The organism is Vogesella sp. XCS3, from assembly GCF_020616155.1.
Taxonomy (GTDB): Bacteria; Pseudomonadota; Gammaproteobacteria; order Burkholderiales; family Chromobacteriaceae; genus Vogesella.
In genome coordinates, this window is the sequence record NZ_CP085530.1 from 77,501 (window position 1) to 134,160 (window position 56,660).

The window sequence follows — 56,660 nt, forward strand, 5'->3', positions numbered from 1 at the left end:
TTCCGGGGGTAAAGCACTGTTATGGCTAGGGGGTCATTGCGATTTACCAAACCATGGCAAACTCTGAATACCGGAAAGTGCAAGCATGGGAGACAGACGGTGGGTGCTAACGTCCATCGTCAAGAGGGAAACAACCCAGACCGCCAGCTAAGGTCCCAAATGATCAGTTAAGTGGTAAACGAGGTGGGAAGGCCTAGACAGCCAGGATGTTGGCTTAGAAGCAGCCATCATTTAAAGAAAGCGTAATAGCTCACTGGTCGAGTCGTCCTGCGCGGAAGATGTAACGGGGCTCAAACTGATAACCGAAGCTGCGGATGGGCACATTAATGTGTCCGTGGTAGGGGAGCGTTCTGTAGGTCTGTGAAGGTGGTGGTGTAAACCCTGCTGGAGATATCAGAAGTGCGAATGCTGACATGAGTAGCGATAAAGCGGGTGAAAAGCCCGCTCGCCGAAAGCCCAAGGTTTCCTACGCAACGTTCATCGGCGTAGGGTGAGTCGGCCCCTAAGGCGAGGCTGAAAAGCGTAGTCGATGGGAAACGGGTTAATATTCCCGTACTTTTATGCAGTGCGATGTGGGGACGGAGAAGGTTAGGTTAGCGGCCTGTTGGAATAGGTCGTTTAAGCCGGTAGGCTGGTGCGGTAGGCAAATCCGCTGCACCTTAAGGCCGAGAGGTGATGACGAGGGTCTACGGACCTGAAGTAACTGATACCACGCTTCCAGGAAAAGCCACTAAGCTTCAGCTGCATAAGAACCGTACCGCAAACCGACACAGGTGGGCAGGATGAGAATTCTAAGGCGCTTGAGAGAACTCAGGAGAAGGAACTCGGCAAATTGACACCGTAACTTCGGGAGAAGGTGTGCCTCTGTTGGTGTAGGACTTCGCGTCCGAAGCTAGTAGAGGTCGCAGAGAATAGGTGGCTGCGACTGTTTAACAAAAACACAGCTCTGTGCCAACACGAAAGTGGACGTATACGGAGTGACGCCTGCCCGGTGCTGGAAGATTAAATGATGGGGTGCAAGCTCTTGATTGAAGTCCCAGTAAACGGCGGCCGTAACTATAACGGTCCTAAGGTAGCGAAATTCCTTGTCGGGTAAGTTCCGACCCGCACGAATGGCGTAACGATGGCCACACTGTCTCCTCCTGAGACTCAGCGAAGTTGAAATGTTTGTGAAGATGCAATCTACCCGCTGCTAGACGGAAAGACCCCGTGAACCTTTACTGTAGCTTTGCATTGGACTTTGAACAGACTTGTGTAGGATAGGTGGGAGGCTATGAAGCTGGAACGCTAGTTTCAGTGGAGCCGTCCTTGAAATACCACCCTGGTGTGTTTGAGGTTCTAACCTTGGTCCGTGATCCGGATCGGGGACAGTGCATGGTAGGCAGTTTGACTGGGGCGGTCTCCTCCCAAAGTGTAACGGAGGAGTTCGAAGGTTACCTAGGTACGGTCGGAAATCGTGCTGATAGTGCAATGGCAAAAGGTAGCTTAACTGCGAGACCGACAAGTCGAGCAGGTGCGAAAGCAGGACATAGTGATCCGGTGGTTCTGAATGGAAGGGCCATCGCTCAACGGATAAAAGGTACTCCGGGGATAACAGGCTGATTCCGCCCAAGAGTTCACATCGACGGCGGAGTTTGGCACCTCGATGTCGGCTCATCACATCCTGGGGCTGTAGCCGGTCCCAAGGGTATGGCTGTTCGCCATTTAAAGTGGTACGTGAGCTGGGTTCAAAACGTCGTGAGACAGTTTGGTCCCTATCTGCAGTGGGCGTTGGAAGTTTGACGGGGGCTGCTCCTAGTACGAGAGGACCGGAGTGGACGAACCTCTGGTGTACCGGTTGTGACGCCAGTCGCATCGCCGGGTAGCTAAGTTCGGAAGAGATAACCGCTGAAAGCATCTAAGCGGGAAACTTGCCTGAAGATGAGACTTCCCTGGAGGCTTGACCTCCCTGAAGAGTCGTTCGAGACCAGGACGTTGATAGGTCGGGTGTGGAAGCGCTGTGAGGCGTTAAGCTAACCGATACTAATTGCTCGTGAGGCTTGATCCTATCATTTGAGTTGCTTTGTTGATGATGAAGCGCTGGTTGATACAAGAAAATTCTACCGGCTGGAAGGTTTCCAGCCTGGCTTCTTTAAGTTTGTGACAGTTTATGTCTGGTGGCCATAGCGAGGTGGTCCCACGCCTTCCCATTCCGAACAGGACCGTGAAACGCCTCAGCGCCGATGATAGTGCAGATTCCTGTGTGAAAGTAGGACACCGCCAGACGCCCCATACGCAAGCCCAGCTCACACGAGCTGGGCTTTTGCTTTGGTGCCGCGAAAACACCGCATGCACCCCGCAGCCAACCTTGGCCGCAGCCTGCCCACCCAACATAAAGCCCGCAAAAGCGGGCTTTATGCATTGATCTCGGTGTCGGCAGTGAGGTTTGTTCAAATCACCTACTGAGCCATGCCGCATTCCTTTGGCGTGAGGCCCAGTCTTTTACAGCTTCCGCATCTTCGCAGTCGGCCCTGTCTCTTTTGCTGCTCTGTGAAGTAGCTCTCTAGCGGGGACTATTTTCTCTTCCGCGCTAGCTAAATGTACCCGCTTGGCTAAGCTACTGACGGTACTGTTGCATATTCATTGCACGCTGCCCGCTTTTTATTGCCATGATCTGCCTGGTACTACTGTTATCCGATATTTTGTATACAATAGTCAGATAACCTTATCTGCTGGATTTTGGAAAGATACTCATGCAATTTGTAGAGTTTGCACGCAGCCAGACTGCGCTTCGGGATGCCATTACTGCTGCTTATCGTCGTGATGAGCGTGACTGCGTAGCGTTGATGATGGAGCAGGCTGCTATGCCTGAAACGCAGGTCGCCAGTATCAAAGCACTGGCCAGCAAGCTGGTAGCCCAAGTACGTAAAGAGCGCACCAAGTCCAGCGGTGTAGATGCACTGATGCACGAGTTCACCCTCTCCAGCCAGGAAGGTATTGCGCTGATGTGTCTGGCCGAAGCACTGCTGCGTATTCCGGACCGCCTGACTGCGGACAAGCTGATTCGCGACAAGATTTCTGGTGGTGACTGGGCTTCTCACCTGGGTAACAGCGCGTCGCTGTTCGTGAATGCGGCGGCCTGGGGCTTGCTGGTTACCGGCAAACTGGTGTCGTCCCACAGCGAGCAGGGCTTGTCCTCTGCCTTGACGCGACTGATTGCCAAAGGTGGCGAGCCGCTGATCCGCAAAGGTGTGGATCTGGCTATGCGCATGCTTGGCAAGCAGTTTGTTACCGGTGAAACCATCGAGGAAGCGCTGGCCAATGGCCGCGAGCGCGAAGCACGCGGCTACCGTTTCAGCTACGACATGCTGGGCGAAGCGGCGATGACCGAAGACGATGCGCAGCGCTACCTGCGTGACTACGAAGTAGCGATCCACGCGATTGGCAAAGAATCCAATGGTCGTGGTATCTACAATGGCCCCGGCATTTCGGTAAAGCTGTCTGCTATTCACCCGCGCTATGCCCGCATGAAGCACGAGCGCATGATGGCCGAGCTGCTGCCGCGCCTGAAAGGCCTGTTCCTGCTGGCCAAACAGTACAACATCGGCCTGAACATTGATGCCGAAGAAGCCGACCGCCTGGAAATTTCGATGGATCTGGTGGAGGCGCTGGCCAACGACCCGGACCTGAACGGCTTTGAAGGCATCGGTATCGTGGTACAGGCTTACCAGAAGCGCTGCCCGTACGTAATCGACTTCCTGATTGACCTGGCCCGTCGCACTGGCCACCGCTTCATGGTGCGCCTGGTGAAGGGCGCCTACTGGGACGCCGAAATCAAGCGTGCCCAGGTCGATGGCCTGGAAGGCTATCCGGTTTACACCCGCAAGGTGTACACCGATGTGTCCTATCTGGCGTGTGCCAAGAAACTGTTGGCCGCACAAGATGCGATTTATCCGCAGTTCGCCAGCCATAACGCCTACACCTTGTCGGCGGTTTACCATCTGGCCGAAGGCAAGGACTACGAATTCCAGTGCCTGCACGGCATGGGCGAGACCTTGTACGACCAAGTTGTGGGCAAAGGCAAGCTGGATAAACCGTGCCGTATCTACGCCCCGGTAGGCTCGCACGAAACCCTGCTGGCTTACCTGGTGCGCCGCCTGCTGGAAAACGGTGCCAACAGCTCCTTCGTGAACCGTATCGTGGACGAGAACGTATCCATCGAAGAGCTGGTGGAAGACCCGGTAGCGGAAGCCGCGCGCTTTGGTGGCCTGCCACATAACAAGATTGCCCTGCCGGTAGCGCTGTATGGTGCCGGCCGCAAGAACTCTGCCGGTATGGACCTGGCCAACGAGCACGTGCTGCAAAAGCTGCAGCACGCCTTGCAGGCTAGCGAGCAGCAAGCCTGGTTGGCCGCACCACTGCTGGCCGATGCCGAGCCAAATGGCAGTGCCCCGCAAGCCGTGCTGAACCCGGCCAACCATCAGGACGTAGTAGGCCAGGTGCAGGAAGCCACCCGCGAAGACGTGGAAGCTGCGCTGCAAGCCGCCGTGCGTGCCGCCCCGGTATGGGCTGCCACCGCGCCGGCAAAACGCGCCGAAGCGCTGGACCGCATGGCAGACCTGATGGAAGCCAATATGCCGGCGCTGATGGGCCTGGCCGTGCGCGAAGCCGGCAAGACCCTGAACAATGCCATTGCCGAAGTACGCGAAGCGGTGGACTTCTGCCGCTACTACGCTGCCCAGGTGCGCGAAGAGTTCGATAACAGCCGCCACCCGGCGCTGGGCCCGGTGGTGTGTATCAGCCCGTGGAACTTCCCGCTGGCCATCTTTATTGGCGAAGTCGTGGCCTCGTTGGCCGCAGGTAACGTGGTACTGGCCAAGCCAGCCGAACAGACTGCGCTGATTGCTGCCTACGCCGTGCGCCTGCTACACGAAGCCGGTGTTCCGCGTGACGTGCTGCAGTTCCTGCCTGGCCGTGGCGAAGTGGTGGGCGCTGCGCTGACTGCCGATGCCCGCATCAAGGGTGTGATCTTTACCGGTTCCACCGAGGTGGCGCAGATCATCAACCGCACGCTGTCTACCCGTGGCGAAGAAGTGCCGCTGGTAGCCGAAACCGGCGGCCAGAACGCCATGATCGTGGACAGCTCCGCGCTGCCAGAGCAGGTTGTTACCGATGTGCTGAGCTCGGCCTTTGATAGCGCCGGCCAGCGCTGCTCGGCGCTGCGCGTGCTGTACCTGCAACATGACATCGCCGACAAGGTGGTGAACATGATCAAGGGTGCCATGGACGAGCTGCGTGTCGGCAACCCGGCCCGTTTCAATACCGATATCGGCCCGGTGATCGACGCCGAAGCCCAGCAAGGCTTGCTGCGCCATATCGACGGCCTGAAAGACAAAGCCCGTAGCGTTTACCAGGCCAAGCTCACTGCCGAATGCGCCAACGGTACCTACGTAGCGCCAACGCTGTTCGAGATCGACCATATCAGCTTGCTGCAGCGCGAAGTATTTGGCCCGGTGCTGCACGTGATCCGTTTCCACGGTAGTGATATCGACAAGGTCATTGCCGAAATCAACAGCACCGGTTACGGCCTGACCCACGGCGTACATAGCCGTATCGACGAAACCATCGAGCGCATTACCGGCAACATCAAGGCGGGTAACGTGTATGTAAACCGCAATATCGTGGGTGCGGTAGTGGGTGTGCAGCCGTTTGGTGGCGAAGGCAAGTCCGGTACCGGCCCCAAAGCCGGTGGCCCGTTCTACCTGTACCGTCTGACCAGTGGCCACTGGGATGCGCAGCTCAGCCCGAGCGCCACGCCGCACGTACTGGGCAAGCTGGACGCCCTGCAAGCCGCGCTGCCGCAGCTGGGGCTGGATGATGGCGCACGCCAGCACCTGCAAGACCTGATTGCCCAGGCGCGTAGCGAAAGCCCGCTGAACCATGCACTGGTGCTGCCAGGCCCGACAGGCGAAAACAATACCCTGCGCTTTGCCCCGCGTGGTGTTGTCGGCTGCGCTGCCGACAATATGGAAGCCCTGCTGATGCAACTGGTTGCCGCTTTCGCCGCCGGTAACGATGTGCTGCTGGCTGACAGCGTGCATGCACAGAAAGTCGCCGCGGTGCTGCGTACTGCCGTTACCATCGTTGCCCAGATTGATCATGCTGATGTGGCTGCCGTACTGTACGCCGGCCCGGATGCCGAAGTATTGCGCCAGACACTGGCACGCCGCGATGGCGCACTGATTCCGCTGCTGCTGGTAGAGCGCGGTGGCTATAACCTGCATCGCCTGGTAGTAGAGCGTGCGCTTAGCGTCAATACCACAGCTGCAGGCGGGAATGCCAGCCTGATGAGCATTGGTGACTGATCAGGCTTGCTAAAGGTGTGGCGGCATTGAAATAATGCCGCCACCGTGTTTTCCCGTCGGCCAGACGGTTTCAAAGATGGCAAGAGCAACCCCGAGATAAAGAAGAGAGACAAAATGCAACTGACCAAACTTACCAGCATCACTGTAGCTGTTGCCGCTGCCCTGGCTTTTGCCGGCTGCAGCAAAAAAGAAGAAGCCCCGGCCGCCGATGCTTCCAGTACTGCCGCTGCCGCCCCGGCAGGCGCGCAAGTCATCAAGATCGGTTTTGCAGCCCCGCTGACCGGCCCACAGGCTCACTACGGTGAAGAGTACAAAAACGGCGTAACCCTGGCCATCGAAGATGCCAACGCTGAAAAACCGACCATCGACGGCAAGCCGGTTTCGTTTGAACTGGTGGCAGAAGATGACCAGGCCGACCCGAAAACCGCTACCCAGCTGGCCCAGAAGTTTGTGGACAACAAAGTGAACGGTATCGTTGGCCACTTCAACTCCGGCACCTCCATCCCGGCTTCCAAGATCTACTCCGACGCCGGCCTGCCGCAAGTTGCCATGGCAACCGCCCCGACCTTCACCCAGCAAGGTTACAAAACCACCTTCCGCTCCATGACCTCCGACACACAGCAAGGTTCGGTAATGGGCAAATTCGTGGTAGAGAAGCTGGGCGCCAAGAAAGTGGTGATCGTGGATGACCGCACTGCCTACGGCCAAGGCCTGGCAGACGAGTTCGAAAAAGCCGTGAAAGCCGCCGGTGGTGCCGTAGTGAAACGCGAGTTCACCAACGACAAAGCTACCGACTTTGCCGCCATTCTGACCACCATCAAAGGCGCTGCGCCTGACGTGGTGTTCTACGGTGGTGCCGACGCCCAGTCCGCCCCGATGGCCAAGCAGATGAAGCGCCTGGGCCTGAAAGCCCCGCTGATCTCCGGCGAAATGACCAAAACCCCGACCTTCCTGAAACTGGCCGGCAAAGAAGCCGACGGCACCATCGCCTCGCTGGCTGGCCTGCCGCTGGAAAAAATGCCGAAGGGCCCGGACTACGCAACTCGCTACAAGGCACGTTTCAACATGGACGTAGCCACCTACTCCCCGTACGGCTATGACGCTACCCGCGTGCTGATCGCCGCCATGAAAGAGGCGAACTCCGCCGAGCCGGCGAAATACCTGCCGGTACTGGCCAAGATCAACTACACCGGCGTAACTTCGTCCAACTGGTCCTACGATGACAAAGGCGACCTGAAAGACGGCGGCATCACCGTGTACAAGGTTGAAGGCGGCGAGTGGAAAGTAATGGAAACCATCGGTGGCGGCGCCCCTGCTGCCGCTGCGGCTTCCGCTGCCCAGTAAGTCAGTTACGCGCACCTGAGAGGGTGCTGGAGAGAGAAAAGCCCTTCCGCTTGCGGAAGGGCTTTTTCGTGCCTGCGTTAGCGGCTAATAGTTATGCGGCCAAGCTTTATCTGCCCGGGTAGCAAGGTTGGCCGCAGCGGTAGGGCAGGTTCACGACGGCGGTGTGTCTGGCGACAGCACCGTGTTCAGGGTGGATCCCATCAGGTCGATGGCGAGCAGGTAGCCCAGCCACCAGAAAGGGTTCAGCAGCGATAGCAGCCGTGGCCGTGCCAGCCACGCCGCCACCTGCTGCTGCGCGTCTTCCTCGGCGTAGAACCAGTCCGGCAAGGCCATGCCCGCGCTGGCGTACACCGCCAGCGTATACAAAGCAAAAGCGCCGCACACTTCGTAGTAGGCAATATGCTTTAGTTCACGGCTGCTCAGGCCGGTAGCGGCCAGCTGCGCGCGGAATGCGGCCAACTCGGTGGCATCGTAGGACGTGTCTACCCACACCTGGGCCAGCACGCCCCACGCTATCTGCCTGCCGGATAGCGCCGCCATCCTGCCTAGCGGCTGTACCAGCCCACCGGGCCGGGTTGCAGGTTGATGTTGACCTGTTTCACCTGCTGATACTCCAGCAGGCCGTTGACGCCCAGGTCGCGGCCGTAGCCGCTCATCTTGTAGCCGCCCCACGGCGCTTCGTTGAAGGTGGGGTTGTAGCAGTTGATCCAGGTGACGCCGGCGCGCAGCGCCTTCATCACCCGCAGCGCCCGCGCACCGTCGGTGGTGAACACGCCGCCGGCCAGGCCGTACGGTGTGTCGTTGGCCAGGCGGATGGCCTCGGCTTCGTTGCTGAAGGTCTGGATCGCCACCACCGGGCCGAACACTTCCTCGCGGCAGATTTCCATCTCGCTGCGGCAGTTGTCGAAGATGGTGGGGCGCAGGAAGTAACCATTCGCGCAGTCGCCGTCGGTATGGCGTTGGCCGCCGCACACCAGCGTGGCGCCCTCAGCCTTGGCGCGTTCGATGAAGCCCAGCACTTTTTCCAGCTGGCCGGCGGATACCAGCGGGCCGATGTCCGGGTCGTTCACGCCGGGGCCGATGGTCATGGCGTTGGCGCGCTCTGCCAGCCGGGCGACAAAGCGGTCTTTCAGCGAGGCCTCGATCAGGATGCGCGAGCCGGCCGAGCACACCTGGCCCTGGTTGAAGAACACGCCGATCATCGCCCACTCCACCGCGCCTTCCAGGTCGGCGTCGGCAAAGATGATGTTGGGCGACTTGCCGCCCAGCTCCAGCCCCACGCGCTTGAGGTTGCCCACCGCGGCGCGGGCGATCAGCTGGCCGGTGCGGGTGCTGCCGGTGAAGGTGATCATGTCCACATCGTGGCTGTCGGCCAGCGGCTGGCCGGCGGCCGGGCCGCTGCCCAGCACCAGGTTGGCCGTACCCGCCGGCAGGCCCACCTCATGGAAGATCTCGAACAGCACTACCGACGATAGCGGGGTGAGCTCGCTGGGCTTGAACACCACGCAGTTGCCGGCGGCCAGCGCCGGCGCCAGCTTCCAGGTGGCCATCAGCAGCGGGTAATTCCACGGCGTGATCAGGCCGCACACGCCCACCGGTTCGTGCAGGCTGTAGGCGTGCATGGGGCCGAAACCGTCCGGCACCTCGTACACGCCGCCTTGCGGCTTGCCGATCAGGCCGGCGTAGTAGCGGAAGCAGGCGGCGGCGTCTTCGATGTCGCAGCGCGCTTCGCGCAGCGGTTTGCCGTTGTCCAGGCAGTCTAGCAGCGCCAGCTCTTCGGTACGGGCGCGGATGGCGTCGGCAATGCGGTACAGCATGTCGGCGCGGCGCGGGCCGCTCATGTGGCGCCAGTCGCCTTGCTGGTAGAAGGCGTGCTTGGCGGCGGCAATGGCTTGCAGTGTGTCCTCGGCCGTGCTGTCGGCGACCACGCCGATGACGTCGCCGTTGGCGGGGTTGAGAATGTCGCGGGTGTGGCCCAGCAGCGCGGGTTGCCACTGGCCGTTGATGTAGTTGAGGCGGGTCTGCATGGTGTCTCCGGTAGCGGGTACGGCAGGCATCGATAAGGCCGCGCTTCAGGCGCGGGCGATGTAGATCTTGCGCAGTGTCTGGCGCACCGTCCAGGTGGTGGCGCTGCCGGCGGTCAGAAAGCCGACGGTGCCGGGCTGCAGCTGCAGCGGCGCGGTGCCGTCGTCAAATGTCACGGTGGCGTCGCCCGCGAGCACCACGAAGCATTCGTCCACTTCGATATCGGTGGTGACCGACGGCGACATTTCCCACACGCCGATGGCGACATCGCCCAGCGTGGCCAGCTCGGCCACGCCCACGGTGGCCGGGCCGTGTACCACTTTGGCCGGGTCTACCGGCTGGTAAGCCAGCTCGGCGGTGGTGGCGAGCAGGGCGTAGTTGTTCAGTAGTGCAGGTGTGCTCATGGCAAGGTTTCCGTTGCGGTAACAGTGTCGGTGCCAGCTGCGGCCAAGGTTGGCCGCAGCCAGTAGTCAGGAGTCGAAGCCCAGGCCCAGCGCGTCCATGCCGCGCAGGAAGGCGTTACGGCGGCCGTGGTTGTGGTCGGCGCGGTCCAGGCTCCAGCGCATGGCCTGCACCACGGTGTAGGTTAGCGGCTCGGGCGGGAAGGGCAGCGGCATCTCGCGCACCATGCGCAGGCGGGTGCGTTCGGTGTCCAGGCCTTCTACCTTGTCCAGCAGCACGTTGGCCGCAAAGCGTGTGGCGCCCACGCCCAGGCCGGTAAAGCCGGCGGCCAGCGCCACCTTGCCGCCCATGGCGTCGGTAAAGAAGGCGCAGAAGCGCGACGAGGTGTCGATCACTCCGGCCCAGCGGTGGCTGAAGCGCAAGCCGGCCAGCTGCGGGAAGGTGGTAAAAAAGTGGCTGGCCAGCCGTTCAAAGCTTTCCGGCCGCTCTTCGTATTCCGGCTTGATCTTGCCACCCAGGTGGTAGATGGCGTCGTAGCCGCCAAACAGGATGCGGTTATCGCGCGTCAGCCGGTAGTAGTGGAACTGGTTGCCCACGTCGGCAATGCCCTGGCGGTGCTGCCAGCCGATGGCGGCCAACTGTCCGGCGCTGAGCGGCTCGGTCATCAGCACGTAGTCGTACACCGGGATGGTGTGCCAGCGGTAGCGCTTCAGCAGCGAGGGGAAGGCGTTGGTGGCCAGAATCACCCGCTCGGCCAGCACGTGGCCCTGCGCGGTGTCCACGCGTACCAGCGCGCCCTGATGACTAATGCCGGTAGCGGCACTGTGCTCGAAAAAGCGCACGCCCAGCTGGCGCGCCACGCGTGCCAGGCCCGCTACCAGCTTGCCGGGGTGGATCATGGCGGTGCCGTCGCGGTCCCAGTGGCCTGCCAGAAAGGTAGGCGAGTTCACTTCGGCGCGGATGGCGGCCTCGTCCAGGCAGCCTTCGCCGTCAAAGCGCGCCACCTGGTACGGTTCCACCGCCACTTCCAGTACCCCGGTGCGTTCGAAATCGCAGTCTATGCCGTAACGCGCCAGCGTGGCTTCCAGCTGGTTCAGGTTGTCCAGCCCCAGTTCTTCCAGCTGGGCAAACTCTTCCGGCCAGCGCTTCAGGCCGTTGTCCTCGCCGTGGGTCAGGCTGGCTTCGCAGAAGCCGCCATTGCGACCGGACGCCGCCTGGCCGACGCGGCCGGCTTCCAGCAGCACCACGTCGCGTCCGGGTTGGCGTTCCTTGGCCATCAGCGCCGACCACAGCCCGAGAAAACCGCCGCCGACAATCAGCAGCGCGCTGCGCACCTCCCCCTGCAAGGCAGGTGCGGCCGGGCCGCGGTCAACGTCGTCCAGCCAGAAAGGCGTGGCCTTGCTGGCGGCGAGGGCGTGACGGATGGTGTCCGCACTGGGCGGTAGGCGTTCGTAGACGGTCTGTGCCATAGGGGTGGGTGTGCGTGTGGTAGATGGGTTGTTTATAGCGCGTAGCGGCCAGATGTGGCGACAGCATGACTTGCCAATCGCGCAAGTTAAATACAATATTTCCAAACTTCAGTTTACAAATGGCTCACCCAATGAACAAGCCGGTAGCGCTGGGGCAGGTTAGCGATTTTGACATCCGCCTGCTACGTATTTTCAAGACCGTGGTGGAGTGCGGCAGTTTCTCTGCCGCCGAAAGCGTGCTGGGCATCAGCCGCTCGGCCATCAGCCTGCACATGGGCGACCTGGAGAAGCGGCTGGGTGTATGTCTGTGCCGCCGTGGTCGCGCCGGCTTTGCACTGACCGACGAGGGGCGCGAGGTACTGCGTGCGGCCAACATCCTGCTGTCGGCCATCGAGGACTTTCGCGACGAGGTAAACCAGCTGCACCACCAGCTGCGCGGCGATCTGAACATCGGCATCATCAATAACCTGGTGACGCAGTCGCACATGCACATCACGCGTGCACTGAAGGCGCTCAGCGCGCGCGGCCCTGGCGTGTGTATCAATATCGCCATGATGGTGCCCAGCGACATCGAGCAGGGCGTGCTGGACGGCACGCTGCACGTGGGCGTGATACCGGAAACCCACCCCTTGCCCGGCCTGGCCTATTTGCGGCTGTACGAGGAGCAGTCGTCACTGTATTGCAGCAGCGAACACCCGTTTTTTGCCGCAGCCGCACCAGACGACACCGCCATCCGCCAGGCGCACGCCATTTTCCCCAATTACCGCATTACCGACGAGGCACACCGCTGGCTGGGCCAGCTGCACTGCACCGCCAAGGCGTCCGACCGCGAAGGCATCGCCTTTTTGATACTCACCGGCCACTACATCGGCTTTCTGCCCGACCACTACGCTGCCAGCTGGGTAGCGCGCGGCCAGATGCGTGCCATCCGCCCCGACGAATACCGTTACAGCACGCCGCTAAGCGTGGTGGTGCGCAAAGGCCGGCGCAGCAATATGGTGCTGGACAGCTTTCTGGGCGAGCTGGGCGCGCCGGATACGGGGCGGGAGGGGAGCTAGCAGGGCAGGAGGTTGGTCGGCAGGTGCCGCCTATGAAAAGCCCGCTTCGGCGTAATGCCAGTCAGTTAAGGCTTGCCGCTGTAAATCCAGTAAAAGGGAACATGTTCATCATGTTCCCTTTTTCGCTGTATGAGCCTGCTACAACACGCATTAAATGACACGCTGCCACATACCCCTTCTCGTCTGGAGGCATTAGCCGCACTGATTGACCCAGACTGGATCGCGCAAGCCCTCGCCGTAACCGGTAAAGCCTCTATCCGGCGCCGTAAACTCCCGGCCGAACATGCCGTCTGGCTGGTCATTGGCCTGGCACTCTTTCGCCACTTGCCGCTATGGCAGGTCGTACAGCAATTGGCGCTGAGTCTCGATCAACAAACCCTACCCGCACCCAGCGCCAGTGTTCAGGCACGTCAGCGCCTTGGCGACGAGCCGATGGCCCAACTGTTCCGGATGCTCACGCAAGCCTGGAACCGGGTCCCCACCCATGACGCCTTGCGCGTACTGGCCGTTGACGGGATCGTCTGGTGTGCGCCAGACACCCCGGAGAATCAGCAGCAGCTTGGCCGTTGCGCCACACAGCATGGGGCACTTCCTTGGGCACAGATCCGTGCAGTCTGCCTGATGGATACCCTCAGCCATGAGTTACTGGATGCCCAAATGGGGGGTATGGACCGTGGCGAGCTGACACTCGCAGCGGGTCTGCAGGGGCAGGATCACTCCATTACCTTGTTTGATCGGGCTTACTTCTCGGCCGCCTTCCTGCTGCAGTGGCAGGAACAGGGCGTTTCGCGGCACTGGCTGATGCGGGCCAAAGACAAGTTGCGTTACGAGAGCGTGATGCAGCTCGCTGCCGGGGACACCCTCATTCGCATGCCGGTCTCGCCGCAGGCACGGAAGCAGCATTCCGCGCTGCCCCGTTACTGGCAGGCCCGGCTGATTGAGGTAGAGATAGCCGGGCGAAAGCGGCGCTATCTGACCTCGGTGCTGGATCATCAGGCTTACCCTGCTATGCAGTTGGCGCAGCTATATGCCGAACGCTGGGAAATCGAGCTGGGGTTTCGCGAGATCAAACAATCGCTGCAGCATGCCGAGCCAGTGTTGCGCAGCAAACAGCCAGACTTGGTTCGGCAAGAGTTATGGGGGGTGCTGATTGCGTATACCTTGCTGCGGCGGTGGATGCGGGAGATGGCAGCGCAAGCGAAGGTAGAGCCGCGCCGGATCAGTTTCCACACTGCCAGCTACGCGATAGTGAATGTGCTGTGTTTTGCCAGCCTGAGCTCGGCAGGTACGTTGCCGGCGCAATTATCGCGCTTGCTGGAGCAGTCGAGTCTGTTTGTGCTACCACCCCGCAGACCAGACCGACATTGCCCGCGCGTGGTGAAGAACAGGGCGCACAAATATCCAACGAAAAATGCCAGTCAGCGTTAACTGACTGGCATTACGCCAGCTGGCGGGTTTTGTTTTAGCAGGCAAACAGCGCCGGTTTAGAACGGAATGTCGTCGTCCATGTCGTCCATGCGGGCGGCAGGCTTGGGTTCCTGGCGGCGCGGGGCGGCTGGCGGGGCGGATGGGGCTTCCTGGCGGGCTGGCGGGGTGGCGCTGTAGCCGTCGTCCATTGGCGGCATGTCGTCGCGGCGGCCGCCTTGCAGGCTGATTTCGCTCACGCGCACGTCTGGCGACAAGCGCTTGATGCCTTCCTTGTCTTGCCATTCGCGCAGGGTCAGTTGGCCGTATACGGTGACTTGCTGGCCTTTGTTCAGGTAGTTTTTCAGCGATTCGCCACGTTTGCCCCATACCTGGCAGCTAAACCAGTTGGTGGTTTTGCGCTCGCCAAAACCGATGTCGCTGGCCACGCGGAAGCTCAGCACCGATTCGCCGCTGGGGGTGTAACGCAGCTCTGCGTCTGCGGCCAGGCGGCCGTCAAAAGTAATGCTGTTCATGGAATCCTCCGAAAAATCTGTTCAATATGTGGGGCGGTAGCGTGTACCACCCTGCAGGGCTGCATCAGCTCTGCGTATGTTTTCAGGCCTGGGCCGGGTAAGTGCTGGCAATCAGGGCGCGGGCGCTGGCTTCGTCCCAGCCTTGCTGGGCCACTTTCAGGAAAGCCACGCGCTCGTCCAGCATGATCACTACCTCGCTGACGCCTTGTACCGCCAGCAGCTGGCGCGATAGGGTGGCCACATCGCCTTGCCAGGTGTCGCCAATGTGGAACATCTGCGTTTTGACGGCCTTGGGTGGCGTCATGGTAAACGACAGCCACAGCCAGCTACCCATCAGCAAACTGGTAAAGCCGAATACGCCAGCGGCGCCGTGGTGGCTGTACAGCCAGCCGCCCAGCGCGGCGCCCAGAAACAGGCCTAGCGATTGCGCCGTATTATACACGCCGATGGCGGTGCCCTTCGCGTCGGCTGGGGCGATTTTCGAGATCAGCGATGGCAGTGTCGCTTCCAGAATATTGAAAGCAATGAAATACAGTGCCAGCCAGGTGACGATCAGCCAGAAGCTGGACAGCGCCAGCGCCATGCCCAGCTGGGCGGCGGTCATCAGCGCCACGGCAGCCACAAACACCTGCTTGAGCTTGGCTTTTTTCTCGCCGTAGATAATGGCCGGTACCATCAAGAAGAAGCCGGCTACCACCACTGGCAGGTATACCTGCCAGTGTTCGGACTTATCCAGGCCACCGGTGCTGGTGAGCGCGAAGGGGATGGTAACAAACATGGCCATCTGCGCGGCGTGCAGGGCAAAGATGCCGTAGTTCAGCCGTAGCAGCTCCGGGTGGCGCAGCACGGCCGGCAGGCGCGCGGTATTGGTGCCGGTGTCGGAGTGAAAGCGCGACACGGCGGGGTCGGGGATGATCTTCCACACGCCTACCAGTGCCATCAGCGACAGCACACCGGTAAGGGTGAAGATGCCGTCCACGCCGATGTGCTTGGCCAGCAGCGGGCCCAGCACCAGGCTCACTGCAAAGGTGGTGCCGATGCTCATGCCTATCATGGCCATGGCGCGGGTGCGGTTTTCTTCGCGGGTAAGGTCGGCCAGTAGGGCGGTAATGGCGGCAGAGATGGCTCCGGCGCCCTGGATGACGCGGCCCAGCATCAGCCAGTAGATGTCGTCGGCCTGGGCGGCAATAAAGCTACCGGCAGCAAACAGTAGCAGGCCGGCGTAGATCACTTTTTTGCGGCCAACCTTGTCCGACAGCATGCCCAGTGGCAGCTGCAGCATGGCTTGTACCAGGCCATAGCTACCCAGCGCGATGCCGATCAGGGCGTGATTGTCTGCGCCTTTCAGCGTGGTGGCGTACAGGGCGAATACGGGCAGAATCAAAAACATGCCCAGCATGCGCAGGGCGTAAACACCGGCCAAACCCAGGCTGGCGCGTAGTTCTAATGCAGTCATGTGTATGCGTATAAGAGGTGGCAAACGGGCAGCTGCCATAGCGGAGAAGGCTGCCGGTGGCCAGTGTAGCGGGGTTTTCCTGCCGTGCTGTGACGGTGTGTAAACCCTGCTGGCTATGTGGCCTGCTCAGGCTGCTGGAGCCTGCTGCAATAAGTCCGGTATAGTAGCAGGTTCCCCGATTCACGGTGAGACAGGCATGGACTCCATCCGCATACGCGGTGCACGCACGCACAACCTCAAAAACGTAAACCTGGATCTGCCACGCCACCAGCTGGTGGTGATTACCGGCTTGTCCGGCTCCGGCAAGAGCTCGCTGGCGTTTGACACGCTGTACGCCGAGGGCCAGCGCCGCTATGTGGAAAGCCTGTCGGCCTACGCGCGGCAGTTTCTGCAGCTGATGGAAAAGCCCGATGTGGATCTGATCGAAGGCCTGAGCCCGGCGATTTCTATCGAGCAGAAAGCCACCAGCCATAACCCGCGTTCTACCGTGGGCACCGTCACCGAAATCCACGATTACCTGCGCCTGCTGTACGCCCGCGTGGGCGACCCGCATTGCCCGGAGCACGACGTGCCGCTGGCCAGCCAGACGGTAAGCCAGATGGTGGACCACGTGCTGGCGCTGCCGGCAGAAACGCGGGTAATGATCCTGGCGCCGGTGATTGTTGGCCGCAAAGGTGAAAACCTGGACCTGTTCGACGATCTGCGCGCGCAGGGCTTTGTGCGGGTGCGGGTAGACGGCGAGGTGTACGAGCTGGACGCCGTGCCCAAGCTGGACAAGAACAAGAAGCACACGATCGAGGTGGTGATCGACCGCCTGAAAGTGCGCGATGACATGAAGCAGCGCCTGGCGGAAAGCTTTGAAACCGCGTTGCGCCACGCCGAAGGCCGTGCCATTGCGGTAGAGATGGATAGCGGGCAAGAGCACTGGTTCTCGGCCAAGTTTGCCTGCCCGGTGTGCAGCTACAGCCTGCCCGAGCTGGAGCCGCGCCTGTTCTCGTTCAACAACCCGATGGGCGCCTGCCCCAAGTGCGATGGCCTGGGCGAGATTACCTTCTTCGACCCCAAGCGCGTAGTGGCGCACCCCGAGCTGACGCTGGCCACCGGTGCCATCAAGGGCTGGGACAAGCGCAACCAGTTTTACTTCCAGATGCTGCAGGCCTTGGCCGCGCATTACGATTTTTCGCTGGAGCTGGCGTTCGAGGACCTGCCGCAGCGCGTACAGCACGTGGTGCTGCACGGCTCTGGCAAGGACGAGATCGAGTTTACCTACGTATCCGAGCGCGGCACCAAGTTCCAGCGTGCGCACGCCTTCGAGGGCATCATCCCTAACCTGGAGCGCCGCTATCGCGAAACCGACTCCAGCACCGTGCGCGAAGAGCTGGCCAAGTACCAGAACAACCAGTGCTGCCCGTCTTGCAAAGGCTCGCGCCTGCGCCTGGAAGCACGCCATGTGTTTATCGGCCGCAAGACCCTGCACGAAGTGAACCAGCTGGCGCTGAAAGAAGCCGCGGCGTTTTTTGCCGGGCTGCAGTTTTCCGGCCAGAAGCAGGCGGTGGCCGAAAAAATCGTGAAGGAAATCAGCGACCGCGTGTCGTTCCTGAACAACGTCGGCCTGGACTACCTGTGCCTGGCGCGCTCAGCCGACACCCTGTCCGGCGGCGAAGCGCAGCGTATCCGCCTGGCCAGCCAGATTGGCAGCGGCCTTACCGGCGTGATGTACGTGCTGGACGAGCCGTCCATCGGCCTGCACCAGCGCGACAACGACCGCCTGCTGGCCACGCTGATGCGCTTGCGCGACCTGGGCAACAGCGTGATCGTGGTGGAACACGACGAAGACGCCATCCGCGCTGCCGACTACCTGGTGGACATGGGCCCCGGCGCTGGCGAACACGGCGGCGAGGTGCTGGTAGCCGGCACCCCGGCCGAAGTAGCCGCCTGCGAGCGCTCGGTCACCGGCGATTTCCTGTCCGGCCGCCGCCTGATACCGGTACCGGCCAGCCGCCGCGAGGTGAACCCCGAGCGCATGCTGCAGATCGAAGGCGCCAGCGGCAACAACCTGAAAGACGTGACGCTGGACCTGCCACTGGGCATGCTGGTGTGCATTACCGGCGTGTCCGGCTCGGGTAAATCCACGCTGATCAACGATACGCTGTACAAGATCGCCGCGCGCGACCTGAACGGCGCCAGCGAAGAGCCGTCGCCGTACCGCCGCATCCACGGGCTGGACCATCTGGACAAAGTGATCAACGTGGACCAGAGCCCCATCGGCCGCACGCCGCGTTCCAACCCGGCTACCTACACCGGCCTGTTTACGCCGATACGCGAGCTGTTTGCCGGCGTGCCGCTGTCGCGCGAACGCGGCTACGGCCCGGGGCGCTTCAGCTTCAACGTCAAGGGCGGCCGCTGCGAGGCGTGCCAGGGCGATGGCGTGATCAAGGTGGAAATGCACTTCCTGCCCGATGTGTACGTGCCGTGCGACGTGTGCCACGGCAAGCGCTACAACCGCGAAACGCTGGAAGTACAGTACAAGGGCAAGAACATTACCGAAGTGCTGGAAATGACGGTAGAACAGGCGCTGGAGTTCTTCAGCGCGGTGCCCAGCGTGGCGCGCAAGCTCAAAACGCTGATGGACGTGGGTCTGGGCTACATCCGCCTGGGGCAAAGCGCTACTACGCTGTCCGGCGGCGAGGCGCAGCGGGTGAAGCTGGGGTTGGAGCTGTCCAAGCGCGACACCGGCAAAACGCTGTACATCCTGGACGAGCCTACCACCGGCCTGCACTTCCACGATATCGATCTGCTGTTGCAGGTGCTGCACCGCCTGCGCGAACACGGCAACACCGTGGTGGTGATCGAGCACAATCTGGACGTGGTCAAAACCGCCGACTGGCTGATCGACCTGGGCCCGGAAGGCGGGGCGGGTGGCGGCCAGATCATTGCCAGCGGCACGCCAGAGCAAGTGGCGGCCAACCCGGTGAGCCATACCGGCCACTACCTGGCACCATTGCTGCAGCCGCGCAACTAAGCGACAGAGGCAATGGCTAAAATGCAGTTAGAATCAGCTACCGGGCTGCAATGTGGCAGCCCGCTAAAGGGGAAAGCATGTTAACGCTAGGCAAGATCGACCATATCCATATCCGCGTCAGCGACGGTGCCAAGGCCGTAGAGTGGTACGACCGCGTGCTGGGGCTGGCACCGGATGCCCGTTTCAAGCACATGCAGGAAGGCCCGCACGGCGCCATGATGCTGGCCAACCCCAGCGGCACGGTGCGCCTGGCGGTGAGCGAAGAGCCCGGCGCCGGCTGCCTGGCGGGTGCGGTGGCCTTTGTGGTGAGCGGACAGGATTTTCTGGAGTGGATAGACCAGTTGGCCGGCGAGCGTGTGCTGAACCGCGACGGCCAGACCATCGCCCGCGACAGCGTGCACGACCACGGTTTTTTCTGCTCGATCTCGTTTGTGGACCCGTTTGGCAACCCGTTCGAAATTGTCAGCTACGACCACACCTGGCTGGCTGGCAAGCTCAAGTTCAAGCGCACACCGGCCTGAGCCTGCTATCGCACACACAACCCGCCGCCCGCCGGCGGGTTTTTCTTGCGCGCCACTCAGGCATAACGATAAGTTAACGGCTCGCCCTTGCGGCCAACCTTGTTCTTTACCGGAGCCTGCCATGTCGCTTGCCACCTTGTTGTTGTTCCTGCCTGCCTGTTTTGCGCTAAACCTCGCCCCCGGCCCCAATAACTTGCTGTCGATCAGCAACGCTACCCGTTACGGCTTCCGTACCGCGTGCGTGGCGGGTAGCGGCCGTTTGCTGGCGTTTGCGGTGATGATTGCGCTGGCGGCCACCGGCTTGGCGGTGGTGTTGCAGGGCTCGGTGCTGTTGTTTACCGCCATCAAGTTGGCTGGCGCCGGCTACCTGTTCTGGCTGGCGTGGCAGCTGTGGCGCGCCGGCAGCCAGAGCGGCCCGGCCGACACCCGCCCGCAGCAAGGCCTGCGCGAGCTGATGCGACAAGAGTTGTGGGTGGCCGCCGGTAACCCCAAGGCCATCCTGATCTTTACCGCCTTTTTGCCGCAGTTCGTCGATACCGCGCAGCCGGTGGCGCCGCAGTTTTTGCAGCTGGGCGTGGCATTTTTGCTGCTGGAATGGGTGGCCATCGCCGTGTACGCCGCACTGGGCGTGCAGCTCAAGCGCTGGTTTGCTACGCCGCGCGGCCAAGGTGTGTTCAACCGCAGCTGCAGCGTGCTGCTGGGCGGCTCTGGCCTGGGGCTACTACTGGCCAGGTGCTAGCTGGGTAGGGGCTATGTGCTGCCAGCTTGGCCGCATGCTTTGACAGTTTGGCGGCCAGGCATGAAAAAGCCTCACCTGTTTGACGGGTGAGGCTTTTGCTTGTGCGGCGGCGCGTGGCAGGTTCAGGCCGCCTGGCGCTGGCTCGACAGCAGGCTGGCCAGGCGCGCCTGGTTGCCGGCGTTCTGCACATTGGCAAGGCCGGCGCTTTGCAGCTGTTTGCAGGCCATGGCCGAGCGCATGCCGCTGGCACAGTACAGCAGTACCGCCGGCGGTTTTTGCTGCTTCAGCCAGTCGATGCGGCTGGCCAGCTGGCCCAGCGGAATGTTGATGGCACCGGCGGCGTGGCCGCTGGCGAATTCGCCTTGCTCGCGTACGTCGATGATCAGGGCACCGCGCGGGATGGCCGCAGCCGGTTTGGCCTGGGTGCCGAACAGTTTTTTCAACCAGTGGATCATGGCCTGTCCTTGTTTGTCCGGTAGAAGGGTGTCGGGTGGCGGCGGATCTGCGCCAGCTCACCCTATCGGCACGAATACACTATTTCTGAAGGCAGACTGTCTGTTCGGGCAGGCCCAGCTTTTTGAGCAGCAGCGCCAGCGGGCAGAAGTTGCTTAGCGAGTACTGCAGCAGGTTGGCGCCAACAAAGGCGGTGAGCCACAGCCAGTATTTGCTGATAAACAGCGGGCTGGCGTCGGCGCCCAGCGCCAGCGACAGCAGGATCATGCAGCCGGCAAAAAAGCGGATAGCGCGTTCAATGGTCATGATGGGGTACCTCCGGAGTGTGCCCGCCGGCGGCGTGGCCGCGGAAGGCGATGTAATACAGCAGCGGGATAACCACCAGCGTCAGCAGGGTGGACACGAAAATGCCGAAGATCAGCGAGATGGCCAGGCCATTGAAAATGGGGTCGTCCAGGATAAACAGCGCGCCTATCATGGCGGCCAGGCCGGTCAGGGCGATGGGCTGGGCACGGGTAGCGGCCGAGCGCACTACGGCGCTGGCTAGCGCACTGCCGGCGGCCACTTCCAGCCGGATGAAGTCCACCAGCAGGATGGAGTTGCGCACGATGATGCCGGCCAGCGCGATCATGCCGATCATGCTGGTGGCGGTGAATGGCGCGCCCAGCAGCGCGTGGCCTGGCATCACGCCCACCAGCGTCAGCGGAATCGGCGCCATGATGATCAGTGGCATCAGGTAGGAGCCGAAATGGGCCACCACGAGCAGGTAGATCAGCACCAGGCCCACGGCGTAGGCGGCACCCATGTCGCGGAAGGTTTCGTAGGTGATCTGCCATTCGCCGTCCCACTTGATGGCGTACTCGCGCTGCGCATCGGCTGGCTGGTGGATAAAGTACTCGCCCAGCGGCTGCAGGTTGGCGGTCTTGATGCTGGCCAGTTGGCCGCGCATGGCAAACATGCCGTATAGCGGGCTGTCTTCGCCGCCGGCCATATCGCCGGTCACGTAGTCTACCGCCATGCCATCCTTGCGCAGCTGCGGGCGTTCGGTGTCGGCCGGTACGGCGGTCACCAGCTCGGACAGAGGCATCACGCTGCCATTGCCGGCGCGTACCGGCAGCGCCAGCAGCGCGTGGGTATCGGCCTGCAAGGCCTGCGGCAGGCGCAGCTGTACTGGCACCGCGTATTTGCTGAGGTCGCGCAGCCAGGTGGCGTTGTCGCCAGCCAGCCCGGCGGCCAGCGTGCTGACAATCGCAGCTTGCGGCACACCGCGCTGCATGGCTTTTTCGCGGTCGATCAGCAGGACACTGCGCGGGCCTTGCGGCTGCACGCTGCTGTCTATGTCCACTACGTGCTGGCTACGCTTGAATACGGCTTCCAGTTGCTGCGCTACGCTGGTGCGGCCCGCGGCGGATGGCCCGTACACCTCGGCCACAATGGGGGCCATTACCGGCGGGCCGGGTGGTACTTCCACCAGCTTGATCCGTGCACCGTACAGGCGGGCAATCTGCTGCAGCGCCGGGCGGTAGCGCAGCGCCAGGCTGTGGCTGGATTCGTGGCGCTGGTGTTTGTCCTGCAGGTTGATCAGGATGTCGCCGCTCTCAAAACCGCTGCGCAGGTAATACTGGCGTACCAGGCCGTTGAAGTTGATCGGTGCGGCGGTGCCGGCGTAAGCCTGGTAGTTCACCACCTCGGGCTGTCGCCCCAGCCAGTTGCCCAGGCTTTGCATCACAGCGGCGGTGTCTTCCAGCGGCGCACCTGCCGGCATGTCCACCACCAGCTGCAGCTCGGATTTGTTATCGAACGGCAGCATTTTCAGCACCACCAGCTTGGCCACCGGCAGCGCCAGCGATAGCGCCACCATGCCGGCTACGCCCAGCATCAGCAGGCTGCGGGCACGGCCGCCGCGCTGCGCATGCAGAAACGGCGCGAACAATTTTGCGGCCAACGGTTGCAGACGGGCGGATAAGCCATCGTGGTGCTGGTGTTGCCGTGGCAGCCAGCGCTGCGCCAGCCACGGTGTCAGTACAAAGGCAATGGCCAGCGAGATCAGCATGCCCATCGAGGCGTTGATCGGTATCGGGCTCATGTACGGGCCCATCAGGCCGGATACAAAAGCCATGGGCAGCAGGGCGGCGATAACGGTGAGGGTAGCCAGGATGGTGGGGCCGCCTACTTCATCCACCGCGCGCGGGATCAGCTCGCTCAGGCTGGCATCCGGCGTGAGCTGGCGGTGGCGGTGGATGTTTTCCACCACCACGATGGCGTCGTCCACCAGGATGCCGATGGAGAAGATCAGCGCAAACAGCGACACGCGGTTCAGCGTGAAGCCCCAGGCCCACGACGCGAACAGCGTGGCGGTAAGGGTAAGAATGACGGCTACGCCGACAATGGCCGCCTCGCGCCGGCCCAGCGCCAGCATGACCAGCGCCACGACGGCGGATGTGGCAAAAGCCAGTTTCTGGATCAGCTTCTGCGCCTTGTCGTTGGCGGTGGCGCCGTAGTTGCGGGTGAGCGTTACCTCCACATTATCCGGCAGCAGTGTGCCGTACAGCTGGTCCACGCGCTGCGCCAGCGCGTCGGCGATATCTACCGCGTTCTGCCCCGGTTTTTTGGTGATGCTGAGGGTGACGGCGGGAGCGCTTCCCAGTGCGTCGCCGTACCACACGTAATGGCTGGCTTGCTGCGCGCCGGCGCTGACTTCGGCCACGTCACGCAGGTACACCGGCCGGCCATTGCGTACTGCCACGATCAGGCTGGCGACTTGTTCGGCGTTTTGCAGGAACGGCCCGGCCTCTACGGTAATGGCCTGGCGGTTCACGGTTTGCCCCAGCGGCAGCGCCTGGTTGGCCGCAGCCAGCGCTTGGCGCAGGTCGTCCACGGTGAGGCCGGTGGCTTGCAGCTTTTGCGGCAGCAGGCTCACATTGATGGCCTGGCCGGGGCCGCCGATGGTGGTGACTTCGCGGGTGCCGGGCACGCGTTTGAGCTCGCCTTCCAGCGCGTGGGCGATGCGTTCCAGGTCCAGGCTGCCCAGGCTGTTGTCGCGGGCGTGCAGGGTAAAGGTGACGATGGGCACATCATCGATGCCCTTGGGCTTGATCAGCGGCTGGCCTACGCCCAGGCCTTGCGGCAGCCAGTCGCCGTGGCTGTGGATGGTGTCGTACAGGCGTACCAGCGCGTCGATGCGCGGCACGCCTACCTTGAACTGCACGGTAAGAATGGCCATGCCCGGCCGGCTGACGGCGTACAGGTGATCCACGCCATCGATCTGGCCCAAGACCTGCTCGGCCGGCTGCGCCACCAGGCTTTCCACACTTTCCACACTGGCGCCGGGGAAGGGGATCAGCACATTGGCCATGGTGACGTTGATCTGCGGCTCTTCCTCGCGCGGGGTCACCAGCACGGCAAACAGGCCCAGCAGCAGGGCCAGCAGGGCAATCAGTGGTGTGATGCGGGCGTGCTGGAAAAACGCGGCCAGCCGGCCGGCCACACCCAGCTTGTGCGGGCTATCCATCAGCGTGCTCCTGGTGTACGGGTCAGGGCGGCAGCCTGTTCGGCGTTGGCGGCGATGCGTTCACCGGCACGCAGGCCGGCCAGCACCGGGAAGGTGCCGCTTTCGATACTGCCCAGCCGCACATAGCGCAGGCTGGGGCGGCCGCTGACATCTACGGTATACACCGCGTCAAACTCGCGCTGGCGGCTCACGGCGGCGGCGGGCACCCGCAGCTGGCTGTCACTGCTGCGCAGGGTAAAGCCGGCTTGCACCATCTCGCCTACCGGTACCGGGCTGCCTGCTTGCAGATTGACGCGTACGGTGCGGGTTTGGCTATTGGCGTCGGTAGCCGGGAACCATTCGATGCGGCCAACCTTTAATACTTGGCCGCGCCAGTTGAGCGTGGGTGTGGCTTGCTGGTTAACGTTGGCATACACGCTGGCTGGCAGCTGTACTTCCACGCGCAGGGCGTTGCCATCGTACAGCTCGACAATCGCCTGGCCCGGCATGGCCAGCGCACCCAGGTCGCCGTTGACGCGGGCGATGGTGCCCGCAAACGGGGCGCTAAGCTGGTACAGGCCAGCCTGGGCGCCGGCAGCGCGGGCGGCAGCGATCTGGGCGCGCGCCTGCGCTTCGGCTGTTTTCAGCTGTGCTTGCGCGCCATCCAGCGCCGATGCGCTGATGAAGTTTTGCGCGGCCAGCTTTTGGGTGCGGGCAAACTCGCGTCGCGCTTGTTCTAGCTGTGCTTGCGCAGCGGCGATCTGCGCCTGGCTGGCGCTGGCCGACTGCTGTGCCGCCTCGCCATCAACGCGCGCCAGTACGGTGCCGGCCTTGACGCTATCGCCAGCGCGTGCGCTAAGCTGGGTAATGCGCCCGGATACCGGTACCGCCAGCTGCGCGCTGCGTTGCGCCTGTACCACGCCCTGGCTCTGGTAGCTGGCATGTTGCTGCAGGTTGCCCAGCAACAAGGTGGGTAGCGGGCTGGCCAGGGCAGGGCTGGCGCTGAGGGCAATCACACTGAATCGAAGCAGGTGCACGGTGGGCTCCCGGGGAAATTGGCTATCCTTAACATAATATAAAAATTGATAATGTACAACCTCGGCATTATCATGGTCTGACGATGGCACTTGGCCGATCGCTATTTCAATACAGGAGAGATCATGCTGAAACGCAATGCACACGAGCTGGTGGCTGCTGCCAAGGCAGAAATCAAAGAATGCACGCTGGAAGAAGCCAAGATGCTGGTCGCCACCGGTAGCGTACTGCTGCTGGATGTACGCGAGCCGGAGGAGTACCACGCCGGCCATCTGGCCAGGGCGGTTAATGTGCCGCGTGGCTTGCTGGAGTTCCGCTTGTCTGGCGACGCTACGCTGGGTGATACCTCGCGCGCCATCTTGCTGTATTGCAAAACCAGCGGTCGGGCGGCGCTGGCCGCCAAGGTGATGCAGGATATGGGCTTTGGGCAGGTGGTATCGATGGCGGGCGGCTTTGACGCGTGGGTGGCTGCCGGGCTGCCGGTAGAGAAGCCACAGGCGCTGGGTTTCGATTAGGGCAGCGGATAAAGTAAAAAGGTTGGCCGCGGCCAACCTTTTTTACTGAGTGATGCGCGCCTAGTACAGGCCGAAGATGCCCATCAGGGTAAAAACCAGCACAAAGCAGGTCACGCCGGTCAACACCAGGTTGGTCTGCTTTTCTTTGCTGAGCGAGTCTTCCAGCGAGCGTTCCTGGGTTTTGATGGCGTGCACCTGCCGCTGCAGCTCGGCTTTTTCGCCATCCAGCCGTGCGATATTGTCCAGCAGCGCGCTGACAGGTACCTCGGTAATTTTCTCGGTTTCCCAGCTGCTGATCAGGCGTGAAATCTTGTCCTTGAAGTAGCGCCCGGAGCGCTGCTCGCTATCCAGAAACTCTATGTCAAAGCCTTGCGCCGCCAGGCGTGCATTACGCTTGATGCGCGCTTCTTCGCCCTCGGCCTCTGGGTTGGGCAGGGTGGTGGGCTGGACGCTGTATTCGGAATAGTGCGCTTTCAGCCACAAAATGGCCTGGGCGTAGGCGTAGCTGGTCAAGCCTAGCCCGGTTAACTCGGCACTCAGGTTAAAGCCGGACTTGGGGCCAAACTGCACAGTCTGGCGCGGGTGATCTACCGAGACTTGCAGGCAGTTGCGCGTATTGAGCCACTCGCTGACTTCGCCCTGATACAGCTTCCACTGGCCACCTTGTAGCTGGGCGTACGCGGCAAACTGGATGCGGAAAAAGTCGGACTGCTGGGTCTTGCCAAAGCTGCGCCGTACAAATACGTAAATCGGGCTGCCACCATCCATCAGCGCTAGCAGCTGTTCACCATGTGTCGTGGATAAACCGGCCAGGAACACCTCGTTCTCAACGGGCGGCAGCGGTGGCGGCTCTGGCGGGGGGGCTGCGGCAGGTGTTTTGCTGGCTTTGGTGTTCATGGTGGTGCGGGCATTAAGAAGTAGCAGATTTCAGCCTACACGATTTTACAGCAAATGGTTATAACTATAGACAGGATAACTATCGCTTTGTCATGAGTGATGTGGCGAAACCACACCACCGCCTGCGGTGGTGTGGCTGTCAGGCTTAAGCCCAGGGCACGTCGATGGTGTCGGGCTTGCCGTTTTCTGGCTGGCTGAGTGTGGCCGTTGCGGCTGGTGTGCTCGAACCTTGCTGGCTGGCTTCCAGGCCGCCCAGCGCGGCGACCAGGTCGTTTACCAGGTCGCCCAGCTCTTCCGCCATCAGCAGGAAGGTGGCTTCAAACAGGCTGGCCAGGTCGTCGCCGGCCTGGCTGGCTTCTTCTTGCAGCACATCCAGGAACTGCAGGCGTTTGAGTTGCAGCTGGTCGGTGAGTACAAAACGGATGCGCTCGCGCCAGATCAGACCCAGGCGGGTTACCTGTTTGCCGGTGGCAATGTGCTGGCGGATTTCATCGGCGGTCAGGTCGATGCGGGTGCAGCGCACCACGGCGCCGTTCTCGCTGCTGTCTTTCAGCTCGCATTCGGCATCCAGCTCAAAGCCAAAGCCTGCTTCGCCAGCGGCCAGCCAGTCGGTCATCAGCGCGTGCGGCGATACAGCGGTGCGTGGCAGTGCAGCCGGGAACGGTGGCAGTGCCTCGCGCAGGGTGGACACCAGGTTTTCTGCTTTGCTGGCGGTACCGCTATCGACCATCAGCCAGCCGCGCTGGCTATCGATATAGGCAGTAGTACGGCCGGAGCGGGTAAAGGCGCGTGGCAGCAGGTCGTCGGTGATCTGCTCTTTCAGTGCCAGCTTTTCCTTTCGGCCAACCTTGCGCAGCTCGGCAGCCTCGATCTCGGCCAGCTTGCTGTCCAGGTGGTCGCGAATCACGCCTGCGGGCAGTACTTTGTCTTCGCGGCGCAGGGTCAGCATCTGGTAACCACGGGCCTGGTGCAGCGGGCTATCCAGGTGGCTGGCGGGGGCGACCCAGCCTTCGCTGAACCAGTCCAGGCCGCTACAGCGCTGGAAAGGACGTTTGGCCAGCTGATCGGCTAGCTTGTCGCTGTCGATGGTGAAATTCTCATCCAGCCGAAAGAAAGACAGTTGCTTAAACCACATAATTGATAGATAATCTTTGTCCTCTGAGATCGGCAGATTGTAACGCAAAACCGCGGCAAACTGTCAGTTTCAGGATAAATGAATGGGTCGCGGGGTGTAGCTTAGCCTGGTAGAGCGCTACGTTCGGGACGTAGAGGCCGGAGGTTCGAATCCTCTCACCCCGACCAGTATTTATCCTGACAGATCAGTCCTTATTCGGGGTGTAGCTTAGCCTGGTAGAGCGCTACGTTCGGGACGTAGAGGCCGGAGGTTCGAATCCTCTCACCCCGACCAGATACCAGAAAAACCGCATGCTTGCCGCCTGCGGTTTTTTCTTTTTGCGCTGGCGCTATCGCCGTGCCGGTGGCGGCCAAACCGCCATGCGCCCCTCAATTTCCCTTTATGTGCCCTGGTAGCTGCCGCACAGCGGTGCGGCCAACCCTGCGCTGCGGGCCATGCCAAGAGATTTGTCTGCTCTGTCAGCCAGCTCGGCCACATTGGCATCAATGCGCTGTTTGCCCGCTTCTTTCGGTATTAACCGGTATGTACTGCTGTGCTGGCATGGCATGGGCACAAAAGAAAACCCCTCGCGCGCAGGGCGCGGAGGGGTTGGCTGTATGCTGGCAGGCTGTTGTGCTTAGCTGCGGATGCGGCGCAGTACTTCTTGCTGGCCGATCAGTGCCAAGACCGCGTCGACCGACGGGGTCTGGGTGGTGCCGCACACCAGCACGCGCAGCGGCATGCCCAGCTGGCCCATCTTGATGCCTTCGTCGGCGCAGAACGGCTTGAACAGGCCGTGAATGCTCTCGGCGTTCCAGCTGTCCAGCGCGGCCAGGCGGTCGGCAAAGCGCTGCATGCGCGCCAGGCTGTCGGCTTGCAGGTGCTTTTCCACGTCTTCCGCTTGTGCAGTGCGCTTGGCGTAGAAGTAGTCCACTTCGCGAGCCAGCGCGTTCAGGTCTTGCACGCGCTCTTTTACCAGTGCGATTACGTCGGCCAGGGCCGGGCCTTGGCGGGTGTCCACGTTGGCCGCAGCCAGGCGCTCGGCGATCAGGCCGGCCAGGCGGATATTGTCGGCAGCCTTGATGTGCTGGGCGTTCAGCCACAGGAATTTTTCGTTGTTGAAGCGGCTGGCGGACGGGCTGACCGCTTCCAGCGAGAACCATTCGACGAACTGTCCCATGCTGAAGAATTCTTCGTCACCGTGGCCCCAGCCCAGGCGTGCCAGGTAGTTCAGCAGCGCCTCCGGCAGGATGCCCTTGGCGGCGTAGTCCACCACGCTGACGGCGTCGCGGCGCTTGGACATCTTCTGGCCGTCTTCGTTGAGGATCATCGGCAGGTGGCCGTATACCGGTAGCGGCGCGCCCAGGGCCAGCAGGATGTTGATCTGGCGCGGGGTGTTGTTGACGTGATCGTCACCACGGATAACGTGGGTGATGTTCATGTCCCAGTCGTCCACTACCACACAGAAGTTATAGGTGGGGCTGCCGTCCGGGCGGGCGATGATCAGGTCGTCCAGCTCTTCGTTATTGATCTCGATGCGGCCTTTGACCGCGTCTTCCCACGCTACCGAGCCGGTCAGCGGGGTCTTGAAGCGTACTACCGGCTGCACGTCGGCCGGTGGCTGCGGCAGGGTCTTGCCTGCCTCCGGGCGCCAGCGGCGGTCGTAGCGCGGTTTTTCGCCGCGGGCTTCCTGTTCGGCGCGCAGCGTTTCCAGCTCTTCCTTGCTGCAGTAGCAGTAGTAGGCGTGGCCGCTGGCCAGCAGTTGCTGGATCACTTCCTTGTAACGGTCAAAGCGCTGGGTCTGGTAGAACGGGCCTTCATCGTAGTCCAGACCTACCCAGTGCATGCCGTCCATAATGGCTTTTACCGATTCCGGGGTGGAGCGTTCCAGGTCGGTGTCTTCGATGCGCAGCACAAAGGTGCCGCCTTGCTTGCGGGCAAACGCCCAGGAGAACAGTGCCGTGCGCACGCCACCGATGTGCAGGAAACCGGTGGGGCTGGGGGCAAAACGGGTGCGGATCATGGTCTACGCCTGCTGTGAATCGTAAAACCGGTATTGTACGTTGCCAGCGAAAGGGCGGGCAAACCGCGCAGGCGATAAAACGGCCGCCAGGCAGGGCGGCCGCGGTGGCGGGAAACGGTCAGATCGGGAAGTTGGCCGCGCTCAGGTGGCCAGCTGGCAGGCTGTCCAGCAGCAGCCACAGCGCGGTGCCCGCCAGCGTCAGCGCCATGGCACCATTGAAGTAGGCCAGACGGCGCGGGGTGTTCAGCAGCTTTTGCAGCGCCACGCCAGCGCCGGCCCATACACTGATGCATGGCATCATGGTGATGAATACCAGCAGGAAGAACAGCACAGCGGCCTGGCCGGCCGGCATATCCTGCGGCAGGAATACCATGCCCATGTTCAGGCTCATCATCCAGGTTTTGGGGTTCAGCCACTGGAACCAGATGCCACCCATGAAGCTCATCGGTTGCTGCTCCTCGGCCTGCTCGCCCAGCGTGCCTGCCTGTTTCATCTGCCAGGCCAGGTATAGCAGGTAGGCGCAACCCGCCAGGGTCAGTGCCGGTTTGAGCGCGCCCAGCAGCGGAGCCAGCTGGCTCATGAACAGGATGATGATGGCCGACTGCAGCGCGATACCGGTGGAAATGCCCAGTAGCGACGGCACGGTGCGGCCAAACCCGTGATTGAGGCCACTGGCGGCCAGAATCAGGTTATTCGGGCCGGGGGTCAGCGCCATCACGGACAGGTAAATCAGCAGGGCAGCGGTATTCATCGGGTGCGGCAACAAGGTATTAAACGATGGGCTGCATGATAAGGCGCGACGCATTACAATAACAGATTCAGAATTTTCAATTTGCAACCATCACAGTTTGGTATGCGGCCAACTGTGCTGGTACATAATCGGCCAAACTGTGCCGGTGGAGCAGGCCATGGCGCAAGACACCCTTTACATGCAGCTGGTCAACGAGTGGACGGCGCTGATCCAGCGCGGCGTGCTGCGCCCGGGCGAGAAAATGCCGTCGGTACGCAAAGCCTGCGCCCAGTACGAGGTGAGCCCGGCCACCATCCTGGCCGCCTACCGCTTGATGGAAGAGCGGGGGCTGGTAGAGGCACGCCCGCAGTCCGGCTTTTATGTGCGCACCCAGACGCGGCTGCCGCTGCCGCACATGCGGCGCCAGAGCGGTACGGTGGCCACCGGCGATGAGGTGCTGGATAACATCGAGCTGGTGTTGGCCGCACAGCAGCAGCCCGGCTATCTGGACCTGTCGATGGCCTCGCCGCGCGGCGGCGATTTTTACCCCACCACGCGCCTGAAGCACATCCTGCACAAGCTCAGCCGCGAACAGCCCACGCTGGCTACCGACTATAGCTACCCGCCCGGCGCGCAGCCGCTGCGCGAACAGGTGGCGCGGAGGGCGCTGGCCTGGGGCGTGTCATTGGCAGCCGACGACATCGTCACCACCAATGGCTGCACCGAGGCGTTGCAACTGGCGCTGCGCACCGTCTGCAAGCACGGCGACACCATAGGCCTGGAGTCGCCTACCTACTTTTTGCTGCTGCCCTTGCTGAAAAGCCTGGGCCTCAACGTGATCGAGATCCCCACCCATCCCACCACCGGTCTGTCGCTGGACGCGCTGGAGCTGCTGCTGGAAGAAAAACGGCTGCAGGCCATTGTGGCGATGCCCACCGTGCACAACCCGCTGGGCGCCACCATGCCGCCGGAAAACAAGAAAAGGTTGGCCGCACTGGTGAATGCGCACCGCGTGCCGCTGATCGAAGACTGCCCGCACGCCGACCTGTTTTACGGCCAGCTGACGCCGGACGCGGTGAAAGCGTACGACACAGATGGCTACGTACTGCTGTGCGGCAGCTTCAACAAAACGCTGGCGCCCGGCTTCCGGGTGGGCTGGATCGCGCCCGGCCGCTACCGCCGCGAGCTGACACGGCTGAAGTTTGCCTCGTCGCTGTCGCAGCCGCGCCTGCTGGAAGAAACGCTGGGGGTGTATCTGCAGGACGGCGCCTATGACCAGCACCTGCGCTTCTTGCGCCGCCATTACCAGGCGCAGATGGCGCGCTTGCAGGATGTGGTGGCGCAGGTATTTCCGGCGGGTACCCGTGCCACCTCGCCTACCGGAGGCTGCCTGCTGTGGGTGGAGTTGCCGGGCGAGGCCGACTCGCTGCAGCTGTCGCGGGCGGCGTATGCGGAAAAGATGCTGGTGGTGCCCGGCGCGCTGTACTCGCCGCGTGGCCGCTACCGCAACTGTATCCGGCTGTCGTGCTGCTACCCGTGGAGCGACGCGTACGAGCGGGGTTTGCACCGTTTGGCCGAGCTCAGCGCCAGCTTATTGCCCTGAGCGTGGCTCAAGGGCTTGCGGTGCATGTCGATATAGCAATGTGGCGCACTGGGTAGCAACAGGCATGGCTGGTTTAAAATGAAATTGCCTTTTAACAGCTATAAGCAAATGTCGGAGATATGTTTGTATCGATAGAGCGCACTGCGGTACGCTTGGTTTTATCGCGAGTTTGGTTTTGTAAAGTGTGTGCCGTGCCATAAGCACGATGCACTAATCTAAAAGTAGTATCGAGCAGGGTCGGATAAGGCAGCTATGACGCAGGAACGGGGTTTTACGCTGGTAGAGCTAATCATTACGGTAGCCATCATCGCCATCGTCATGTCGTATGCCGTGCCGGCCTACTCGCGTTTTGTCGCGCAGAACAAGGTGCAGTCATTCGCCTATGCACTGGCTTCCGACCTGAATAACGCCCGCTCCGAGGCGATACGCCGTGGGCAGACTGTCGAAGTCTGTGCGGCTTCAGATACTACAGTAGCGAGCTGTGCCGGGGCTGTGACGAATAATTGGAGCAAGAGCTGGATCACCGTGGCTAGTGGGTCGGTTATCAAGGTCCACCAAGCGGAGGCGGGCACTGTTGCTTCGACTACGTTATCCAGTGTTCGTTTTGCCGCTAGCGGCCGGCCTAACAACGCCGGCAGTATCGTTTTTCAGGATGCGGCTGCAACGACTTCTGCTTCTGTATCGATCGCGGTCTATGGCAGTATCCGGGCCGGTGGCGGGATGGGGCAATAATGATGCTAGCTTATCGTAACCGTGGTTTTGCCTTTGTCGAGCTGCTGGTGTCGGTGGTCATCATCGGCTTTGGTTTGCTGGCGATTTCTGCGTTACAGACTAATGCCCTGCAAGCGACCAATGCTGCCTATTTGCGTACCGCTGCCAGTGAATACGCGGTGGCTTTTTCGGAGCGTATGCGCACTAATACCGCTGACAGCATCTACCGTTACGACGAAGACAATAGCGTGTATATCCTGGCGCCAGTCGTGGCGTGCTACCTGCAGGCGGCGTCGAATACGGCGCTGACAGACCGGGTGGCAGAGTGTGCCAAAGTGGCCAATGCCAGCCAGACAGCCATTGTGAACGCTGATGTAGCCTCGATGACGCAGTGGGTAAGTAATACCTCCAGCACGTTGCCGCAAGGAACATGGGCGCTGAATTTGTTGCGTAACGGCGCTGTAGCCAGTGGCATTACGGCGGCCAACTGCAATTTCTCGCTGGCAGCCGGTGCGGCAGCCAGCCAGCCCTGTTCTCTACAGGTCTCCGTCACATGGCAAGAATCGCGTGCGTCGGCTGCGGTTGCCAGCATCAGTTACACATTCCGGTGAGTATCATGAGAAGCAAACAAGCCGGTTTGACCATTATCGAGTTGATGCTGTCGCTGGCACTGTCGCTCTTTCTGATTCTGGTAGCAGCACAGTTTTTTGTGGCTAACAAAATGACCTACCGCACCCAGCAGGCCCAGGCAGATATTCAGGAGCGTGGCCGCTTTGCCAGCTCCTGGCTGGCGCAGCAGCTGCGCCAGGCGGGCTATATTGGCGCAGTTGAGGTGGCCACTAAGGATTTCAGTAGCGTGTTTGTCCTGCAAAACGCCAGTGGTAGCGCACTGGCCATGGCGGCAGGGCAGGTGTTGCTGGGTACCTCAGGCACGGTGCAGGTGCGTTACCGAGGTGCCGATGATACCAGCCTGGTGAATTGCCAGGGTCAGGGGGTGGCAGCCAGTACCACTGCCACGCATATGATCAATACCAGTGGTAGCAGCTTGATGTGCGATGGCACCGAGGTGGTGCCTGGAGTCGTGCAGTTAAGGCTGCAATACGGCCAGGATAGCGTGAACCCGCTGGACCGCATTGCAGACCAGTATGTACAGAACGCACCGGCTTCGGCGGTGTATGCAGTCAGGTTATGCATGCTGGTGCAATCGCTGGAGAACAATGTCAGCCCGGTAAGCCAGACTATTGCAGCAGACTGTGATGGTAATGCGTATACCCCTGCCAACCGCGCGATTGCAAAAGTGTTCCGGTCTTCGGTTTATCTGAGGAATATCCCATGAGCAGGGCAGTAATGCAGCAGGGTTTTTCCCTGCTGGTGGTGATGGTCTTCCTGCTGGTGTTAGGCTTGCTGGGTTTTGCCGTGACCAAAAGCGCCATCGTGCAAGAGAAGATATCGGGCAATCTGCGTGAAAAAAACGTTTCGTTTCTGGCTGCGGAAGCAGCGCTGCGAGAAGGGGAGATCTACCTGACCACGGTTGACGACCTGGCCAGTATTACAGCCTCCAATTCGCTCCCCGCACGCAATGTGGTCTCATCGCTGGCTGGCGCATCGGCCAGCTATACCATAGGTTGCGTCAATAACTGTACAGCGTCCGCGGGTAAGGTCTATTACCGCATCGTGGCCAGCGGTACCGGTGTGCGTAATGATTCGGTCACCGCGTTGGAAGCGGTAGTATCGGTAGAAGAGTAAGCGGCCAACTGGCTTTGGCAAGCAAGGGCAGGCAAGTGTTGTCGTGCCCTAATGGAGAAAAAATGAAGCAAAACCAGGGTTTTACCTTGATCGAGCTGGTTATCGTGGTGGCTATCGTCGGTATTTTGTCTGCCATCGCCATGCCGATGTACCGCGATTATGTCGTGCGTTCCAACCGTACCGAGGCCAAAACGGCATTGGCTGCTGTCGCGTTGGCACAGGAGCGCTACTACTCAGTGAATAATCAGTACAGTACGACGATTGCTTCGCTAGGTACCGTTATGGGTTTGAGTAGCAGTGGTGTGACCGAAAACGGTTTTTACAGCATCAGCATTACTGCGGCCAACCCTGCTGCCAGCTACACCTTGAACGCCACCCCGCAAAGCAAAGCCGGGCAGAATACCGACAAGTGCAACATCCTGACGCTGAGCAGCACGGGCTTGAAAGGCGTCAGCAGCGCCACCAGCGGCTATACTGCGGCCAACTGCTGGTAAGTAGTGTCATGCGGCTGGCGTCTGGGCGCGTGCTGCATTAAGATAGCCCCCTTTTTGCCGGATGGCGTCGCTGTCCTAGTGTCTTGTTTTTGAAAGGACTGCGCGCAAACGTGTTTTGCCCAGTGACTTGAACCATGAAGAATGCAATGAAATCCAATAATGAAACGGCACTGGGTGCCGCACTGAAGACGGCAGTACAAAGTCTGAGCAAGAAAAGCCAGACCGAAATGATTGCCGCCCATGTTTACGCCAAATACGAAGTATTCAAGCGTTTCCTGCCGCTGGCACTGGGTATCCACGAGGCATTGATCGCAGCACTGCCGCAGTTTGATGCACAGCTGGTGGCCCGTGTACTGGCCAACCACTGCCGCCGTCAGCGTTATATCAAGTCGCTGGCCCGTGGTGGCAAGCGCTTTGACCTGGCGATGAAGCCGGTAGGTGTGGTGAGCCCGGAAGAAAAAGCCGCAGCCGAACGCATGGCGCAGCCACGCCCAGCCAAGGCAGACGCTGTAGCGCCGGCAGCAGACCTGCCTGTTGCTGCCGAGGGTGTCGCACCCGACGCGGTAGTTGCAGCACCGGCCATCGAGCCTGCTGCTGAGTAAGACACTCAGTCTTGCGGTAAACCAACCCCTCCGGCTTGTGCTAGAGGGGTTTTGTTTTTATCGGGCTACGGTTGTAGCCAGAAAAGGATGCGTATGTTGACCAGGCAGCACGGTGTCACCATTGAGCTGTGGCGCGGTGATATTACACGCTTGGCGGTAGACGCTATCGTCAATGCGGCCAACCGCGGCTTGCGTGGCGGTGGCGGGGTGGACGGCGCCATACACCGAGCCGCTGGCCCGGGCATGCTGCAAGCCTGCCTGCAGCATGGGTTTTGCCCGGTGGGCGAGGTGCGGGTCACGCCCGGTTTCGCACTGCCGGCGCGCTGGGTATTCCATACCGTTGGCCCGCTATGGCGTGGTGGTGATGAAGGCGAGGCCGAACAGCTGGCGCAGTGCTACCGCCATTGCCTGGATGAGGCCGCCAGCCGCGGTGTACGCGAGCTGGCGTTTCCGGCCATCAGCTGTGGCGTGTACGGCTACCCGGCACTAGCCGCCATGCATGTGGCGTGGCAGGCCATGACACAATGGTTGGCCGCCGCGCCGGCGCACGACTTGCAGCGCATTGTGCTGGTCGCCTTCGATGACAGCGTATGGCAAGCCGGCTGCCGTGTGATGCCGGGCATCAGCTAGCACCGGTTATAGGCAAGCGTTCGAAACTTAGCAAAAAACGGTATTAGTCAGCGCAGGTGTGGCTGTATAGAATTGCGCAGCATAACGGCCCGCGCCGTGCGCTCAACAGGAGAATAAACAATGCGTATTGCCTCTTCCGTCACCGACCTTATCGGCAACACCCCGCTGGTACGCCTGAACCGTGTCACCGAAGGCGCCGGCGCCACCGTAGTGGCCAAGCTGGAGTTCTTCAACCCGGGCCACAGCGTGAAAGACCGTATTGCCGCAGCCATGATCGAAGCCGCCGAGAAAGACGGCAAGATCGGCCCTGGCACCGTGATCGTGGAGCCGACTTCGGGCAATACCGGTATTGGCCTGGCCATGGTGTGTGCCGCACGCGGCTACAAGCTGATTATCACCATGCCGGAAACCATGAGTCGTGAACGCCGCCAGCTACTGCGCGCCTACGGTGCCGAGCTGGTGCTGACCCCCGGCCCGGACGGCATGGGCGGCGCTATCGCCAAAGCCCGCGAGATCGTGGCGGCCAACCCGGATACCCACTACCTGCCGCAGCAGTTTGAAAACCCGGCCAACCCCGAGATCCACCGCAACACCACCGCCGAAGAAATCTGGCGCGATACCGACGGCCAGGTCGATATCCTGGTAGCCGGCGTGGGCACCGGCGGCACCATCACCGGCGTGGGCGAAGTGCTGAAAGCACGCAAGCCAGGGGTACAGATCGTGGCAGTCGAGCCTGACGCGTCGCCGGTATTGTCCGGTGGTGCCAAGGGCCCGCACCCGATCCAAGGTATCGGTGCCGGTTTTGTGCCGCCTATCCTCAATACCGGTATCTACGACGAGATCATCCGTGTAGGTAACGACGATGCCTTCGACACCGCCCGCAATGTGGCCACCCAGGAAGGTGTGCTGGTAGGTATCTCGTCCGGCGCGGCGGTATGGGCTGCGCTACAGCTGGCCAAGCGCCCGGAAAACGCCGGCAAGCTGATCGTGGTGGTGATTCCATCCTTTGGCGAGCGCTATCTGTCTACCGCGCTGTTCCAGCACTTGGCCGACTGATTATCGCTGGCACCTCGGCTGCAACCCTGCCTGCGTGGCAGGGTTTTTCTTTTATGGAAAGGCAAGGCAGCGCCAGCCGCTATTCGGGTTTACAATCGGCTACATGAAACGACTGCTTCTGATTCTGTCCCTGTTGTGGCTGGCAGGTTGTGCCACCTTGCAGGAGCTGGGTGGTGGCAATGCCGCTGCCGATACGCTGATGCGCGAGGCGCAGCTGCTGGCGCCGCGTGTGGGCAAAGGCGAGCTGACCCGCGTGCATGTCGCGGACCGGCTGGATGCCCTGCGTCAGCAGCAGGTTGGCCGCAACGCGGTGGACGACGACGTTTTCCGTACCTATCGCCGCATTGCCCAGCAGCGCGATGCCGGCCAGATCGACAGTGCCCGTGCGCAAAAACAGATGGAAGACCGTCTGGAGATGTGGCAACGCCGCTGGCCCGCGCTGCAAGACAAACCCGCTAACCCGGCTTTTACCCAATTCCTGCTCAAGCTCTACAGCCTGCCACCGCTGCCGCGCTGATCTTTGCACCATGAAAAAAACGCCTGTCACCACCGGCTGCCATTGCGGCCAACCTCTGCCTTACGCTGATTGCTGCGGCCCTTATCACCACGGTGCATTGCCTGCCAGTGCCGAGCAGCTGATGCGCTCGCGCTACAGCGCCTTTGTGCTGCAGCTGGAACCCTACTTGCTGCAAAGCTGGGCTAGCGACACCCGCCCCGCCAGTCTGGACCTGAGTGCCGACGATGGCGTGAAGTGGTTGGGCTTGCAGGTATTGGCCGCCACGGGTGGTGCTGAGGGTGACGACACCGGCACTGTCGAGTTCGTGGCGCGCTACAAGGTGGGGGGGCGTGCCTACCGCCTGCACGAGACCAGCCGTTTTCGCCGTGAAGACGGTGCCTGGCGCTATATCGATGGCGACCTGCATGAGGGCTAGGGTGTTTACCTAAGCGATTGATAGCGATCATTTTTTATCGCTATCGGGCTAGGAATGTTGGCCGCGTGTGCCATGCTGGAACGGGCGTCTGCCCGGAAAACGGAGGTGACACGTGAACGATACACTGCATGACTTCATTGCCCAGCTGGAACGCCACCAGGCCGAAGGGCGCGACCTGGGCCAGCTGTTATCCGTCGACCCGGTGCGCCAGCTGGCGTTACCGCTCAATCACCAGACTTGCAGCCAGCTGCGTGCCATGGCGCAAGTGTTCCAGTGCGACGAGGCCTTGCTGGCATCGGCCATTCTGGCCGGGGCGTTGCGCCATATGCAGCAGCACCTGGACGAAGACCTGGATGCACTGGCCAGGCTGGCGCGCGAGGCGCTGGACAGCCCGTGCCAGGCCGCCAGCGAAGCCATCTAGCCCGGCTTGCCCTGCAGCAGCATGGTCAGTTGCTGCAGGGTTTGTCGCAGCATGGCCGATTCCGCCTCGCGCCCCTCTGCGCCGTAGCGGCAGCGCATGGCCTGCGGGATGGCGGCGGCCTGTGTTTCCAGTGCCTTGCCGGCGTCGCTTAGCCATACTTCTACCCGCCGTTCATCGTTGCTGGCGCGCCGCCGCAGCAGCAGGCCGGCCGCTTCCAGCCGTTTCAAGAGCGGTGTCAAGGTACCGGAATCCAGCAGCAAGCGTTCGCCCAGCTGCTTGACGCTGGCACCGTCTTGCTCCCATAGCACCAGCAGCACCAGGTATTGCGGGTAGGTCAGCCCCAACGCGTTCAGCAGCGGCTGGTAGGCCTGCGTCATGCTGCGGCTGGCCGCGTACAGCGCAAAGCACAGTTGGCGATCCAGTTGCAGCTCCGGCGTCATAGCAGGCGCTCGATCTCGCTGCGCAGCGCTTCCGGCTTGGTACGCGGGCCAAAGCGGCCAACCACCTGGCCCTGGCGATTCACCAGAAACTTGGTGAAATTCCACTTGATGCCACGGGTGCCCAGAATGCCGGCTTTCTGCTGTTTCAGGTATTGCCACAGCGGGTGGGCGTGGGCGCCGTTGACGTCTACCTTGGCCGCCAGCCTGAAGCTGACGCCGTAGTTTTTCTGGCAAAAGCTGCCAATGGCTTCGGCGGCGCCGGGTTCCTGCTTGCCAAACTGGTTGCAAGGGAAGCCGATTACCGCCAGGCCTTGCTCGCCCAGCTCGCGGTGCAGTGCTTCCAGGCCTTCGTACTGATAGGTAAAGCCACACTCGCTGGCGGTGTTGACCAGCAGCAGCACCTTGCCCTGGTAGTCGGCCAGCTGGATGTCGCCGCCCAGCAGGGCGGGTACGCGGTATTGGTAGATGGACATGGGTTATTTCAATTTTGAAAAATTAAATTGCACACAATTAAATATGCCAAAAAAAGAGCGAAGCGGCAAGGGGGAACCACAACGCTCATAAGAAACGGCTTGCTGTGCCCAGGGCGAACCATGATTGGTGCGCCCTGAATTCATCCTAGACCAGCCGCCAGAAATTGCGAGTTTTGACCCAAAACAAAAAACGCGGCCGGGGCCGCGTTGTACGGGTGTACTGGCTTGTTCAAGGGCGGGGCAGGGTAACGCCAACCTGGCCCATGTATTTGCCGGCACGGTCTTTGTACGATACGTCGCAGATTTCGTCTGACTCGAAGAACAGCACCTGGGCCACGCCTTCGTTGGCGTAGATCTTGGCTGGCAGCGGGGTGGTGTTGGAAAACTCCAGAGTGACGTAGCCTTCCCATTCCGGTTCGAACGGCGTTACGTTCACGATAATGCCGCAACGGGCGTAGGTGGATTTCCCCAGGCACACGGTGAGTACCGAGCGCGGGATGCGGAAATACTCCACGGTGCGGGCCAGTGCAAAGCTGTTGGGCGGGATGATGCAGTAGCCCTTACCGGAGACTTCTACAAACGAATCCGGGTCGAAGTTTTTCGGGTCGACAATGGTGCTGTTGATATTGGTGAACACCTTGAATTCGTCGGCGCAGCGGATATCGTAGCCGTAGCTGGAGGTGCCGAACGAGATCACCTTTTCGCCGTTCACGTTCTTGACCTGGTCGTACACAAACGGCTCGATCATGCCGTGTTCTTCGGCCATGCGGCGAATCCACTTGTCGGATTTGATGGTCATTGTATTGTTCTCTTTCGGGCTAGCTTTCAGTTGGCTGGATTTTACTGGTACACAGGCGCAGGCGCTACTTTGCCATGTGTTGGCCTGATGGTGGGCGGATTTGGCATGGCGATTCAATAGCTGTCATTTTTAGTGCGATAAATAGGGTTTTGTTAAAATTAAATGCCCTATTGCCGCGTATCGATGGTGGTAAAGTGAATATTATTGCGAATAATTCGCAAAAATGTACCATGACAGGCTGGGTGGCCTGTACTAGAATCCGCCTATTCGAATCATGACCAAGTATTACAGGGGCAAACACCATGCAAGGCCATCCAAAGATCATCGCGCTGCTTAACGACCTGCTGGCAGAAGAGCTGTCTGCCGCAGACCAGTATTTTGTTCACGCCGAGATGTATAAAGACTGGGGTCTGAACAAGCTGTTTGCCCGTATCGACCACGAGCGCGAGGACGAGCTGGAACACGCTCGTACCCTGATCGCCCGCATCCTCTTCCTGGGCGGCAAGCCCAACGTGGCCAAGCGTGTGCCTATCGTCATCGGCGACGACGTGCCGTCCATGCTCAAAAGCGACCTGGACGTGGAATACCGCGTGGCTGCAGCACTGAAAGACGTGATCGCCGTCTGTGAGCAGGAGCGCGACTACATCACCCGCGAACAGCTGATGGTGCTGCTGGAAGAAACCGAAAACGACCACGCCCACTGGCTGGAACAGCAAATCAAGCTGATCGACCTGGTAGGCCTGGCCAATTACCAGCAATCGCAAATGGCCGGCGACGCCAGCGCCAGCTAAGTCCCCCGGCCGCGGCTTGCGGCCAACCTTGCCAGATACCCTGCCTGCTTGCGCGCGCAGGGTTTTTTATTGCCTGCGGTTTGAAATAATTGAAACACACGCTGTGCCGCTTTCTGTTAAACCTGATGGTAAAAAAGGGAGACAAACATGGACGACAGGCATGCCGTGCTGATTGTGGATGACGAGGCCGACATCCGCGACTGGCTGGCCGAGCTGCTGCAGGATTGTGGCTACGCGGTGGTAGGGGCGGCCAACGGCCGCGAGATGCAGGCAGCGCTGCAACAGCACAGCTTTGCGCTGGTGGTGCTGGACCTGCGGCTGAAGGGCGAAGACGGCTTGCAGCTGGCGCGCACGCTGCGTGCACAGTCGGCGGTGCCCATCATCATGATGAGCGGCAAAGGCGACGAAACCGACCGCGTGCTGGGGCTGGAGCTGGCCGCCGACGACTACCTGACCAAGCCGTTTTCCGGCCGTGAATTTCTGGCACGGGTGCGTGCCGCGTTGCGCCGAGCCACCGAGCTATCGTTGCCCATGCTGCGCAAACCGGGCGAGGCGCACGAGTGCTACTGCTTTCACGACTGGATTCTGGATGCCACCGCCCGCGAGCTGCGCCATAGCCGTGGCGGCGAGCCATGCCCGCTCACCCAGGGCGAGTACGCGCTGTTGGCCGCACTGGTACGCCACCCCGGCCGGGTGTGGAGCCGCGAGCAGCTGCTGGAGCAAACCCGCGGCCTGGACACCGAGGTATTCGACCGCACCATCGACGTGCTGATCCTGCGCCTGCGCCGCAAGATCGAACCCAACCCGCGCCTGCCGGCGCTGATCTGTACCGAACGTGGCGCCGGCTATGTGTTTCGCGCCAGCGTCAGCAAAACCCAGAGCGCATGATGCCCACCCTGTTGCAACAGCTGCGTAGCCAGCCTATACGTGCCCGGCTGCAGGCGGCTTTTGTCTTGCTATTTGTGCTGATGCTGGTGGTGATCGTGGTCAGCATCAGCGCTATGCGCAATACGCTGGACACCCTCACCGGCTTTCGCGAGGAAGTGATGCCCGAGCTGGCCCGCGTGCTGGAGCTGGCCGAGAAAGTATCGCAAATTGCCGCCATCGCGCCGTCGCTGGCCGACAGCTACGCGCCGGAAACGCTGTCGCGCGACATTAACCGGCTGCAGGCGCTCACGCGCGAAATCCGCCAGTTATCACAAAACCTGCCACCAGAAGCCGACCGCCAGCTGGCGGTGAGCAGCATGCTCGAAGGCGCCGAGCGCGACCTGTCGCAACTGCTGCTGCTATCGGCGCAGCGCCGCCGCAGCCAGCAAATCCTCAATATCTACATGGCGCGGCTGGACGAGCTGGGCGGCAGGTTGGCCGCACAGCACGCCGCGCAGGCCAGGCAGGCGCCCACGCTGATTCCACTGTGGCAAACGCTGTTGGCGGTGCCGCTATCGCGCGACCGCGCCCGGCTGGGCGAGCTGGAAGCCAGCGCCGAGGCGCTGATGCTGGCCATGCAGCAACGCGGCGAATCGTCGCAGCTGCCAGACTGGCTGGTGGTCGAGCTGGAAGTGATGGTGCAGGCACCACAAAATCTGTTCGAGCAGCAGCGCGAGCTGACCGAAAGCGGCGAACGCATTGCGGTACTGCTACAGCTGTACCGCAGCAATGCCGAGCACCTTAGCCGCCGTACCGCCCGCTACGTGCAGGCTATCCGCCAGCAAGCCGACGACCGCAGCGGGCAGATGGCCACCGAAATCCGCTCCGGTAGCAGTAGTGCCTTGCTGCTGGCAGCTATTGGTGTGGCGGTGGCCATGTTGGCCGCGGCTTATGTGCGCCGCGTCGCGCAGCGCATGCAGGCCATTTCCAGTGTGATGAGCCGGCTGGCCGGCGGCGATACCGAGCAGCTGACGCCGGCTACCGAGCAGGCCGACGAAATCGGCGATCTGGCACGCGCCTTCCAGGTATTCCGCGACAACCTGCTGGAAAAGCAGCGCCTGTCACACGGTATTGAGGCGCAGCGCCGCCTGTTGCAGACGGTGTTTCGCAGCATGCACGACGGCCTGTCGGTGTACGACGAAGACGGCAAACTGATGGTATGGAACCCGCAGTTCCCGGCGCAGCTGGGCATGACGGCTGGCAGTCTGTACAGCGGCATGCCCTACACCGCGCTGCGTGCTGCCATGCCGGCTGGCACGCGCTGGGAGGCGGTGGCCGGCGACACCGTGGCCCAGCCGGACGACAGCCACCGCATTGCCAGCCACGCCGAGCTGCACCTGCCCGGCGGGCGCGTGCTGGAGTTCATGAGCCACGCCATGCCGGAAGGCGGCTGGGTGGCGGTATGCCGCGACGTATCGGCACGACGCGCCGCCGAGGCGCAGCTGCAGCAGATGCAGAAAATGGAAGTACTGGGCCAGCTTACCGGTGGCGTGGCGCACGACTTCAACAATATCCTGATCGCCATCCTGGGCAACCTGGAGCTGCTGGAACAACGCGCCGACCTGCCGGCCGAGGCGCGCCAGCGGCTGGAGCGCGCTCACGTAGCGGCCAACAAGGCGGCGGCGCTCACCCGCCGGCTGCTGGCCTTTGCCCGCCGTCAGCCCCTGTGTACCGAGCGGGTGGACGTAGGCGACATGCTGTACGAGATGCTGGACCTGGTGGAATACAGCGTCAGCGATGGCATCCGCGTCAGTGTGGACGCGCCGGAAGGCCTGGTGGTGCAGGTGGACCGCGGCCAGCTGGAAAACGCCATCCTCAACCTGGCACTGAATGCCGCGCAGGCGATGGGCGAGCACGGCAGCCTGCAGCTAAGGGTTGGCCGTATCCAGCGCGACGGCCGCGACTGGGTGGCCATCAATGTGCAGGACGACGGGCCTGGCATTCCGCCCGAGGTATTGCCGCACGTGCTGGAGCCGTTCTTTACCACCAAGGCGCAGGGCAAGGGCAGTGGCCTGGGGCTATCTATCGTGTACGGTTTTGTGAAGCAAAGCGGTGGCGAGCTGGCCATTCACAGCCGCCAGGGCGAGGGCACTACCGTGTGCATCGAGCTGCCGGCCAGCGCCGGCCAGCATAGCCCGCAAGCCAGCGCCAGCGCGCTGCCGGCGGTCCTGCCTGCGCGCCACGTATTGCTGGTGGAGGATGACGCCGACGTGCGCGATACCGCCCAGCAACAGTTGGCCGCATTGGGGGCGCGAGTCAGCGTGTTTGCCAGCGAGGCGGCGCTACTGGGCTGGCTGGCAGCCGGTGGCGAGGCAGACCTGGTGCTGTCCGACATCATGCTGGGCGAGGGCGGTGACGGCGTGCGGCTGTACCGCACGCTGCAGGCCGCCTACCCGGCGCTGCGCGTGGTGCTGACTTCCGGCCTGCCGCCCGAGCACCACGCCCGTCGCAGCGACTGGCCGGCCGGGGTGCCGTTCCTGGCCAAACCTTACCGCCGCGACGACCTGGCGCGTTTGCTGGCCTTGGCCTAGGCAGGGCGCGGCGGGTGTTGCAATTGTTAATGGCAACGGCATGGCAATGAAATGCCGCATTAACGTTTCCGCGTTTAGATGGCAGGGCGACGGCACGCTGCCGGCCACAGGGCCTGCAGGCGTGCGGCCAACAACACAACGAGGAGACACAAGATGAAAAAATCCAGCCTGATCCAGACTGCCGTGCTGATGACCCTGGCGACTGCTGCCCAGGCCGCCCCACTGAAAATTTCCTGCGGTGCGGTAGGGCAGGAGCTGGAGCTATGCAAGCAGTCGGTAGCGGAGTGGAGCAAGAAAACCGGTAACGACGTGCAGGTGGTATCCACCCCCAACGACTCCAACGAGCGTCTGGCGCTGTACCAGCAGATCCTCGGCAGCGGTTCCGACAAGATCGACGTGTTCCAGATCGACGTGGTGTGGCCCGGCATCCTGGCCAACCATCTGCTGGACCTGAAACCGTACACCAACGGCGCCGAGAAACAACACTTCGCCGGCATCGTCAGCAATAACACCATTGGCGGCCGCCTGCTGGCCATGCCGTGGTTTACCGACGCTGGTGTGCTGTACTACCGCAAAGACCTGCTGGAGAAATACAAGCAGCCGGTACCCAAAACCTGGGAAGAGCTGACCGCCAGCGCCAAAAAGATCCAGGACGCCGAGCGCGCGGCCGGCAACGACAAGATGTGGGGCTATGTATGGCAGGGCCGCGCCTACGAAGGCCTGACTTGCGACGCGCTGGAGTGGGTGGTGAGCTACAAGGGCGGCACCATCATCGACGCCGCCAGCGGCAAACCCACCATCAACAACCCGCAAGCGGTGAAAGCGCTGACCACTGCCGCTGGCTGGGTAGGCACCATCACGCCCAAAGCCGTACTGAACTACGGTGAGGAAGAGGCGCGCGGCGTGTTCCAGGCGGGTAATGCGGTATTCATGCGCAACTGGCCGTACGCCTGGGCGCTGGCGCAAAAACCGGATAGCGTGGTGAAAGACAAGGTAGGCGTGGTGGCGCTGCCCAAAGGCGGTGCCGACGGCCGTAACGCCGCCACGCTGGGCGGCTGGCAGCTGGCGGTGTCCAAGTACTCCAAGAACCAGAAACTGGCCGCCGAGCTGGTGACCTACCTCACCAGCAGCAGCGTGCAGAAAATGCGCGCCATCAATGGTGCCTACAACCCCACCATCTCGGCGCTGTACCGCGACCCGGAAGTGCTGAAGGCCAACCCCTTCTTTGGCGAGCTGTACAACACCTTCACCAGCGCCGTGGGTCGCCCGTCCTCGGTATCGGCCGCCCGCTACAACCAGGTGAGCAACCAGTTCTGGAATGCCACCCACGACGTGTTGTCCGGCAAGACCGACGCCCAAACCTCGCTGGCGCAGCTGGACGCCCAGCTCAAGCGCCTGGCGCCGCAAGGCTTTAGCGCCGCCAAGTAAGCCCCTGCCTGCCCTGACCGGGGCGGCACCGGCTGCGGCCAACCTTGGCCGGTGCCCGCCCCGCGGAGAACCCTATGTCTAGCCCAACCCTGACCGCCAGCTTGCCGGCGGGCGGTGCCTTGTCGTCGCTGCAGCGCAGCCGGCAGCGCATGGCCTGGCTGCTGGTGTTGCCCAGCTTGCTGGTGTTGCTGGCCATTGCCGGCCTGCCGCTGGCGCGTACTTTTTTTATGAGCCTGACCGACGCGCAGCTGTCCGACCTGTCGGCACGGCAGTTTGTCGGCCTGGCCAACTACATCGGCGACGCCGGCGTGCTGGCCGACCCGCAATGGTGGGAGGCGGTGCGCAATACGCTGTGGTTTGCGCTGCTGTCGGTGTCGCTGGAAACCCTATTCGGCCTGGGCGTGGCGCTGATGCTGAATCACCCGTCGCCGCTGAAAGCACTGCTGCGTGCCGCCGTGCTGGTGCCGTGGGCCATCCCCACCGTGGTGTCGGCCAAGATGTGGACCTGGATGCTGCACGACCAGTTTGGCGTGATCAACGCCATGCTGCTGTCGGCCGGCCTGATCGACGCGCCGCTGGCGTGGACCGCCGACCCCGACCTGGCCTTTGCCACCATCGTGCTGGTGGACGTGTGGAAGACCACGCCGTTCATGGCGCTGCTGATCCTGGCCGCGCTGCAGATGGTGCCGGGCGATTGCTACGAAGCGGCGCGCGTGGACGGCGTGCCCACCTGGTCGGTGTTCGTCAACATCACGCTACCGCTGATTACCCCGGCGGTGCTGGTGGCGATGATTTTCCGCACGCTGGACGCACTGCGCGTGTTCGACCTGATCTACGTGATGACGTCCAACAGCCGCAGCACCAAGAGCATGTCGGTGTACGTGCGCGAACAGCTGATCGACTTCCAGCTGGCCGGCTACGGCTCGGCTGCCGCCACGCTGCTGTTCCTACTGATTGCGCTGATCACCCTGTGTTACATGGCGCTGGCGCGCCGCCGCATGGAGGGCCACTAAGATGCTGCCCAAACGTTTGCAGGCCACCGACCTGGCCTATTACCTGTTGCTGCCGCTGGTGCTGGCGTTCTCGCTATACCCGTTTGCCTACGCCATCGCCAGCTCGTTCAAGCAGGGCAGTGCGCTGTTTTCCAGCGATTTCTGGCCCAAGACCTGGAGCGCGGCCAACTACGTGGCGGTGTTCGCCGAGCAGCCTTTCGGCCAGAACCTGCTGAACTCGGTGCTGGTGGCGGGCGGCGTGGTGCTGCTGTCGCTGACCGTGTCCTTGCTGGCGGCCTACGCGCTGGGGCGGGTGCAGTTCCGTGGCCGTGGCGTGCTGATGATGACCATCCTGGGCGTGTCGATGTTTCCGCAGGTAGCCATCCTGTCCGGCCTGTTCGAGCTGATCTCCTGGCTGGGCCTGTACGACAGCCTGTGGGCGCTGGTGCTGTCCGACCTGATCTTTACGCTGCCGTTTACGGTGTGGGTGCTGGTGACCTTCATGCGCGAGCTGCCGCGCGAGCTGGAAGAGGCGGCGCTGATGGACGGCGCCGGCGTGCTGACGGTGATCTTCCGCATCTTCCTGCCGCTGCTGTGGCCGGCGGTAGCGGCCACCTCGCTGCTGGCCTTCATCGCGGCGTGGAACGAGTTTCTGTTTGCGCTCACCTTCACGCTGTCCGGCGAGCAGCGCACGGTGCCGGTGGCCATCGCGCTGATTAGCGGCGCCAGCAGCTACGAACTGCCGTGGGGCAATATCATGGCCGCCTCGGTGACTGTCACCGTGCCGCTAATCGTGCTGGTGCTGATATTCCAGCGCCAGATCGTGTCGGGCCTGACCGCCGGTGCGGTAAAAGGCTGATTTTATTTTCGCCACAGAATACACAGAAAACACGGAAAACACGCCCTGGGGCAATGAGGCAAATGGTTTGAATCGCCAAACATGCTGGTTTGAATACATGCCGTGGTTTCTGTGTATTCTGTGGCTAACGAGGTTTTTGCAATGAAACAGAATCAACACTGGTGGCAAAACACCGTGATTTACCAGATTTACCCGCGCAGTTACCAGGATAGTAATGGCGACGGTATCGGCGATTTGCCCGGTATTACCCGCCGCCTGCCGCATATTGCGCAACTGGGCGCCGAGGTGATCTGGATTTCCCCGTTTTTTACCTCGCCGATGGCCGATTTCGGTTACGACGTTTCCGATTATTGCAACGTAGACCCGATGTTCGGCACGCTGGACGATTTTAGCGCCCTGGTTGGCCGCGCCCACGAACTGGGGCTGAAAGTGCTGATCGACCTGGTGCTCAGCCACACATCGGACCAGCACCCGTGGTTTGCCGAAAGCCGCACCAGCCGCAACAACGCCCGCGCCGACTGGTACGTATGGGCCGACCCGCGCGCCGACGGCACACCGCCCAATAACTGGCTGAGCATTTTTGGTGGCAGCGCCTGGCAGTGGGACGCCCGCCGCGGCCAGTACTATCTGCACAACTTCCTCAGCAGCCAGCCGGACCTCAACTTCCATCAGCCGGCAGTGCAGGACGCGGTGCTGGACGTGGCGCGCTTCTGGCTGCAGCTGGGCGTGGACGGCTTCCGGCTGGATACCGTGAACTTCTACACCCACGACGCGCAGCTGCGCGACAACCCGCCACAGCCGGCCGGCAGCTACGCCGGCGGCGTGCCGCGCAGCAACCCGTACGCCTTCCAGCGCCATCTGTACGACAAGACGCAGCCGGAAAACCTGGCCTTCATCCGCCGCCTGCGCCGTCTGTGCGACGAATTCGGCGCCATTACCGTGGGCGAGATCGGCGACGATCTGCAGTACCAGACGCTGCGCGACTACACCGCCGGTAGCGAGCTGCTGCACATGGCCTATGTGTTCACGCTGCTCACCGACGAGTGCCACCCGCGCTACCTGCACCGCGTGCTGCAGGAGTACGTGGCCGAGGCGGGTAACGCCACCGTGTGCTGGGCGCTGTCCAACCACGACAACATCCGCGTGGTCAGCCGCTGGGCGGCGCTGGGCGGCAGCGAGTCGGCGCGCGCCCGCGTGTTTGCCATGCTGCTCTTGGCGCTGCCGGGGCCGGTGTGCCTTTACCAGGGCGAGGAGCTGGGCTGGCCGGAAGCCGAGATCGGCTACGAGCAGTTGCAAGACCCGTACGCCAAGGTGCTATGGCCCGAGTTCAAGGGCCGCGACGGCTGCCGCACGCCGATGGCGTGGGACGGCAGCGCCGACGGCGGCTTCGGCAGTGCGCAGCCGTGGCTGCCGCTGTGGCCGGCGCACCGTGCTGCGGCCGTGGCACAGCAAGCCGCACAGGCGGGCAGCACGCTGGCGTTCTGGCAGCAGCTGCTGGCCTGGCGCCGCGCGCAGCCAGCCTTGCACGGTGGCGACTTTGTGCTGGGCGCAGCCGACGACAGCCTGCTGCGCTTTGGCCGCAGCGGTGATGGCCAGCAGCTGCAGTGCGTGTTCAACCTGGGGAGTACCGCGGCCAACGTGCCGCTGCCGGCTGGCGCCCGCGTACTGTTGCATAGCGATGGTGGCCAGACCGCCGGAAACGTTATCGAACTGGCGCCGATGTCGGCTGCCTTCATCCAGCTGGCCGTGGAGGGCTGATCATGAGCGAAATCCGACTGCAGGGCATTCAAAAGCGCTTTGGTGGCAACCCCATCCTGGCCGACATCAACCTGACCATCGCGCCGGGCGAGTTCTGCGTGTTCATCGGCCCGTCCGGTTGCGGCAAATCCACGCTGCTGCGGCTGATCGCCGGCCTAGACGACGCCAGCGGCGGCGAGCTGTATATCGATGGCCGCTGCGTGAACGAGGTGCCACCGGCGCAGCGCGACGTGGCGATGGTGTTCCAGAGCTACGCGCTGTACCCGCACATGACGGTGTACGACAACATGGCCTTCGGCCTGCGCCACCTGAAACTGGGCAAGGCCGAGGTGGAGCGCCGCGTGCGCAGCGCCGCCGAGTCGCTGCACCTTACTGCGCTGCTGGACCGCAAGCCGGGCGCGCTGTCCGGCGGCCAGCGCCAGCGCGTGGCGATTGGCCGCGCCATCGTACGCCAGCCCAAGGTGTTTCTGTTTGACGAGCCGCTGTCCAACCTGGACGCCTCGCTGCGCGTGAAAACGCGGGTGGAGATTGCCCGTCTGCACCGCGAGCTGGGCCGCGCCAGCATGGTGTACGTGACGCACGACCAGGTAGAAGCGATGACGCTGGCCGACAAGATCGTGCTGCTCAAGCCGCTGGCCGGGCAGGAGGGCGTACCCAGCATTGCGCAGGTGGGCCACCCGCTGGAGTTGTACCACCACCCGAAAAACCGTTTTGTCGCGGGCTTTATCGGCTCGCCGGGCATGAACTTCTTCCCGGCCGAGGTCAGTATGGCGCGCAGCGACGGCCTGCAGTGCCAGGCCGGTACCGCCACCTTGCTGGCGGCGGTGAATGCGGCCGGCCAGCTGGCGGGCAGTACGGTGACGCTGGGCGTGCGCCCAGAGCACGTGCAGGTGGGCGAGGGCAGCCTGCTTGGCCGCATCAGCCACCTGGAACACCTGGGTGAGCACAGCTATGCCTACCTGGAAACCGACCTGTCGCCGGCGCCGCTGGTGGTCAAGCTGACGGGTAGCGCTGCGGCTATTGGCGATAGCTTGCGCTTTGCGCTGCCGGCCGGGCGCGTGCACGTGTTCGACGCAGCCGATGAGGCGTTGCCCAGGTTGGCCGCCAGTGCGGCCGCAGCCTAGGGGGGCGATGTGGGTTTGAATAAAGGCACCGGTGGGTGCCTTTATTTATTTGTGCTGTATTTCAAATGTTAATGCAGAGTTTTGTTTGTGAATAATGTTTTGTTGCTGGTAACCAATTTGTGTCGGGAAATGGTGATTTTTATTTTGTAATGTATTGGCTACATTTTGTGCAGCGTTTTAAATGGTTTTCACCGGCAAGCGCTGGAAAATAAACACAAACGGAGACAAAGCATGAACCAGAAACATATTGCCCTGCTGATTGCCAGTACCCTGATGGCCGGCCACGCCTTTGCCCTGGATGGTGACATCAAATTTACCGGTAAGGCCGAAGTCGGCATGGCATCCAAAAAAGAAAATGGTATTAGCAACCGTGCGGTAGAAGACGGTGGTTCCGAATTGAATGTGGTAGGTAGTGCAGATATTGGTAACGGCCTGAAAGCGCTGCTGCAGGTAAATACCGATATTAAACTGGATAATAATAAAGGCACCGATCATTTTGCCAATGGTGATACCTTTGTCGGCTTGCAGGGTGATTTTGGTACGGTAAAAGTAGGCCGTGGCATTAATGCCTATGGGGATGGCTATTTCAAGGCCAACCTGTACGCCTACGACGTGGGCCCGGACCGTGGCGATATTGCCAGTGGCGGTGGTAGCAGCCGTGGTGCCTTCAAGTACGAAGCACCGAACCTGAATGGCCTGGCGCTGTCGTTCAGCTACTCGCCGGGGGAAGACAAAACCACTACCCAGCAGCGTCCGACTGACGCCTGGGCCGCCAGCGGTACCTACGAGCAAGGCATGTTTGGTGCGCGCCTGTCGTTTGGCCAGCAAAAAGTGGCAGCTGGTGGCACGCTGAAAGACACCTTGCTGGCATTCAAGGTAGTGCCGGCGGCTGGCCTGACCCTGGCGACCGAGTTCAACAATTCCAAGAATGCCAGCGGCCCGACGCAGAAAAGCGTGGGCGTGTACGCCGAGTACAAGCCGCAGCGTGTTGGTGTACGTGCCGGCTATATCAATACCAAGGATTATGGTTATGTGAACGGCGGCAAACACAAGGTAAACTTGCTGGGTGCCGATTACGACCTGTCCGGCAAGGACAGCCGCTTCCAGACCAGCCTGTTCCTCGAATACAAGTCCGACAAGAAGAACAACAAACAGCGTGACAACTATCTGTTTGGTGGTGTGCACATCGGCTTCTGATGCCGTTGTGTATGGCAGCGCAAGCTGCCGGTTCGCGAGGTCTTGGCCTGCCGCTTTGCGGCAGGTTTTTTTCATGCAGGAGACGCAATGACACAGCCCTTACCGGCCTTGCTCTGTTTTGGCGAGGCCTTGACCGACATGATCATCCAGCCCGACGGGCGCTGGCTGTCGCGCCCCGGTGGTGCGCCGTGGAACGTGGCGCGCATTCTGGCCGGCTGGGGGTTGCCTGCGGCGTTTGCCGGTGCCATCAGCCGCGACTGCTTTGGCGATGCCTTGCTGGCGGCCAGCTGTGACGCCGGGCTGGATGTGCGCTATCTGCAGCAGGTGGATGCCTCGCCGCTATTGGCCATGGTGTACAGCACGCAGCCACCGAAATATTTCTTTGTTGGTGACCGCAGCGCCGATTTGCATTTTGATGCGGCCAACTTGCCGCCGGGTTGGCCGCAGGCGGCGCGCTGGGCGCTGTTTGGCGGCATCAGCCTGGCGCGGCCGCCGCTGGCTGGCCTCCTGTTGGCGCAGGCCAGGCTACTGAAGGCGGCGGGTGCGCGCATCGCCTACGATCCGAACTTTCGCGTGGCGATGGACGCCGACTACGACGACATGCTGCGCCAGATGGTGGCACTGGCCGACGTAGTGAAGGTGTCGGACGAAGACCTGACCGGCTTGTTCCGCCACCACGACCAGGCAGCCGCGCTGGCCACCTTGCGGCAATGGAACCCGCAGGCGTGGGTGTTGTACACGCGCGGGGCGGCTGGTGCGCAATTACTGGTGGGGGAGACAGCCTGGCAGATGGCACCGCCTGCGGTGGCAGTAGTGGATACGGTAGGCGCGGGCGACGCCAGCATGGCCGGCTTGCTCACCAGCCTGTGGCAGACACCCCAGGCTGCACCGGCGCAGCATCTGGCTGCGGCCGTGGCCAGTGGCAGCGCCGCCTGTGGTGTGGCGGGCGCGACCATTCCCTTGCGCAGTGCGGTAGATGCGCTGTGCCAGCAATACTTGCCGCAAGTGGCTGCGGTAGGGTAATGCAGCAGTCCGCGCTGCCGTTGGTACAGGCCGGCAGCCCATGCACCGAAAAGCACAAGGCCGCCCGAGGGCGGCCTTGCTGCTGCTGGGGCTTAGTCCAGCTGCGAGGTGCAGCACGGGCAGCGGGTGGCTTTCACCGGAATGCTGGACAGGCAGTAGCGGCATTCCTTGGTGGTGACTTCGGCTGGGACATCGGCCACTTTTTCTTCGCGCTTCAGGCGGTTGATCACTTTTACCAGCATGAAGATGGCGAAGGCCACGATGGTAAAGCTGACCAAAGCATTGATGAACAGGCCGATATTCAGGGTCACGGCGCCGGCTTCCTTGGCGGCGGCAACGGACGCGTACGGGGCGGCCGCCTTGGCGCCTTCCTTCAGCACGATAAACAGGTTGGCGAAGTCGACATTGCCGATCAGCAGGCCGATGGGCGGCATGATCACATCGTCTACCAGCGACTTGACGATGGCGCCGAAGGCACCACCGATTACCACACCGACGGCCAGGTCGATCACGTTGCCGCGCATGGCAAATTCGCGGAATTCTTTCAGTACGGACATGTGTGCCCCCCTTTTAATTTTGTAATGGAAATTAACAAGCCAGATAAGTATCGGACGAAAATCAGGAAAATTGAAGCTTGGTACTCGATTTGATTATGTAGCATGCAAATGCAGTCCTGACTGTTTAGATTTAGCTTAATAACGGTGCGTAAGCGCAGCCAGAAAAGCAAAACCCCGGCAGGGCCGGGGTGTGTGGGGTGATGCGCAGCAAGTGCGAATCAGGGGTGGATTACCAGTGCGGTAAAGGGTGGCAGGTAGGCCATGGCCGATACCACCAGGCCCACCAGGCAAGCCAGTGCCAGCGAGTGGAAGAACACGTAGCGCAGGATCACGCCTTCCTTGCCGTAGTACTGGGTTGCGGTAGAGGCCACCACGATGGACTGGGCGTCGATCATCTTGCCCATCACGCCACCGGAGGAGTTGGCCGCCGTCATCAGTATCGGGGACAGGCCCAGTTGCTGTGCAGACGCTTTTTGCAGGCCGCCGAACAGCACGTTGGCCGCGGTGTCGGAGCCGGTCAGCGCCACGCCCAGCCAGCCCAGCAAGGTGCCGAAGAAGGGGTAGAACACGCCAGTGTGCGAGAAGGCCAGGCCCAGGGTGATGTCCACGCCGGAGAAGCGGGTAACGTAGCCCAGTGCCAGCATGGCCACGATGGTGATCAGCGAGTAGCGCAGCGACCAGAAGGTCTCTTTGTACACTTTCACCATTTCGGATGGGCGGTAACCCATGATGAAGGCCGAAATCAGACCCGCTACCAGAATGCCGGTACCGGTGGTGGACAGCAGGTTGAACTTGTAAATGGCGGCTTCCAGGTGCGGCTCGGCCACAACAGGCGGCATTTTGTAGATCAGGTTATGCAGGCCCGGCCACTGGATTTCCAGTGTGAAGATGCCGTCCAGAATTTTTTTCACCGCCGGCGAACCGAAAGCAAACACGCAAACCGACAGGATCAGCCAAGGCAGCCAGGCGCGGATCACTTCGCCGCGGCTGTAGCCGTGTTTGCTGCTAGACACTACTTCTTTGGCGCCCAGTGCGGCTTCGCCACCCATGGTGCCAGCGGTGGAAGTGTAAATCTCTGCCGGTTTCCACACTTTCAGGAAACCCACCAGTGCCGCGATGGAGCATACCGAGGCGATAACAGCCACCAGCTCCGGGCCCATGGTGTTGGACACGATCAGCTGCGGAATGGCAAACGACAGGCCTGCCACCAGTACCGCCGGCCAGATGCGCAGGGTGTTGCGCCAGCCGCAGAAGGCAATCAGCAGCCAGAACGGCACGATGATGGCGAAGATGGTCATCTGGCGGCCAACCATGGACGAAATCTGCAGTACGTCTAGGCCGGTGACTTTGGCCAGGGTGGTAATCGGGGTGCCCAGTGCGCCGTAGGCCACTGGCGCGGTGTTGGCGATCAGCGACAGGCCGGAGGCAGCCAGCGGCGAAAAGCCCAGGCCGATCAGCATGGCGCCGGTCACGGCGACCGGGGTACCAAAGCCACCGGCACCTTCAAAGAAGGCACCGAAGCAGAACGCGATCAGCAAGAGCTGCAGGCGGCGGTCGGTGGTGATGCCGGAAATGGACTCGCGCAGCACGGCGAACTGGCCTTTGCGCTCGGTCAGCTGGTACAGGAAGATCACGTTCAGGATGATCCAGCCAATCGGCATCAGGCCGTTGGCCGCACCCAGCAGGGTGGCGCTCATCGCCATGTCGCCAGGCATGCCGAAGATGGCGACGGCCACCAGCAGCGAGGTGGCCAGGCCCAGCAGGGCGGCAATGTGTGCCTTGATATGGAAAATACCCAGTGCGCCCAAGAGGACGATTACCGGGATGCTGGCGGCCAGCGTGGACAGCCACGGGTTGCCAAGCGGGTCATAAACGTGTGACCACATGTTTGCTCTCCTAGTTGTGTCGGGTGGCGGGCACCGGCAATAAACCCTGGGGTCCGTCCGGTTTTACCGCGTCTGGCACGCACTGTAGCGGTAGGCAAATCGTGTGTCAGTTGGGGCTGCCCCTTGCGGGAAAACCCTTGCGGGGTAACCCTTGTAGCGGTTTTTTGATCGGGATGGCCGGCGTCTGTGGCGGAAGGCGGGAGCGGAAAACAGGCAGTAGCAGGGGCAAACGGGCGCCTGCCGGACGTGTACCGGCAGGCAAGGTTGGCCGCAGTGTGCGGCCAACCATGGCTTACAGTGACAGCGGGTGGGCACTGACGCCGTGTTCGTCCAGGCGCAGGTAGCCGCCGCGGCCGGCGTACCAGTCGGCGATGACCCAGCGCTGGCGGATTTCACCGTTCAGCGCTTGCGTGTGGCAGGCCGGCCGGTGGGTGTGGCCGTGGATCAGCGTGGCTCCCGGGTAGGCAGCCAGCAGCGCATCGATGGCGGCCGGGGTGACATCGCCCATCTCGTTCAGGCCTTCGTCCTGTTTTTTAGCCTGGCTCATACCGCGTATCTGCTGGGCGATGGCGTGGCGCTCGGCCAGCGGCTTTTGCAGGAAGGCGGCCTGCCAGGCTGGCTGGCGCACCATGGCGCGAAACTGCTGGTAGGCCGCGTCGTCGGTGCACTGGCCGTCGCCGTGCACCAGCACATAGGGTTGGCCGCTATGGTTCAGCAGGTGGGGTTCGTCCAGCAGGGTGGCGCCACTGGCGGCGGCAAAGCCTGCGCCCAGCAGAAAGTCACGGTTGCCGCGCATCACATACAAGGGCGTGCCGGTGCTGAACGCCTGCATGGCGGCCAGCATGTCGTGCACAAAGGGGTCGTTGTCGTCGTCGCCTACCCAGTACTCGAACAGGTCGCCCAGGATATACAGCGCGTCGATCTGCCCGCGCCAGCTCGCCAGCGTGCGGGTAAACAGCTGCCCCAGCCAGGGCTCGCCCGGGTGCAGGTGCAGGTCGGATATAAAGTGTATGGCCATGTGTAAGTCATGAAAAAAGGCCGCACGAGGCGGCCTGTACAGGGCAGCTTAGCCCTGGATGATTTCTGCTTTTTCGATGATCACT

General features: G+C 61.9%; 51 protein-coding genes, 2 tRNA genes and 2 rRNA genes (2 of these 55 running past the window's edge). 34 read left to right on the forward strand and 21 right to left on the reverse strand.

Annotated features, from left to right (window positions below):
* From LCH97_RS00425 to LCH97_RS00440, 4 genes are all read left to right on the forward strand, one after another.
* Positions 1-2,047, forward strand: a 23S ribosomal RNA gene (locus LCH97_RS00425); it begins 844 nt to the left of the window's first position.
* Between the two features lie 105 nt (positions 2,048-2,152).
* A 5S ribosomal RNA gene (gene rrf, locus LCH97_RS00430) occupies positions 2,153-2,265 on the forward strand.
* A gap of 467 nt (positions 2,266-2,732) precedes the next feature.
* Entirely contained in the window at positions 2,733-6,344 is a 3,612-nt protein-coding gene (putA, locus tag LCH97_RS00435; protein WP_227302871.1) for a trifunctional transcriptional regulator/proline dehydrogenase/L-glutamate gamma-semialdehyde dehydrogenase, read from the forward strand.
* A gap of 114 nt (positions 6,345-6,458) precedes the next feature.
* Positions 6,459-7,688 (forward strand): branched-chain amino acid ABC transporter substrate-binding protein, encoded by a 1,230-nt coding sequence (locus tag LCH97_RS00440; RefSeq protein ID WP_227302872.1) that lies wholly within the window; start codon positions 6,459-6,461, stop codon positions 7,686-7,688.
* 150 nt (positions 7,689-7,838) lie between these two features.
* Here LCH97_RS00440 and LCH97_RS00445 read toward each other — a convergent pair whose 3' ends face one another.
* From LCH97_RS00445 to LCH97_RS00460, 4 genes are all read right to left on the reverse strand, one after another.
* Complete coding sequence (locus LCH97_RS00445) at positions 7,839-8,228, reverse strand: hypothetical protein (RefSeq protein WP_227302873.1); 390 nt, start codon at positions 8,226-8,228, stop codon at positions 7,839-7,841.
* A gap of 5 nt (positions 8,229-8,233) precedes the next feature.
* Entirely contained in the window at positions 8,234-9,715 is a 1,482-nt protein-coding gene (locus LCH97_RS00450) for an aldehyde dehydrogenase family protein (protein WP_227302874.1), read from the reverse strand.
* Positions 9,716-9,760: 45 nt separating this feature from the next.
* Positions 9,761-10,117, reverse strand: coding sequence for a cupin domain-containing protein (locus LCH97_RS00455; RefSeq protein WP_227302875.1), 357 nt, complete (start codon positions 10,115-10,117; stop codon positions 9,761-9,763).
* A 66-nt stretch (positions 10,118-10,183) separates the two neighbouring features.
* Complete coding sequence (locus LCH97_RS00460; RefSeq protein ID WP_227302876.1) at positions 10,184-11,584, reverse strand: FAD-binding oxidoreductase; 1,401 nt, start codon at positions 11,582-11,584, stop codon at positions 10,184-10,186.
* Between the two features lie 131 nt (positions 11,585-11,715).
* Between LCH97_RS00460 and LCH97_RS00465 the strand changes: the two genes are divergently transcribed.
* Positions 11,716-12,642 (forward strand): LysR family transcriptional regulator, encoded by a 927-nt coding sequence (locus tag LCH97_RS00465; RefSeq protein ID WP_227302877.1) that lies wholly within the window; start codon positions 11,716-11,718, stop codon positions 12,640-12,642.
* A gap of 129 nt (positions 12,643-12,771) precedes the next feature.
* On the forward strand, positions 12,772-14,070 hold the full coding sequence (locus LCH97_RS00470; protein WP_227302878.1) for an IS4 family transposase: 1,299 nt from the start codon (positions 12,772-12,774) through the stop codon (positions 14,068-14,070).
* A 56-nt stretch (positions 14,071-14,126) separates the two neighbouring features.
* Here the strand turns inward: LCH97_RS00470 and LCH97_RS00475 are convergent, their stop codons facing one another.
* Positions 14,127-14,582, reverse strand: coding sequence for a single-stranded DNA-binding protein (locus LCH97_RS00475; RefSeq protein WP_017508765.1), 456 nt, complete (start codon positions 14,580-14,582; stop codon positions 14,127-14,129).
* A gap of 82 nt (positions 14,583-14,664) precedes the next feature.
* Positions 14,665-16,038, reverse strand: coding sequence for an MFS transporter (locus tag LCH97_RS00480; protein WP_227302879.1), 1,374 nt, complete (start codon positions 16,036-16,038; stop codon positions 14,665-14,667).
* Between the two features lie 196 nt (positions 16,039-16,234).
* On the opposite strand from LCH97_RS00480, the gene uvrA reads away from it, so the two are divergent.
* From uvrA to LCH97_RS00495, 3 genes are all read left to right on the forward strand, one after another.
* A complete protein-coding gene (gene uvrA, locus LCH97_RS00485) occupies positions 16,235-19,060 on the forward strand; it encodes an excinuclease ABC subunit UvrA (RefSeq protein WP_227302880.1) in 2,826 nt (941 codons plus the stop codon).
* 77 nt (positions 19,061-19,137) lie between these two features.
* A complete protein-coding gene (locus LCH97_RS00490; protein WP_227302881.1) occupies positions 19,138-19,581 on the forward strand; it encodes a VOC family protein in 444 nt (147 codons plus the stop codon).
* A gap of 121 nt (positions 19,582-19,702) precedes the next feature.
* The gene (locus LCH97_RS00495) at positions 19,703-20,320 is read left to right on the forward strand and encodes a LysE family translocator (protein WP_227302882.1); all 618 of its coding nucleotides are present in this window, start codon (positions 19,703-19,705) and stop codon (positions 20,318-20,320) included.
* Between the two features lie 122 nt (positions 20,321-20,442).
* On the opposite strand, the gene LCH97_RS00500 is transcribed toward LCH97_RS00495, so the two are convergent.
* From LCH97_RS00500 to LCH97_RS00515, 4 genes are all read right to left on the reverse strand, one after another.
* Positions 20,443-20,775: a rhodanese-like domain-containing protein gene (locus LCH97_RS00500; protein ID WP_227302883.1), complete on the reverse strand. Its 333-nt coding sequence runs from the start codon at positions 20,773-20,775 to the stop codon at positions 20,443-20,445.
* 79 nt (positions 20,776-20,854) lie between these two features.
* Positions 20,855-21,079 carry a DUF2892 domain-containing protein gene (locus LCH97_RS00505; protein ID WP_227302884.1) on the reverse strand — a complete coding sequence of 75 codons (225 nt, stop codon included), beginning with the start codon at positions 21,077-21,079 and terminating at the stop codon, positions 20,855-20,857.
* Positions 21,069-24,284 (reverse strand): efflux RND transporter permease subunit, encoded by a 3,216-nt coding sequence (locus LCH97_RS00510; RefSeq protein ID WP_227302885.1) that lies wholly within the window; start codon positions 24,282-24,284, stop codon positions 21,069-21,071. Before LCH97_RS00510 ends, LCH97_RS00505 begins: the two co-directional genes overlap by 11 nt.
* Positions 24,284-25,300 (reverse strand): efflux RND transporter periplasmic adaptor subunit, encoded by a 1,017-nt coding sequence (locus tag LCH97_RS00515; RefSeq protein WP_227302886.1) that lies wholly within the window; start codon positions 25,298-25,300, stop codon positions 24,284-24,286. Before LCH97_RS00515 ends, LCH97_RS00510 begins: the two co-directional genes overlap by 1 nt.
* A gap of 123 nt (positions 25,301-25,423) precedes the next feature.
* On the opposite strand from LCH97_RS00515, the gene LCH97_RS00520 reads away from it, so the two are divergent.
* Positions 25,424-25,813 (forward strand): rhodanese-like domain-containing protein, encoded by a 390-nt coding sequence (locus LCH97_RS00520; protein ID WP_227302887.1) that lies wholly within the window; start codon positions 25,424-25,426, stop codon positions 25,811-25,813.
* 60 nt (positions 25,814-25,873) lie between these two features.
* Here LCH97_RS00520 and LCH97_RS00525 read toward each other — a convergent pair whose 3' ends face one another.
* Positions 25,874-26,710, reverse strand: coding sequence for a hypothetical protein (locus tag LCH97_RS00525; protein WP_227302888.1), 837 nt, complete (start codon positions 26,708-26,710; stop codon positions 25,874-25,876).
* Positions 26,711-26,855: 145 nt separating this feature from the next.
* Positions 26,856-27,845 (reverse strand): recombination-associated protein RdgC, encoded by a 990-nt coding sequence (locus LCH97_RS00530; protein ID WP_227302889.1) that lies wholly within the window; start codon positions 27,843-27,845, stop codon positions 26,856-26,858.
* A gap of 90 nt (positions 27,846-27,935) precedes the next feature.
* Between LCH97_RS00530 and LCH97_RS00535 the strand changes: the two genes are divergently transcribed.
* Positions 27,936-28,012: transfer RNA gene (locus LCH97_RS00535), tRNA-Pro, on the forward strand.
* Positions 28,013-28,041: 29 nt separating this feature from the next.
* Positions 28,042-28,118 (forward strand) — tRNA-Pro (locus tag LCH97_RS00540).
* A gap of 343 nt (positions 28,119-28,461) precedes the next feature.
* Here the strand turns inward: LCH97_RS00540 and gltX are convergent.
* Positions 28,462-29,847 (reverse strand): glutamate--tRNA ligase, encoded by a 1,386-nt coding sequence (gltX, locus tag LCH97_RS00545; protein ID WP_227302890.1) that lies wholly within the window; start codon positions 29,845-29,847, stop codon positions 28,462-28,464.
* A 118-nt stretch (positions 29,848-29,965) separates the two neighbouring features.
* On the reverse strand, positions 29,966-30,598 hold the full coding sequence (locus LCH97_RS00550) for a LysE family translocator (RefSeq protein WP_227302891.1): 633 nt from the start codon (positions 30,596-30,598) through the stop codon (positions 29,966-29,968).
* Positions 30,599-30,755: 157 nt separating this feature from the next.
* Here LCH97_RS00550 and LCH97_RS00555 point away from each other — a divergent pair, with 157 nt between their 5' ends.
* The 12 genes from LCH97_RS00555 (at position 30,756) to LCH97_RS00615 (ending at position 38,772) form a co-directional block, all read left to right on the forward strand.
* Complete coding sequence (locus LCH97_RS00555) at positions 30,756-32,180, forward strand: PLP-dependent aminotransferase family protein (protein ID WP_227302892.1); 1,425 nt, start codon at positions 30,756-30,758, stop codon at positions 32,178-32,180.
* Between the two features lie 252 nt (positions 32,181-32,432).
* Positions 32,433-32,912 (forward strand): GspH/FimT family pseudopilin, encoded by a 480-nt coding sequence (locus LCH97_RS00560; RefSeq protein WP_227302893.1) that lies wholly within the window; start codon positions 32,433-32,435, stop codon positions 32,910-32,912.
* Positions 32,912-33,502: a type IV pilus modification protein PilV gene (gene pilV / locus LCH97_RS00565; RefSeq protein ID WP_227302894.1), complete on the forward strand. Its 591-nt coding sequence runs from the start codon at positions 32,912-32,914 to the stop codon at positions 33,500-33,502. Before LCH97_RS00560 ends, pilV begins: the two co-directional genes overlap by 1 nt.
* Positions 33,503-33,507: 5 nt before the next feature.
* Positions 33,508-34,227 (forward strand): PilW family protein, encoded by a 720-nt coding sequence (locus LCH97_RS00570; RefSeq protein ID WP_227302895.1) that lies wholly within the window; start codon positions 33,508-33,510, stop codon positions 34,225-34,227.
* An 11-nt stretch (positions 34,228-34,238) separates the two neighbouring features.
* The gene (locus LCH97_RS00575; RefSeq protein ID WP_227302896.1) at positions 34,239-34,637 is read left to right on the forward strand and encodes a PilX N-terminal domain-containing pilus assembly protein; all 399 of its coding nucleotides are present in this window, start codon (positions 34,239-34,241) and stop codon (positions 34,635-34,637) included.
* A gap of 62 nt (positions 34,638-34,699) precedes the next feature.
* On the forward strand, positions 34,700-35,131 hold the full coding sequence (locus LCH97_RS00585; protein WP_304956720.1) for a type IV pilin protein: 432 nt from the start codon (positions 34,700-34,702) through the stop codon (positions 35,129-35,131).
* Between the two features lie 146 nt (positions 35,132-35,277).
* Positions 35,278-35,733, forward strand: coding sequence for a ProQ/FINO family protein (locus tag LCH97_RS00590; RefSeq protein WP_227302897.1), 456 nt, complete (start codon positions 35,278-35,280; stop codon positions 35,731-35,733).
* 93 nt (positions 35,734-35,826) lie between these two features.
* Positions 35,827-36,363 carry a macro domain-containing protein gene (locus LCH97_RS00595; protein ID WP_227302898.1) on the forward strand — a complete coding sequence of 179 codons (537 nt, stop codon included), beginning with the start codon at positions 35,827-35,829 and terminating at the stop codon, positions 36,361-36,363.
* 120 nt (positions 36,364-36,483) lie between these two features.
* Positions 36,484-37,419 carry a cysteine synthase A gene (cysK, locus tag LCH97_RS00600; RefSeq protein WP_227302899.1) on the forward strand — a complete coding sequence of 312 codons (936 nt, stop codon included), beginning with the start codon at positions 36,484-36,486 and terminating at the stop codon, positions 37,417-37,419.
* A 103-nt stretch (positions 37,420-37,522) separates the two neighbouring features.
* Positions 37,523-37,936: a hypothetical protein gene (locus LCH97_RS00605; RefSeq protein ID WP_227302900.1), complete on the forward strand. Its 414-nt coding sequence runs from the start codon at positions 37,523-37,525 to the stop codon at positions 37,934-37,936.
* 10 nt (positions 37,937-37,946) lie between these two features.
* A complete protein-coding gene (locus LCH97_RS00610; RefSeq protein WP_227302901.1) occupies positions 37,947-38,351 on the forward strand; it encodes a YchJ family protein in 405 nt (134 codons plus the stop codon).
* Between the two features lie 112 nt (positions 38,352-38,463).
* Positions 38,464-38,772, forward strand: a complete 309-nt coding sequence (locus LCH97_RS00615; protein ID WP_144372091.1) for a hypothetical protein — start codon at positions 38,464-38,466, stop codon at positions 38,770-38,772.
* Here LCH97_RS00615 and LCH97_RS00620 read toward each other — a convergent pair.
* The 3 genes from LCH97_RS00620 to dcd all read right to left on the reverse strand — a co-directional run bounded on the left by LCH97_RS00620 (position 38,769) and on the right by dcd (position 40,484).
* Entirely contained in the window at positions 38,769-39,212 is a 444-nt protein-coding gene (locus LCH97_RS00620) for a MarR family winged helix-turn-helix transcriptional regulator (protein ID WP_304956721.1), read from the reverse strand. The genes LCH97_RS00615 and LCH97_RS00620 overlap by 4 nt on opposite strands.
* Entirely contained in the window at positions 39,209-39,685 is a 477-nt protein-coding gene (locus LCH97_RS00625) for a glutathione peroxidase (RefSeq protein ID WP_227302902.1), read from the reverse strand. The genes LCH97_RS00620 and LCH97_RS00625 overlap by 4 nt, the downstream gene beginning before the upstream one ends.
* 229 nt (positions 39,686-39,914) lie before the next feature.
* Entirely contained in the window at positions 39,915-40,484 is a 570-nt protein-coding gene (gene dcd / locus LCH97_RS00630) for a dCTP deaminase (RefSeq protein ID WP_227302903.1), read from the reverse strand.
* 302 nt (positions 40,485-40,786) lie between these two features.
* Between dcd and bfr the strand changes: the two genes are divergently transcribed.
* The 10 genes from bfr to LCH97_RS00680 all read left to right on the forward strand — a co-directional run bounded on the left by bfr (position 40,787) and on the right by LCH97_RS00680 (position 53,114).
* Positions 40,787-41,275, forward strand: coding sequence for a bacterioferritin (gene bfr / locus LCH97_RS00635; protein ID WP_227302904.1), 489 nt, complete (start codon positions 40,787-40,789; stop codon positions 41,273-41,275).
* Between the two features lie 147 nt (positions 41,276-41,422).
* On the forward strand, positions 41,423-42,163 hold the full coding sequence (locus LCH97_RS00640) for a response regulator (protein ID WP_227302905.1): 741 nt from the start codon (positions 41,423-41,425) through the stop codon (positions 42,161-42,163).
* On the forward strand, positions 42,160-44,733 hold the full coding sequence (locus LCH97_RS00645; RefSeq protein ID WP_227302906.1) for an ATP-binding protein: 2,574 nt from the start codon (positions 42,160-42,162) through the stop codon (positions 44,731-44,733). The genes LCH97_RS00640 and LCH97_RS00645 overlap by 4 nt, the downstream gene beginning before the upstream one ends.
* Before the next feature lie 153 nt (positions 44,734-44,886).
* Positions 44,887-46,161, forward strand: coding sequence for an ABC transporter substrate-binding protein (locus LCH97_RS00650; protein ID WP_227302907.1), 1,275 nt, complete (start codon positions 44,887-44,889; stop codon positions 46,159-46,161).
* 74 nt (positions 46,162-46,235) lie between these two features.
* Positions 46,236-47,174 (forward strand): carbohydrate ABC transporter permease, encoded by a 939-nt coding sequence (locus tag LCH97_RS00655; RefSeq protein WP_227302908.1) that lies wholly within the window; start codon positions 46,236-46,238, stop codon positions 47,172-47,174.
* Between the two features lies 1 nt (position 47,175).
* Positions 47,176-48,012, forward strand: coding sequence for a carbohydrate ABC transporter permease (locus LCH97_RS00660; RefSeq protein WP_227302909.1), 837 nt, complete (start codon positions 47,176-47,178; stop codon positions 48,010-48,012).
* A 141-nt stretch (positions 48,013-48,153) separates the two neighbouring features.
* Positions 48,154-49,770: an alpha-amylase family glycosyl hydrolase gene (locus tag LCH97_RS00665; protein WP_227302910.1), complete on the forward strand. Its 1,617-nt coding sequence runs from the start codon at positions 48,154-48,156 to the stop codon at positions 49,768-49,770.
* A gap of 2 nt (positions 49,771-49,772) precedes the next feature.
* Positions 49,773-50,894: an ABC transporter ATP-binding protein gene (locus LCH97_RS00670; protein WP_227302911.1), complete on the forward strand. Its 1,122-nt coding sequence runs from the start codon at positions 49,773-49,775 to the stop codon at positions 50,892-50,894.
* 231 nt (positions 50,895-51,125) lie between these two features.
* Positions 51,126-52,091 carry a porin gene (locus LCH97_RS00675; protein WP_227302912.1) on the forward strand — a complete coding sequence of 322 codons (966 nt, stop codon included), beginning with the start codon at positions 51,126-51,128 and terminating at the stop codon, positions 52,089-52,091.
* Positions 52,092-52,178: 87 nt separating this feature from the next.
* The gene (locus LCH97_RS00680; protein ID WP_227302913.1) at positions 52,179-53,114 is read left to right on the forward strand and encodes a carbohydrate kinase; all 936 of its coding nucleotides are present in this window, start codon (positions 52,179-52,181) and stop codon (positions 53,112-53,114) included.
* Positions 53,115-53,206: 92 nt separating this feature from the next.
* Here LCH97_RS00680 and mscL read toward each other — a convergent pair whose 3' ends face one another.
* From mscL to LCH97_RS00700, 4 genes are all read right to left on the reverse strand, one after another.
* Positions 53,207-53,671, reverse strand: coding sequence for a large-conductance mechanosensitive channel protein MscL (gene mscL / locus LCH97_RS00685; protein ID WP_227302914.1), 465 nt, complete (start codon positions 53,669-53,671; stop codon positions 53,207-53,209).
* A gap of 218 nt (positions 53,672-53,889) precedes the next feature.
* The gene (locus LCH97_RS00690) at positions 53,890-55,557 is read right to left on the reverse strand and encodes an L-lactate permease (protein WP_227302915.1); all 1,668 of its coding nucleotides are present in this window, start codon (positions 55,555-55,557) and stop codon (positions 53,890-53,892) included.
* A 292-nt stretch (positions 55,558-55,849) separates the two neighbouring features.
* On the reverse strand, positions 55,850-56,575 hold the full coding sequence (locus LCH97_RS00695) for a UDP-2,3-diacylglucosamine diphosphatase (RefSeq protein ID WP_227302916.1): 726 nt from the start codon (positions 56,573-56,575) through the stop codon (positions 55,850-55,852).
* Between the two features lie 48 nt (positions 56,576-56,623).
* Positions 56,624-56,660, reverse strand: partial view of a peptidylprolyl isomerase gene (locus tag LCH97_RS00700; RefSeq protein ID WP_017508808.1) — the 3' portion only. The gene runs 461 nt beyond the window's last position; the window shows 37 of its 498 coding nt (coding positions 462-498); its start codon lies beyond the right edge, outside the window; the stop codon is at positions 56,624-56,626.

Excerpts from the sequence above, each read along its gene's own strand:
- LCH97_RS00525 (WP_227302888.1), bottom strand. The coding sequence starts at position 26,710 with ATGAACACCAAAGCCAGCAAAACACCTGCCGCAGCCCCCCCGCCAGAG.
- LCH97_RS00590 (WP_227302897.1), top strand. The coding sequence starts at position 35,278 with ATGAAATCCAATAATGAAACGGCACTGGGTGCCGCACTGAAGACGGCA.
- LCH97_RS00680 (WP_227302913.1), top strand. The coding sequence starts at position 52,179 with ATGACACAGCCCTTACCGGCCTTGCTCTGTTTTGGCGAGGCCTTGACC.
- LCH97_RS00570 (WP_227302895.1), top strand. The coding sequence starts at position 33,508 with ATGAGAAGCAAACAAGCCGGTTTGACCATTATCGAGTTGATGCTGTCG.
- LCH97_RS00550 (WP_227302891.1), bottom strand. The coding sequence starts at position 30,598 with ATGAATACCGCTGCCCTGCTGATTTACCTGTCCGTGATGGCGCTGACC.
- LCH97_RS00455 (WP_227302875.1), bottom strand. The coding sequence starts at position 10,117 with ATGAGCACACCTGCACTACTGAACAACTACGCCCTGCTCGCCACCACC.
- putA (WP_227302871.1), top strand. The coding sequence starts at position 2,733 with ATGCAATTTGTAGAGTTTGCACGCAGCCAGACTGCGCTTCGGGATGCC.
- LCH97_RS00450 (WP_227302874.1), bottom strand. The coding sequence starts at position 9,715 with ATGCAGACCCGCCTCAACTACATCAACGGCCAGTGGCAACCCGCGCTG.
- LCH97_RS00605 (WP_227302900.1), top strand. The coding sequence starts at position 37,523 with ATGAAACGACTGCTTCTGATTCTGTCCCTGTTGTGGCTGGCAGGTTGT.
- LCH97_RS00495 (WP_227302882.1), top strand. The coding sequence starts at position 19,703 with ATGTCGCTTGCCACCTTGTTGTTGTTCCTGCCTGCCTGTTTTGCGCTA.
- LCH97_RS00595 (WP_227302898.1), top strand. The coding sequence starts at position 35,827 with ATGTTGACCAGGCAGCACGGTGTCACCATTGAGCTGTGGCGCGGTGAT.
- LCH97_RS00650 (WP_227302907.1), top strand. The coding sequence starts at position 44,887 with ATGAAAAAATCCAGCCTGATCCAGACTGCCGTGCTGATGACCCTGGCG.
- bfr (WP_227302904.1), top strand. The coding sequence starts at position 40,787 with ATGCAAGGCCATCCAAAGATCATCGCGCTGCTTAACGACCTGCTGGCA.
- LCH97_RS00640 (WP_227302905.1), top strand. The coding sequence starts at position 41,423 with ATGGACGACAGGCATGCCGTGCTGATTGTGGATGACGAGGCCGACATC.
- LCH97_RS00520 (WP_227302887.1), top strand. The coding sequence starts at position 25,424 with ATGCTGAAACGCAATGCACACGAGCTGGTGGCTGCTGCCAAGGCAGAA.
- LCH97_RS00440 (WP_227302872.1), top strand. The coding sequence starts at position 6,459 with ATGCAACTGACCAAACTTACCAGCATCACTGTAGCTGTTGCCGCTGCC.
- LCH97_RS00500 (WP_227302883.1), bottom strand. The coding sequence starts at position 20,775 with ATGATCCACTGGTTGAAAAAACTGTTCGGCACCCAGGCCAAACCGGCT.
- LCH97_RS00625 (WP_227302902.1), bottom strand. The coding sequence starts at position 39,685 with ATGTCCATCTACCAATACCGCGTACCCGCCCTGCTGGGCGGCGACATC.
- LCH97_RS00480 (WP_227302879.1), bottom strand. The coding sequence starts at position 16,038 with ATGACTGCATTAGAACTACGCGCCAGCCTGGGTTTGGCCGGTGTTTAC.
- LCH97_RS00465 (WP_227302877.1), top strand. The coding sequence starts at position 11,716 with ATGAACAAGCCGGTAGCGCTGGGGCAGGTTAGCGATTTTGACATCCGC.
- LCH97_RS00665 (WP_227302910.1), top strand. The coding sequence starts at position 48,154 with ATGAAACAGAATCAACACTGGTGGCAAAACACCGTGATTTACCAGATT.
- gltX (WP_227302890.1), bottom strand. The coding sequence starts at position 29,847 with ATGATCCGCACCCGTTTTGCCCCCAGCCCCACCGGTTTCCTGCACATC.
- LCH97_RS00585 (WP_304956720.1), top strand. The coding sequence starts at position 34,700 with ATGAAGCAAAACCAGGGTTTTACCTTGATCGAGCTGGTTATCGTGGTG.
- LCH97_RS00530 (WP_227302889.1), bottom strand. The coding sequence starts at position 27,845 with ATGTGGTTTAAGCAACTGTCTTTCTTTCGGCTGGATGAGAATTTCACC.
- LCH97_RS00555 (WP_227302892.1), top strand. The coding sequence starts at position 30,756 with ATGGCGCAAGACACCCTTTACATGCAGCTGGTCAACGAGTGGACGGCG.
- LCH97_RS00695 (WP_227302916.1), bottom strand. The coding sequence starts at position 56,575 with ATGGCCATACACTTTATATCCGACCTGCACCTGCACCCGGGCGAGCCC.
- LCH97_RS00660 (WP_227302909.1), top strand. The coding sequence starts at position 47,176 with ATGCTGCCCAAACGTTTGCAGGCCACCGACCTGGCCTATTACCTGTTG.
- LCH97_RS00690 (WP_227302915.1), bottom strand. The coding sequence starts at position 55,557 with ATGTGGTCACACGTTTATGACCCGCTTGGCAACCCGTGGCTGTCCACG.
- LCH97_RS00560 (WP_227302893.1), top strand. The coding sequence starts at position 32,433 with ATGACGCAGGAACGGGGTTTTACGCTGGTAGAGCTAATCATTACGGTA.
- LCH97_RS00460 (WP_227302876.1), bottom strand. The coding sequence starts at position 11,584 with ATGGCACAGACCGTCTACGAACGCCTACCGCCCAGTGCGGACACCATC.
- LCH97_RS00490 (WP_227302881.1), top strand. The coding sequence starts at position 19,138 with ATGTTAACGCTAGGCAAGATCGACCATATCCATATCCGCGTCAGCGAC.
- LCH97_RS00445 (WP_227302873.1), bottom strand. The coding sequence starts at position 8,228 with ATGGCGGCGCTATCCGGCAGGCAGATAGCGTGGGGCGTGCTGGCCCAG.
- LCH97_RS00645 (WP_227302906.1), top strand. The coding sequence starts at position 42,160 with ATGATGCCCACCCTGTTGCAACAGCTGCGTAGCCAGCCTATACGTGCC.
- LCH97_RS00575 (WP_227302896.1), top strand. The coding sequence starts at position 34,239 with ATGCAGCAGGGTTTTTCCCTGCTGGTGGTGATGGTCTTCCTGCTGGTG.
- LCH97_RS00670 (WP_227302911.1), top strand. The coding sequence starts at position 49,773 with ATGAGCGAAATCCGACTGCAGGGCATTCAAAAGCGCTTTGGTGGCAAC.
- LCH97_RS00620 (WP_304956721.1), bottom strand. The coding sequence starts at position 39,212 with ATGACGCCGGAGCTGCAACTGGATCGCCAACTGTGCTTTGCGCTGTAC.
- uvrA (WP_227302880.1), top strand. The coding sequence starts at position 16,235 with ATGGACTCCATCCGCATACGCGGTGCACGCACGCACAACCTCAAAAAC.
- mscL (WP_227302914.1), bottom strand. The coding sequence starts at position 53,671 with ATGTCCGTACTGAAAGAATTCCGCGAATTTGCCATGCGCGGCAACGTG.
- LCH97_RS00510 (WP_227302885.1), bottom strand. The coding sequence starts at position 24,284 with ATGGATAGCCCGCACAAGCTGGGTGTGGCCGGCCGGCTGGCCGCGTTT.
- cysK (WP_227302899.1), top strand. The coding sequence starts at position 36,484 with ATGCGTATTGCCTCTTCCGTCACCGACCTTATCGGCAACACCCCGCTG.
- LCH97_RS00475 (WP_017508765.1), bottom strand. The coding sequence starts at position 14,582 with ATGAACAGCATTACTTTTGACGGCCGCCTGGCCGCAGACGCAGAGCTG.
- LCH97_RS00655 (WP_227302908.1), top strand. The coding sequence starts at position 46,236 with ATGTCTAGCCCAACCCTGACCGCCAGCTTGCCGGCGGGCGGTGCCTTG.
- LCH97_RS00610 (WP_227302901.1), top strand. The coding sequence starts at position 37,947 with ATGAAAAAAACGCCTGTCACCACCGGCTGCCATTGCGGCCAACCTCTG.
- pilV (WP_227302894.1), top strand. The coding sequence starts at position 32,912 with ATGATGCTAGCTTATCGTAACCGTGGTTTTGCCTTTGTCGAGCTGCTG.
- LCH97_RS00470 (WP_227302878.1), top strand. The coding sequence starts at position 12,772 with ATGAGCCTGCTACAACACGCATTAAATGACACGCTGCCACATACCCCT.
- LCH97_RS00505 (WP_227302884.1), bottom strand. The coding sequence starts at position 21,079 with ATGACCATTGAACGCGCTATCCGCTTTTTTGCCGGCTGCATGATCCTG.
- dcd (WP_227302903.1), bottom strand. The coding sequence starts at position 40,484 with ATGACCATCAAATCCGACAAGTGGATTCGCCGCATGGCCGAAGAACAC.
- LCH97_RS00675 (WP_227302912.1), top strand. The coding sequence starts at position 51,126 with ATGAACCAGAAACATATTGCCCTGCTGATTGCCAGTACCCTGATGGCC.